53 protein-coding genes and 1 tRNA gene (1 of these 54 running past the window's edge) are annotated in these 57,671 nt (G+C 53.7%); 30 read left to right on the top strand and 24 right to left on the bottom strand.

The genetic code is table 11. The annotated features are described in order from the left end of the window. A protein-coding gene (locus COO92_RS18140) for a class II glutamine amidotransferase (protein WP_101304416.1) crosses the window boundary here: on the bottom strand, positions 1-590 show its 5' portion. It extends 184 nt beyond the left edge of the window; only the first 590 of its 774 coding nucleotides appear in the window; its start codon is at positions 588-590; its stop codon lies off the left edge, out of view. 196 nt (positions 591-786) lie between these two features. Between COO92_RS18140 and COO92_RS18135 the strand changes: the two genes are divergently transcribed. From COO92_RS18135 to COO92_RS18080, 12 genes are all read left to right on the top strand, one after another. After that, a tRNA-Thr gene (locus COO92_RS18135) sits at positions 787-862 on the top strand. 218 nt (positions 863-1,080) lie between these two features. Further along, the gene (locus COO92_RS18130; protein WP_101304415.1) at positions 1,081-2,793 is read left to right on the top strand and encodes a hypothetical protein; all 1,713 of its coding nucleotides are present in this window, start codon (positions 1,081-1,083) and stop codon (positions 2,791-2,793) included. Then, a complete protein-coding gene (locus COO92_RS18125; RefSeq protein WP_101304414.1) occupies positions 2,793-3,389 on the top strand; it encodes a hypothetical protein in 597 nt (198 codons plus the stop codon). The genes COO92_RS18130 and COO92_RS18125 overlap by 1 nt, the downstream gene beginning before the upstream one ends. Positions 3,390-3,712: 323 nt before the next feature. Then, on the top strand, positions 3,713-4,873 hold the full coding sequence (locus COO92_RS18120) for an RNA polymerase sigma factor (protein ID WP_101304413.1): 1,161 nt from the start codon (positions 3,713-3,715) through the stop codon (positions 4,871-4,873). Between the two features lie 135 nt (positions 4,874-5,008). Beyond that, positions 5,009-5,332, top strand: coding sequence for a RebB family R body protein (locus tag COO92_RS18115; RefSeq protein ID WP_022730202.1), 324 nt, complete (start codon positions 5,009-5,011; stop codon positions 5,330-5,332). A gap of 256 nt (positions 5,333-5,588) precedes the next feature. Next, positions 5,589-5,924, top strand: coding sequence for a RebB family R body protein (locus COO92_RS18110; protein ID WP_101304412.1), 336 nt, complete (start codon positions 5,589-5,591; stop codon positions 5,922-5,924). A 125-nt stretch (positions 5,925-6,049) separates the two neighbouring features. Continuing rightward, the gene (locus COO92_RS18105; RefSeq protein ID WP_101304411.1) at positions 6,050-6,391 is read left to right on the top strand and encodes a RebB family R body protein; all 342 of its coding nucleotides are present in this window, start codon (positions 6,050-6,052) and stop codon (positions 6,389-6,391) included. An 11-nt stretch (positions 6,392-6,402) separates the two neighbouring features. After that, a complete protein-coding gene (locus COO92_RS18100) occupies positions 6,403-6,720 on the top strand; it encodes a RebB family R body protein (protein WP_240626504.1) in 318 nt (105 codons plus the stop codon). A 162-nt stretch (positions 6,721-6,882) separates the two neighbouring features. After that, a complete protein-coding gene (locus COO92_RS18095) occupies positions 6,883-7,107 on the top strand; it encodes a RebB family R body protein (protein ID WP_022730198.1) in 225 nt (74 codons plus the stop codon). A 122-nt stretch (positions 7,108-7,229) separates the two neighbouring features. Continuing rightward, positions 7,230-7,553, top strand: coding sequence for a RebB family R body protein (locus COO92_RS18090; RefSeq protein ID WP_022730197.1), 324 nt, complete (start codon positions 7,230-7,232; stop codon positions 7,551-7,553). A gap of 63 nt (positions 7,554-7,616) precedes the next feature. After that, complete coding sequence (locus COO92_RS18085; protein ID WP_022730196.1) at positions 7,617-7,880, top strand: RebB family R body protein; 264 nt, start codon at positions 7,617-7,619, stop codon at positions 7,878-7,880. Positions 7,881-7,972: 92 nt separating this feature from the next. Next, positions 7,973-8,542 carry a hypothetical protein gene (locus COO92_RS18080; RefSeq protein ID WP_101304410.1) on the top strand — a complete coding sequence of 190 codons (570 nt, stop codon included), beginning with the start codon at positions 7,973-7,975 and terminating at the stop codon, positions 8,540-8,542. A 71-nt stretch (positions 8,543-8,613) separates the two neighbouring features. Here COO92_RS18080 and COO92_RS18075 read toward each other — a convergent pair whose 3' ends face one another. The 3 genes from COO92_RS18075 to COO92_RS18065 form a co-directional block, all read right to left on the bottom strand. Continuing rightward, the gene (locus tag COO92_RS18075) at positions 8,614-9,918 is read right to left on the bottom strand and encodes an adenylate/guanylate cyclase domain-containing protein (RefSeq protein ID WP_101304409.1); all 1,305 of its coding nucleotides are present in this window, start codon (positions 9,916-9,918) and stop codon (positions 8,614-8,616) included. 180 nt (positions 9,919-10,098) lie between these two features. Further along, on the bottom strand, positions 10,099-11,727 hold the full coding sequence (locus tag COO92_RS18070) for an ATP-binding protein (RefSeq protein ID WP_101304408.1): 1,629 nt from the start codon (positions 11,725-11,727) through the stop codon (positions 10,099-10,101). Then, on the bottom strand, positions 11,724-12,449 hold the full coding sequence (locus COO92_RS18065) for a response regulator (protein ID WP_101304407.1): 726 nt from the start codon (positions 12,447-12,449) through the stop codon (positions 11,724-11,726). Before COO92_RS18065 ends, COO92_RS18070 begins: the two co-directional genes overlap by 4 nt. A gap of 206 nt (positions 12,450-12,655) precedes the next feature. Here COO92_RS18065 and COO92_RS18060 point away from each other — a divergent pair, with 206 nt between their 5' ends. Further along, complete coding sequence (locus COO92_RS18060) at positions 12,656-13,309, top strand: hypothetical protein (RefSeq protein ID WP_101304406.1); 654 nt, start codon at positions 12,656-12,658, stop codon at positions 13,307-13,309. Between the two features lie 226 nt (positions 13,310-13,535). Then, on the top strand, positions 13,536-14,036 hold the full coding sequence (locus tag COO92_RS18055; protein WP_101304520.1) for a GNAT family acetyltransferase: 501 nt from the start codon (positions 13,536-13,538) through the stop codon (positions 14,034-14,036). Between the two features lie 64 nt (positions 14,037-14,100). Here COO92_RS18055 and glpD read toward each other — a convergent pair whose 3' ends face one another. The 3 genes from glpD to COO92_RS18040 all read right to left on the bottom strand — a co-directional run bounded on the left by glpD (position 14,101) and on the right by COO92_RS18040 (position 19,924). Next, a complete protein-coding gene (glpD, locus tag COO92_RS18050; protein WP_101304405.1) occupies positions 14,101-15,669 on the bottom strand; it encodes a glycerol-3-phosphate dehydrogenase in 1,569 nt (522 codons plus the stop codon). A 242-nt stretch (positions 15,670-15,911) separates the two neighbouring features. Then, positions 15,912-17,846 (bottom strand): asparagine synthase (glutamine-hydrolyzing), encoded by a 1,935-nt coding sequence (asnB, locus tag COO92_RS18045; RefSeq protein ID WP_101304404.1) that lies wholly within the window; start codon positions 17,844-17,846, stop codon positions 15,912-15,914. A 134-nt stretch (positions 17,847-17,980) separates the two neighbouring features. Continuing rightward, the gene (locus COO92_RS18040; protein WP_101304403.1) at positions 17,981-19,924 is read right to left on the bottom strand and encodes a sigma-54-dependent Fis family transcriptional regulator; all 1,944 of its coding nucleotides are present in this window, start codon (positions 19,922-19,924) and stop codon (positions 17,981-17,983) included. A gap of 625 nt (positions 19,925-20,549) precedes the next feature. Between COO92_RS18040 and adh the strand changes: the two genes are divergently transcribed. The 3 genes from adh to COO92_RS18020 all read left to right on the top strand — a co-directional run bounded on the left by adh (position 20,550) and on the right by COO92_RS18020 (position 23,597). Beyond that, the gene (gene adh / locus COO92_RS18030) at positions 20,550-22,070 is read left to right on the top strand and encodes an aldehyde dehydrogenase (protein ID WP_101304401.1); all 1,521 of its coding nucleotides are present in this window, start codon (positions 20,550-20,552) and stop codon (positions 22,068-22,070) included. A gap of 77 nt (positions 22,071-22,147) precedes the next feature. Beyond that, on the top strand, positions 22,148-22,549 hold the full coding sequence (locus tag COO92_RS18025; RefSeq protein WP_101304400.1) for a DUF779 domain-containing protein: 402 nt from the start codon (positions 22,148-22,150) through the stop codon (positions 22,547-22,549). Between the two features lie 349 nt (positions 22,550-22,898). Beyond that, positions 22,899-23,597, top strand: a complete 699-nt coding sequence (locus tag COO92_RS18020; RefSeq protein ID WP_101304399.1) for an OB-fold nucleic acid binding domain-containing protein — start codon at positions 22,899-22,901, stop codon at positions 23,595-23,597. A 74-nt stretch (positions 23,598-23,671) separates the two neighbouring features. On the opposite strand, the gene COO92_RS18015 is transcribed toward COO92_RS18020, so the two are convergent. Next, positions 23,672-24,676, bottom strand: coding sequence for a YeiH family protein (locus COO92_RS18015; protein WP_101304519.1), 1,005 nt, complete (start codon positions 24,674-24,676; stop codon positions 23,672-23,674). A 93-nt stretch (positions 24,677-24,769) separates the two neighbouring features. Between COO92_RS18015 and COO92_RS18010 the strand changes: the two genes are divergently transcribed. Then, positions 24,770-25,702, top strand: coding sequence for a LysR family transcriptional regulator (locus COO92_RS18010; protein WP_240626502.1), 933 nt, complete (start codon positions 24,770-24,772; stop codon positions 25,700-25,702). Positions 25,703-25,788: 86 nt separating this feature from the next. Here COO92_RS18010 and COO92_RS18005 read toward each other — a convergent pair whose 3' ends face one another. After that, positions 25,789-26,691, bottom strand: coding sequence for a hypothetical protein (locus tag COO92_RS18005; protein WP_101304398.1), 903 nt, complete (start codon positions 26,689-26,691; stop codon positions 25,789-25,791). Between the two features lie 396 nt (positions 26,692-27,087). Beyond that, a complete protein-coding gene (locus tag COO92_RS17995; protein ID WP_101304397.1) occupies positions 27,088-27,966 on the bottom strand; it encodes a hypothetical protein in 879 nt (292 codons plus the stop codon). A 369-nt stretch (positions 27,967-28,335) separates the two neighbouring features. Here COO92_RS17995 and COO92_RS17990 point away from each other — a divergent pair, with 369 nt between their 5' ends. The 3 genes from COO92_RS17990 to COO92_RS22435 are packed head-to-tail and all read left to right on the top strand — an operon-like array spanning position 28,336 to position 30,838. After that, positions 28,336-29,721, top strand: a complete 1,386-nt coding sequence (locus COO92_RS17990) for a cytochrome ubiquinol oxidase subunit I (protein WP_276307572.1) — start codon at positions 28,336-28,338, stop codon at positions 29,719-29,721. A 2-nt stretch (positions 29,722-29,723) separates the two neighbouring features. Continuing rightward, positions 29,724-30,716 carry a cytochrome d ubiquinol oxidase subunit II gene (cydB, locus tag COO92_RS17985; protein ID WP_476718201.1) on the top strand — a complete coding sequence of 331 codons (993 nt, stop codon included), beginning with the start codon at positions 29,724-29,726 and terminating at the stop codon, positions 30,714-30,716. Further along, positions 30,716-30,838, top strand: coding sequence for a DUF2474 family protein (locus tag COO92_RS22435; RefSeq protein WP_101304394.1), 123 nt, complete (start codon positions 30,716-30,718; stop codon positions 30,836-30,838). Before cydB ends, COO92_RS22435 begins: the two co-directional genes overlap by 1 nt. A 78-nt stretch (positions 30,839-30,916) precedes the next feature. Here the strand turns inward: COO92_RS22435 and COO92_RS17975 are convergent, their stop codons facing one another. From COO92_RS17975 to COO92_RS17960, 4 genes are all read right to left on the bottom strand, one after another. After that, positions 30,917-31,324, bottom strand: coding sequence for a (R)-mandelonitrile lyase (locus tag COO92_RS17975; protein WP_101304393.1), 408 nt, complete (start codon positions 31,322-31,324; stop codon positions 30,917-30,919). A 30-nt stretch (positions 31,325-31,354) separates the two neighbouring features. Further along, positions 31,355-32,572 (bottom strand): aminotransferase-like domain-containing protein, encoded by a 1,218-nt coding sequence (locus tag COO92_RS17970; protein ID WP_101304392.1) that lies wholly within the window; start codon positions 32,570-32,572, stop codon positions 31,355-31,357. Between the two features lie 189 nt (positions 32,573-32,761). Next, entirely contained in the window at positions 32,762-33,970 is a 1,209-nt protein-coding gene (locus COO92_RS17965; RefSeq protein WP_206186432.1) for an MFS transporter, read from the bottom strand. A gap of 128 nt (positions 33,971-34,098) precedes the next feature. After that, positions 34,099-34,953 (bottom strand): hypothetical protein, encoded by an 855-nt coding sequence (locus tag COO92_RS17960; RefSeq protein ID WP_101304391.1) that lies wholly within the window; start codon positions 34,951-34,953, stop codon positions 34,099-34,101. Between the two features lie 342 nt (positions 34,954-35,295). Here COO92_RS17960 and cysD point away from each other — a divergent pair, with 342 nt between their 5' ends. From cysD to COO92_RS17925, 6 genes are all read left to right on the top strand, one after another. After that, positions 35,296-36,189 (top strand): sulfate adenylyltransferase subunit CysD, encoded by an 894-nt coding sequence (cysD, locus tag COO92_RS17955; protein WP_244271345.1) that lies wholly within the window; start codon positions 35,296-35,298, stop codon positions 36,187-36,189. Then, positions 36,189-38,108, top strand: coding sequence for a sulfate adenylyltransferase subunit CysN (gene cysN, locus COO92_RS17950; protein ID WP_101304389.1), 1,920 nt, complete (start codon positions 36,189-36,191; stop codon positions 38,106-38,108). The genes cysD and cysN overlap by 1 nt, the downstream gene beginning before the upstream one ends. A gap of 213 nt (positions 38,109-38,321) precedes the next feature. Further along, entirely contained in the window at positions 38,322-39,032 is a 711-nt protein-coding gene (locus tag COO92_RS17940; protein WP_101304387.1) for a GNAT family N-acetyltransferase, read from the top strand. 216 nt (positions 39,033-39,248) lie between these two features. Next, positions 39,249-40,187 (top strand): glucosaminidase domain-containing protein, encoded by a 939-nt coding sequence (locus COO92_RS17935; protein WP_101304386.1) that lies wholly within the window; start codon positions 39,249-39,251, stop codon positions 40,185-40,187. 108 nt (positions 40,188-40,295) lie between these two features. Beyond that, complete coding sequence (locus COO92_RS17930; RefSeq protein ID WP_101304385.1) at positions 40,296-40,931, top strand: CDP-alcohol phosphatidyltransferase family protein; 636 nt, start codon at positions 40,296-40,298, stop codon at positions 40,929-40,931. Positions 40,932-41,094: 163 nt separating this feature from the next. Further along, on the top strand, positions 41,095-42,198 hold the full coding sequence (locus COO92_RS17925; RefSeq protein WP_101304384.1) for an ABC transporter substrate-binding protein: 1,104 nt from the start codon (positions 41,095-41,097) through the stop codon (positions 42,196-42,198). Between the two features lie 73 nt (positions 42,199-42,271). Here COO92_RS17925 and COO92_RS17920 read toward each other — a convergent pair whose 3' ends face one another. The 3 genes from COO92_RS17920 to COO92_RS17910 form a co-directional block, all read right to left on the bottom strand. Continuing rightward, positions 42,272-42,619, bottom strand: a complete 348-nt coding sequence (locus tag COO92_RS17920; protein ID WP_101304383.1) for a hypothetical protein — start codon at positions 42,617-42,619, stop codon at positions 42,272-42,274. A 121-nt stretch (positions 42,620-42,740) separates the two neighbouring features. Further along, positions 42,741-43,013, bottom strand: a complete 273-nt coding sequence (locus COO92_RS17915; protein WP_101304382.1) for a GIY-YIG nuclease family protein — start codon at positions 43,011-43,013, stop codon at positions 42,741-42,743. 160 nt (positions 43,014-43,173) lie between these two features. Beyond that, the gene (locus COO92_RS17910; RefSeq protein ID WP_101304381.1) at positions 43,174-43,953 is read right to left on the bottom strand and encodes an SDR family oxidoreductase; all 780 of its coding nucleotides are present in this window, start codon (positions 43,951-43,953) and stop codon (positions 43,174-43,176) included. Between the two features lie 506 nt (positions 43,954-44,459). Here COO92_RS17910 and COO92_RS17905 point away from each other — a divergent pair. Then, positions 44,460-46,079: an inverse autotransporter beta domain-containing protein gene (locus tag COO92_RS17905; RefSeq protein ID WP_240626501.1), complete on the top strand. Its 1,620-nt coding sequence runs from the start codon at positions 44,460-44,462 to the stop codon at positions 46,077-46,079. A gap of 184 nt (positions 46,080-46,263) precedes the next feature. Here COO92_RS17905 and COO92_RS17900 read toward each other — a convergent pair whose 3' ends face one another. From COO92_RS17900 to COO92_RS17885, 4 genes are all read right to left on the bottom strand, one after another. Continuing rightward, positions 46,264-47,244 carry an AraC family transcriptional regulator gene (locus tag COO92_RS17900; RefSeq protein WP_165792398.1) on the bottom strand — a complete coding sequence of 327 codons (981 nt, stop codon included), beginning with the start codon at positions 47,242-47,244 and terminating at the stop codon, positions 46,264-46,266. A 211-nt stretch (positions 47,245-47,455) separates the two neighbouring features. Continuing rightward, positions 47,456-48,118, bottom strand: a complete 663-nt coding sequence (locus COO92_RS17895) for a 2-dehydro-3-deoxy-6-phosphogalactonate aldolase (protein ID WP_101304378.1) — start codon at positions 48,116-48,118, stop codon at positions 47,456-47,458. Between the two features lie 98 nt (positions 48,119-48,216). Next, positions 48,217-49,158 carry a 2-dehydro-3-deoxygalactonokinase gene (locus COO92_RS17890; protein WP_101304377.1) on the bottom strand — a complete coding sequence of 314 codons (942 nt, stop codon included), beginning with the start codon at positions 49,156-49,158 and terminating at the stop codon, positions 48,217-48,219. 91 nt (positions 49,159-49,249) lie between these two features. After that, the gene (locus COO92_RS17885) at positions 49,250-50,260 is read right to left on the bottom strand and encodes a cation diffusion facilitator family transporter (protein ID WP_101304376.1); all 1,011 of its coding nucleotides are present in this window, start codon (positions 50,258-50,260) and stop codon (positions 49,250-49,252) included. 492 nt (positions 50,261-50,752) lie between these two features. Between COO92_RS17885 and katG the strand changes: the two genes are divergently transcribed. After that, positions 50,753-52,936: a catalase/peroxidase HPI gene (gene katG, locus COO92_RS17880; protein ID WP_101304375.1), complete on the top strand. Its 2,184-nt coding sequence runs from the start codon at positions 50,753-50,755 to the stop codon at positions 52,934-52,936. Between the two features lie 105 nt (positions 52,937-53,041). On the opposite strand, the gene COO92_RS17875 is transcribed toward katG, so the two are convergent. From COO92_RS17875 to COO92_RS17865, 3 genes are all read right to left on the bottom strand, one after another. Continuing rightward, entirely contained in the window at positions 53,042-54,292 is a 1,251-nt protein-coding gene (locus tag COO92_RS17875; RefSeq protein WP_101304374.1) for a three-Cys-motif partner protein TcmP, read from the bottom strand. A 156-nt stretch (positions 54,293-54,448) separates the two neighbouring features. Beyond that, positions 54,449-55,228 carry a DUF5131 family protein gene (locus COO92_RS17870; RefSeq protein ID WP_101304373.1) on the bottom strand — a complete coding sequence of 260 codons (780 nt, stop codon included), beginning with the start codon at positions 55,226-55,228 and terminating at the stop codon, positions 54,449-54,451. Positions 55,229-55,423: 195 nt separating this feature from the next. Then, on the bottom strand, positions 55,424-56,374 hold the full coding sequence (locus COO92_RS17865; protein WP_101304372.1) for a hypothetical protein: 951 nt from the start codon (positions 56,372-56,374) through the stop codon (positions 55,424-55,426). Positions 56,375-56,654: 280 nt separating this feature from the next. Here COO92_RS17865 and COO92_RS17860 point away from each other — a divergent pair, with 280 nt between their 5' ends. Beyond that, positions 56,655-57,542, top strand: coding sequence for a COG3904 family protein (locus tag COO92_RS17860; RefSeq protein ID WP_101304371.1), 888 nt, complete (start codon positions 56,655-56,657; stop codon positions 57,540-57,542). The last annotated feature ends 129 nt before the right edge of the window (positions 57,543-57,671 follow it).

Here is a 57,671-nt window from a genome sequence, read left to right as displayed (position 1 = left end):
GCACAGATGGAGTTGCCGTTTGACAGGCAGGCGGTAAAGCGAAACGGGGCGGTTGCGCCACGGGTTTGCATTTCATTTTCGACGATTTCGATCGTGCGGCGGATGGCGCGGTGCGGGTCTTCGACCAAGCCCAGTGTGAGCATCAGGCAAAAGATCAACTCGCTGTCGGTGGAGCCTTGGCGGGCGGCGTAATGTTCATCGTCAATCATCGCTTCGAGTGACCGGCGGACCAGCGGGTAGTCGCCAATCTGACCATTGTGCATGAACAGGTATTTGTCATGCGCAAACGGATGGCAGTTTGACCGGCTGGTGTGTGTGCCGGTTGAGGCGCGCACATGGGCAAAGAACAGGCCCGACTGAATGTGATGGGCCAAGGACCGCAAGTTCGGGTCATTCCAGGCTGGCAGGATTTCGCGGTACAGCCCCGGTGTCGGGCGGTCATCATACCAGCCAATGCCAAAGCCATCGCCGTTGGTGGGGGTTTTTGCCTGTTCGGCATGCAGGCTTTGATCGACCAGTGAGTGGCGCGGTTCAAACACCAGTTTTTCCAGATAAACCGGATCCCCAATATAACTCAGCCAGCGACACATACCCGATCCCCCAAAAACTGCACTTCAGACGGTGCACATCTAAGCCACATAATACAGCACGGTCAATGTGATATTATGTTGAACCGTCGTGATTTAAAGACATGGCGTTTGTCAGGCCCCTGTTCGCAGAAAGAACAATAAACCACTTGCCAACCCGGATGTTTGACCGTATTTTCCGCGCCACAAAATGAGTCGTGCTGGCGTAGCTCAGCTGGTAGAGCAACGCATTCGTAATGCGTAGGCCGTAGGTTCGAATCCTATCGCCAGCACCATTTTGCACCACACAAAACCCCGTTGGGCTTTATCGCCCTTCGGGGTTTTGTGTGTCTTAGTTCATATCTCAGATAGCTAAAGTTTTCACACAACCCCACCGAGAAACGTCAATTTGCACGGAACCGTTTAAATCCTTGCAGATCATGGAAGACAGTCTGGGCGACCGTACTGACCCGATCATGTCGCCTTCTGCAAGGGCAACACTGGGGATGCGTGCATGACAGACAGTCAAAAGCCCACGGCTCAACCAACCGAGAAAACCACCGACCAAGGTACTGACAAAGCTACGCCCTATGCGAGCTTACCGCCCGAACATCAGGATGCGCTTGATGTGATGGCGGCATTGTGCCGTGAATACGGGCTTGAGGAGCTGGCACCGGGGCTTTTGCACAGCAGTTCGCTTTTTCCCGACCCGGCCACCAGCCCGGCCAGTAGCGGCAGCACGCCGCGGGACAGCGGTGCACAGGTTCACCAGCCCATATATGGATTTGACGCGGAACCGCAGGAAACCGCCTTTTCGATCATTCAGAAATTCCTGTTTGATCGCGATCCAAATGCGCCCGATGCCAGCCGAAATCAGGCCGGACTTGACGGACATATCCCCGACCCGGCCAGCGTTCTGGCCAAATCCATGCAGTCATCCCCCCAAACCCGTGCAGATCAGCGAAAGGGACCCGACATGACCCAGTCTTCCGAGGCCTCAAGCACCCCTTCCTATGACAGTGCGGCCGCACAGTGGCGCCTGATCACCACCCGCCCGGACGGCAGTGAAACCGATCTTGCCGGGGCGGTGATCAGCGATGATATGTTCCGTACCGCCATGCCGCAGCTTCAGGGCAAGGACAGTCAGGATGCCGATGTTCCCGACTGGACAATTGATCTTGCGCAATGCCTGCCGCTGGCGGCCGGGCGCACCAGTGCGCAAACCGCCATCAGTGCCAAACTGGTCGCACTCGACACGCCAGCACTTCTTGGGGGCTGGTGCCTGAATGTTGGGGCGAATGCCGGTACAAATGCCAGTACAAGTGCAGGTGTTCAATCGGAACTGGCGATTACCGTGCCCAAGACATCGCCGTCGCAATTGCGCGCCTTGTTGTTTGACACAACAGTGACCGATCAGGCGCAGGAGCCCTATTCGGAAATGGCGACCTATGGCGGGGGGGCTTATGCGCTTCATCTTGAGCAAACGATTGGCGATGTTCCGAGCGGCACGACACCGAACCTTGCGCTGATCCGCCTGATTTTTGCCGATCGTCCTGCGGTTCCGGCCCAGTTGGAATATGTCGGCACCTTGCCCAGCCCGACCTTGCGCGGGACCATTCCGATATCCCCGACCCATGCTATTCCGTTCTGGATGCAAATCACCCCGCCCAGCGAAGGCGACAAGGGGGCGGGCCTCGTGATCCTTGTGCAATATGATCAGGAAGTCAGTTTCAATGTCACAGCCCAGTTGCTGACATCAAGCAAATCATGCACGCCAACGGCGATTTTAAATTGCAGCGGGCAAAGCGATAACAGTGCGTGCCGTGCGGCGAGCATGATCGCCAATGCCAATGGGCGTCTTGAAACCACGCTGACCGGGCTTGCCACCGCCCCGACCCCAGACGAATTGGCGGGATATGGTTTTTGCCTGGACGGTGGCACGTCAGATACGTCCAAGGCGGTCCCGACTGTGACTCCGGCCGTGGAATCCAATGCCAAGCCCGCAACCTCGTCCCCCACGTCAGCCGCCAAAACCCCGTCTTCTGGCGACGCTCAAAGCCCCCCATCGCCACCGCAAGACACCCCGGACAATGGCGATAGCAAGAGTAATGATGATGGTAAAGACCAGCCGTCCGGTTCGAAATCCGGCGGGGGTGGTGGCAAAACCACGCAGGGCGGAACGGGTAAATCGGCCACCTCAGGCACGACCAGCAAGGGAGGTTCCTGATGGCGGGTCCGGGACAGTCAGGCATTGATACCGCCAGCAGCCGCAAGGATGCGGTCAGAAAGGCGTTCAATCAGGAATATATGGCCACCCAGCAGGCGATGTCGCAGGCTGCTGAACGCGCACGCACGCAGGTTCTCGATCAGCGTTACACCATCAGTTCGCATGCACAGGATGTGAAGGCCGGTGCCACCGCGCCGCAGTCGCCACTGGGGACGCAACAGGGGACGCAAACTGGTACGCAAGCCGCTCCGGCAGGCAACCAGCAGGCAAAACCCCAGCCACAGCCACAGGGCGCGCCCTATATGGGCAGCAGCCCGGCTGGTGGCGGCGCCCATCAGGTGATGTTCGATATTGCCAATGAAATCCGCAATATCATCAACAAAGAAGTCGACCAGCGCATGCAGATCCTTGCCGCCCGGGTTGAAGCCGCGATTTTGCAATCGCTGCCGACGGAAACCGCCGACACCACGGATGCAGATCAGGCCGCGGACGCGCCAAAAGGGGCAAAACGCACCGCTGCCAGTAAGGCAGACACATCAAAGAAAACCGATCCTCAAGATAGTACGCTGTCCTCAGCGTCAGACAATCCGCCCTAACAGAACGGATCGGCCCGAGGGCCAAGACCGTGGTTATTGGTGATCGTGCAGCTCACTGAGATACGGAAAACCGCTGTCTCCCGAGACCATCACTTCAGGATTTTGGCCGCGACACCAGACCAGATCCAAGATTGCGTCCCACGAATTCCAGCATTGATCCACCCCCTGCCCGCTTGGGCCGGGGACACTTTGACGAGCACAGATTTACAACCATTGATTGCAGTAAATACTTTTATTCACAATCACTCGAATAGTACGTCATACTAGTTACTGCAAAACTTAATCAGCCTAAGGTTGCAATCTGTCAACTGGAGGGATCCATAGTGCAGAACGAAAAGAATACTCAACAGGACGAGGTGAACTTCACAGAGGCAGAATTGCGGTTTGCCCGCAGCCTTGAAGATACCTTAAATCAGGCTCTGGGCGACGGCGACAATGTCACGTCAATCTGGTCACGGTTAAAACCCGAACAACGTGTGCGGGTTGCCGAGGGATATCTTTCACAACTTACCCCCGCAGATCCTCCGCAGGATGGCAGCGCCATCGACGACGCGCGACAAAGCGATCCGGCCCAAGCTTTTGGGCAGCGTGATGCGACACCCGATTTCAGCGCATCTGTCGCACAAGCACAAACTGCGTCACCGGCGCTCAATAGCGCGCCCAACCGTCAGGGCCCGCCGCCCGGCTATCCCGCAGATTTTAATCCGCTTGCCGGTTTCCCGGGGCTGGAGCCATCGCGCTCCGGGCCAAGTCCGGAAGACATCATCGCAAGCGCCCTTCCGGGCTATCAGGGCGGATCACAGATAAGCCCGCTGGATGCCCTTCGGGGGTTGTTGCCCGGCGGCTTTGACTATCCGGCCATGCCGGGCACACAAACACCCCGGCCCCAGCACAGCGATCCAGCCCCGCCCCCTGAAACCGTTCCGGCGATTGATCCGGCGATTGATCCGGAACTGGGTCCGGCAGCACCGAATTTCTGGCCGCTGTGGATTGATCAGCAGGATGTTCTGCTTAAACAGTGCCTGAAGCTGATGTCGGGGAACATGGATGATGCGCAGGATGCGCTGTCCGAGGCGATGGTCAAGGCATCAACCAAGTTCGAAGCCTCGATGGATGAAATCCGCAATCACCGCGCCTGGCTTTCACGGATTGTCCATAACGCCTGTATTGATTTGCATCGGCAAAACCGGCGCAAGGCGGAATACAAGGAAGAAACCCACGGCGGTGCGGATGTTCCGGTATCCCCGATCAGCCCGCCGGTTATTCCCAGCCCGGAAGAATCGTTTTTAACCAACGAAAAGCTCGACCAGCTCGAAACTGTCCTCTGTGCCCTTCCTGAAAAACTGCGCAAGCCGCTTTTGATGCGCTGCGTTCAGGACCGCAGTTATGACGACATCGCGGTCGCCCTGGGCCTAAGCAATTGCGCCGTGCGCAAACGTGTCCAACTGGCACGCGACCACCTGAAGGATGCCGGCATTCAATAGTTGGCAAATAAATGAAAAAGACGCGTCACAACCCCAAACACCCAGCGTCTTTAGATTGAAAACGGGACGGCGAAACCCCGTCAGGATCACAACCGCAAGCAGTCCACAGCACACCTACACGAAGGAGACTTTACAATGGCGATTCCGACCCCGGTAAATGGTCAGATCACTGATGCAGTCACCCAGACAAATGTGAAAGTTTTGGGCGACGCCCCGGCAATGGCAATGGGCTCGATTTTTCAGTCCCTCGCACATTCCACCGGCATCCTCTATGAAAACGCCGTCAGCGCACAGCAGCAGATCGGCATCACCTCGCAGGCCGCGACCAATCAGGGCGTCATCCAGATCTATTCGGTCGATACGATGGCAGACTCTGTGGCAACCTCGAAAATTGCCAAAAGCGACGTGCCCGACAATATGCTGTCACTTCTGACCGCACTTCAAGCCACCAAAGGCTGATCCCGTTTACCTGTCAAACATATGGCAGGCTGGTCCCGCTCCGGATCTTCTGACACACGGGTCACCATCAAATCGGGCGGTCGTTTCCATCAGCGACCGCCCGATTTTACATGGATCGCGCCCCAATTTGCGGTCCGCAAGTTTTTGCACAAGTTCCGTCACAACCGATCTGGCCCCCCGTCATCTGACTGATCCCGCAAACCACGCGGAAAAGGGCCGGATTCCGGCACTTCTTTAGGCAACCAGGAGATACACAATGGCTGATAACACTCCGGTCAATGGCATGATCACGGATGCAGTAACCCAAGCCAACGTAAAGGTTTTGGGGGATGCTCCTGCCATGGCCATGGGCTCGCTGTACCAGTCGCTGGCGCATTCGCACGGCATTCTCTATGAGAACGCCGTCAGCACCCAGCAGCAGGTCGGCATCTCTTCACAGGCCGCAACCAACCAGGGCGTCATTCAGGTCTATTCGGTCGATACCATGGCCGGTGCCGTTGCCACCTCCAAACTCGCAAACAGCGATGTGCCCGACAACATGCTTTCTTTGTTGTCGGCTCTTAAAGCAACGACCGGAACGTCCGTGTCGTAACACCAGATTGGTTTCGCCGCCGAACCGGCCCGGCATGCAGTCGCTTGCCGGGCTTTTTCCATCACAAAAGTCGCTGGCGCACGTCATACCGATAAGTCCCCATTTCGCCAGCCAAGGAGACGGACATGCCGGCACCATCGGGAACACCCCCACAAGACGGCACGCAAGCAGATCAAAGCCAATCCACCCCGCCACAGCAGCCGCAACAGCCGCAACAGTCCTGGTACGTCGCAGAACACCCCCCCTGTCAGGTGTCCAGTCAGGTCACCGACAGCGTTGCGATGACCAATGTCGCGACCATTGGTGTCGGGCCAAGTTACGCCGCCCTTCAATCCATGCTGGGTCAGTCGCAATCCCAAAGTGTCTTGATGGCCAATATGGTTTCCGCCCAAAGGCAAAATGCGATGGTTGGCATGACCACCATGACCAAGGGTATCGAACAGATCATGAATCGCCGTAACCAGTAAGGATCAAAGCGATGAGCAATTCCCATGAAGTTGACGAGCAAATCACCGACAGCGTGACCCAGACAAACACCACCGTCATTGGCAATGGCCCGGCAATGGGGACCATGCAGTCCTATCTGTCCCAAGCACAGGCGCAGGGCATTCTGTTTGCCAATATGGTCAACGAACAGCAGCAACTGGCTGTGGCAAGCCTTGCCACCACCATGGAATGCGCGAAATCGACCCTGTCGGTTCAGGACAACAAACCAAATTTTTTTACGGCGGCTCCTTTGAATGTGCGTCAGTCGACCAATCCAGCGCAGAAGGATCCGAATCACAATCCGACGTAAATGACGGCGACACTGCCCCCGAAGCCCCGCCAGACGACGACCCACCATGGTGGGAACAACTTGATGAACGTTTCGTGGGTAAGGGTAAGGGCAACGTCACGACCGATGAGCAATCCGAAGGAAATGGCACCTCAGGTGTGTCGTGAGGACGGAGCATAAACCATGAACGATATCGTCAATCCACAAGTCACAGATGCGGTCACCCAGACCAACGTAAAGGTTCTGGGCGAAAGTCCGGCACAGGCGGTGTCGATGGCCTTGCAATCGCATTCCCATGCGACGGGGCTTGCCATGGAAAATGCCACATTGGTTCAGGGCAACATGCAACAGGTCGTCAATACATCGACATCGAAACTGGTCGCCTTGATCACGGCACAGGCGGGATAGCCGTCAATCGGCAAACGCCCCCGAAAATAATCGGCAAACGATCTGGCGAAATTTGATCACAATTCTTCTCATCATGCGTCAAAAGGTGTGCGGTCAGACAGACCGCTTATTCGGAGGATACAATGGCTATTCCAACCCCGGTGAACGGTCAGATTACCGATGCAGTTACGCAAACTTCGGTAAGCGTTCTTGGATCCGCACCCGCCAATGCGATGGGCTCGATCTATCAAAGTGCGGCGCATTCAACATCCATCCTGTTCCAGAACGCGGTGCAGGCCCAGCAGCAATCATCGATCTGCTCGCAGGCCGCCACCAACCAGGGTGTCATGCAGCTTTATTCGGTCAACACCATGGCCGGTGCAATGGCAACGAACAAAGTGTCAAATTCCGACAACAGCAATACGCTTTTGACACTCCTGATCATTTTGGCAGCAACCCGCCGCTAGGCACATGACATGACCCGTCCGATCCATCATCGGACCATGGTCACTTAAACTGAGGGCGTGCAGATGGCAGACAACACCCCCGTAAATTCACAGATCACGGATGCCGTGACACAAACCAACGTCAAGGTTCTTGGCGAAGCGCCTGCCCAGGCGATGGGGCTTGTGTATCAAACCATGGCGCATTCCATCAGTCTTTCGATGCAAAATGCCATGCAGACCCAGGGCGGCCTGCAGCAGATCGGCAATGCCGTCACGTCGAGCGCGTGCAAGATGATCCTTGATACATCTGGCGGCGGCATGGGCGGCGGAGGCAACAAGAACCAGTGATTTCTGAATGGTCATTCGATGGGCCATGAGGATGTGCCCCAACAGCATTGAACAGACGCGCAAAACACCCGTCAAAGCAAATGAGGTCCTTCATGGCAGACGATGACACCCCCCCAAAGCCAGCCAACACTGAACCCAAGGGCGCGGATGATCCGACCACGCCTGATGCCGCAGACAACGCGGATGCCAAAGATACCAAGGATGCGAGTGGCGGCAGCACCGGAGCCCCGGATGCCCCCAAAGCATCGGGCGGCGATGGGTCAGACAAGGACACGCCCCCCTCGGACAGCCCGCCTGCCGCACCTAGTACGCCCCCGCTCAGCACGGCTTTGAACCCGCAGATCGTTCAGGCGGTTGGCACAACCAACCATGCGGTTCTTAACGGAGCCATTCCGGGGGCCAATGGGGTGGCCTATCAAAAGGTGGCGCAGGCAGCGGCCTACGCGGTACAGGATTCCACCGATTACATGCGCAACATCATGTCGATGGCATCGGCGACCACCGGTGTCGCCATGCAAAAGATGCTCGCAGAAAATACGCCGGACCCGTACAGCAAAATCATCGAGGCCGCGACCAAGGCCGTCGCAGATGCCCAGAAAACCTTTAGCAGCGTCGGCGAAGCCGCAAGCGGTGTTGTGAAGGATTTTGACAGTATGGCGTGACGGCATCTGCCGTCTGGCATCTGGCATCTGGCAGATGACAGCAGTGTCTTGAATGCTGAGCGGCTGGGATCTTACCCAGCGCGCATCAGTTCAAGACGATGGCAGGCCTCGGAGAAGTCCGGGGCGAACAGCTTGACACTGACGCCGGTCCCTTGCAGCTCATAAGCCCCCATTTCCACGGTCGGACAGGAAATGAAGCTGGCGACGGTCTGACTGACCAGAACGCGTTTGCCCAGTTGCTTGGTCAATTGTTCGATACGGGCGGCTTCGTTTGCGGCCTGACCCACCACGGTGAAATCGACCCGTTCGGGAACCCCGACATTGCCATAAATCACATCCCCGACATGCATCCCCAGCCCGTAATCAAACGGCGGTTTACCGGATTCTTCGCGGGTCGCGTTGAGCTGATCGATGTTGAGCTGTGCCTCGGCAGCGGCATACAGGGCGGAAACGCAGGCGGTTTCGACATTGTTTTCATTTTCGTCAATCGGGAAAATCGCAAGTGTCGCATCGCCGATATAGCGCAGAACCTGTCCGCCGTGTTTCAACACCGCCCCGGCGGTTGCCGAGAAGAAATCATTCATTTCGCCCAGGAACGCATCGTCCCCAACATGGGTTGCAACCGATGATGAGTTGCGCATGTCCGAGAACCAGATCACCGCACGGGTTTTGGTGCTGTCGCCCAGTTTGATCTGACCATTGCGCACGCGTCCACCGGCATCTGATCCCAAATAGGTTTCAAGGATGGTTTTGGTTTCTTCGTGGTTGATGCGCATTTTGCACGACACGGCAAAGCGGCGCTGAATCCCCGACAGCGTTGCAAGGTCTTCGTCGGAAAAACCACTGGGGCGGCGCGTCATATAGGTCATGAAAATGCGGTTACTGCCCAGCGTGCTGTCACGGTCGGTGACAAAGGGCGTCATCAACGCATAGTAATCTGTGCCGCGATTGCGGCGGAAACTTTCAAGGATCGGGAAATCAAGAACCGCGCCCGGCCCGATCAAATGGCGGCGCATGAAACTGACATCTGAATCCGCCATCCATTTAAGCGGACTGTCGGCCCAATCGGGATCATCATCGCGCACCCCCATATGGGTCGAACGTTCAACCGAATTGCTGTCCTTTGACCAGACATAAGAAACCCCTTCGTAAAGGGGGTGCAGGGTTTTGAACGCCACCATCACACGGTCGATGGGAATACCGGCCGCAACCAACCGACGCACCATGCCATTGAGGATCTCTGAAATGTCGGTATCTTCGAGCGCGCATTCCATCACCCAGTCGTTGACAGACCGGACAAACCCGCGCGCTGCCTGCGCCGAATTGGTGCCGGGCAACGATGTCACTACCGATGAAGATGCATTTTTGTCGCTCATTGCCTGCTCCGCAGATTTCGTGCCTTAACTATCGCATTGCCTAGATAGAACAGCAACGCAATTTCGCAATTGCGAATTGGGAAACAGTCTCTTTCCCGCCAGACAAATGACCATCAGTCATCAATTATGCAAGTTCGAATTTTAAAAAAACTGTAACCTGCTGAATTCACGAGATATTGTTTACAATTTTGCAGGCGGAAGATAGATCCGGGCCCGCAATCCACCCTGCGGTGCATCGTCAAGATAGATTTCGCCGCCATGGGCCCGAATGGCTGTGCGCGCGATGGCCATCCCAAGACCAATCCCCCCGGTATCGCGATTGCGCGACTCTTCAAGCCGGAAGAACGGTTCAAACACCTGTTCGCGTTGATCAATTGGAATGCCCGGTCCATCGTCAGATATCTCAATCCAGAGGCCGTCATCATCGGCATCCTGTATGGCGACTTCGACCGTGGCCCCATATTCAAGCGCGTTGGATACCAGATTGCCAAAGGCACGTTTTATCGATAGCGGACGGCATGGGTAAACGCGCGGCGTGACCTCGCCGGAGAATGCGATGGGACGCCCGGTTTCGGCCAGATCTTCGACCGCGGATTCAACCAGTGCGGCAATATCGATTTTGCGGGTTTTCTCGTTGGCGGTTTCTTCGCGCGCGAAGGTCATCGCGGCTTCGACCATCTGTTCCATTTCATTGAGGGTTTCAATGATCCGTGCGCGGTTTTCCGGGTCTTCGACAAATTCGGCGCGCAACCGCAAGGATGTTATCGGCGTGCGCAAATCATGCGAAATCGCCGCCAGCATTCTGGTGCGGTCTTCGACAAACCGTTTTAGACGCGCTGTCATGCGGTTAAACGCCTTGGCCGCACGGCGAATTTCAAGTGGTCCGGTTTCTGGCACCGGTTCGGGATAATCACCCCGCCCGACCCGGTCAGCCGCCCGCGTCAACACCGCCCATGACCGCGAAATACGCCGGGCCAGAAAGAATGTGATGATCCCGATGACAAGGGCCGACATCACAACCCGGATCACATTATCAAAGACAAACCGTGGCGGCGGTGTCACCCCGCCAATCATCGCTTCGAGCCAGATGTTGGGTTGTCCATCGTCGGTGATCTTATCGGGTAAAGTTGAAAAGATCGGCACGGCAAGCTGCATCACCGGTGCGCCATGACAATCAAACCGGTCAAGATACCGCAATGCCCATGGGACATAGCGTTTCCCATGCGGGTTGTGATCAGGTTTCTGCAAATCGGGTTGATCACGATCCTGATCGAGATCAGGAACACCACGATGTTTTGTATCAATTGCTTCTTTGACGATGTCGCGGGCATCTTTGTAGGACGATATGTCGTGCTTTCGCCCGTCATCGGGAAACTGTTCTTCGCGGATGTTTTGCAGATGATGCTTTTCCGCCCAACAAGCATCTTCTGCCAGAATATCGGCCTTTGCCTGTACCTCTGGCGAGGTCGCCAGAAAGGCGTTCAGGCGATCAGTCAATCCTTGTGATACCAGTGTATCGGCATTAACGACGTCTGACGTTTCAACCAGCCGCAAACGGGTTTGTGACGACTGGGCAACACGTAGTACATCCGCCCAGTTTTCCGACGGTGTGGTCGACAAAATGCGTGAAATCGCCGCCACACGCCAAAGCGCATTGCCCCGTCGTTCCGAGGCAACCGCATCGCGGCGTTCCTCGGCCAGCATGATCCCCAAAACCACATGGGTCAGAATGATCGCGCCCAGCAGCAAAAACACCAGTTGCCCGGTCAGGGTTCTGGGCCAAAGGCGCGTGATCAGGCGGCGGGTCATATCTTTGTCACCTCGCAGGTGAACATATATCCCCCACCCCATACGGTTTTAATCAGGGTCGGGTTTTTCGCATCACTTTCGATTTTCTTGCGCAGGCGGCTGACCTGATTATCGATGCTGCGGTCAAAGGGAATGGCATCGCGCCCGCGCGTCAGATCAAGGAGCTGATCGCGGTTCAAAACCATGTTGGGATGTTCGACAAAGGCACAGAGCAAGCCGTATTCACCGGCACTGAGTGGCAGAACCACATCGGTGTCATCACGCAATTCATGACGGGTCCGGTCCAGCACCCAGCGATCAAAGCCAATCTCGCCGACTGGTGATGGTCCCTTGCGCCCGACGGGCAGGCTTTGGGCGCGGCGCATCACGGCCTTGATCCGGGCGAGAAGTTCACGCGGGTTAAATGGTTTGGCCAGATAGTCATCGGCCCCCATTTCAAGCCCGATGATCCGGTCGGTTTCTTCGCCAAGGGCGGTCAGCATAACCACCGGTACATCATGATTTTCGCGCAACCAGCGACACAGGCTGAGCCCGTCTTCGCCGGGCATCATCAGATCAAGCACAATCAGATCAGGATGCAGGTTATCGCCCATCAAGCGGCGCAATTCGCGGCCATCCGATGCCAGTGTGACACGGTATTCATGTTGGCGCAGATACCGCCCAAGCAAATCGCGGATATCGCGGTGGTCATCAACAACAAGAATGTGGGGCTGGTCGCTCATATATCGCTGCCAATCATTAATCGTTAAGCCCCCTAACCTATCGCGTTGGCAGACACAGCTGAAACCTCAATTTGTATCAAATTGTCGCATTTGGCGGTTTTGATAATTGTTGCGACCAATTTCCCCTGTTTGCGGGATCATTTGGCGACAAACAGACGTCATAACAGACCTCGATAGCGTTCTCCCCCACCGACACGAGGTTCAAAATGAAACGTAAGACATCCCTTAAAATCGCCGCTGCCCTGATTGCGTCAACTTTGCTCGCACTGCCAGTTGCATCGGCCTATGCCGGTAGTGATGGCCATCATGGCGGCAGAATGCTTGAGCAAGGCCAATTCAAGGAATTTGGTTTTGATGGCAAGCACCGTGACCATGACAAGCGCGGCATGTTTGGCAAACAGCACCGCGAACGTGCAACCCCGCTTAGCGTTGACGAGGCGCGCATTCTTGTTGATGCGATGCTTTTGCGGTCCAATGTGAGCGACCTTAAAATCGGTGACGCGCTTCTGTCCGACGAGCCCGGTAAAATCGATGTCTCGCTGGTGAATGGTGCGGGCGATCTGGTGGACGTTGTCACGTTTGACGCCAAAAAAGGACGCCTTGATCACGGTGAGCGCCGGTCGCTTCGCAAATTGATGCCGCGCCCGGACAAGGAGGCACGTTTTGACCGTTCGTTTACCGACGCGCAGATGAATACGCTGGCCCAGGCGATGGTGATCCGGTTTGGCCAGGGGGAGCTTAAACTTGGCAAGATCGCCGAGACCGATCGTGGCACCTACGTCGCGACGGTGACCAACAAGGCGGGCGATATTGTGCGTGAAATGGAATTGAGCCGTGTGACCGGACGCCCGATCAGTTAACGGCTTAGATCGACCTCTACCCCAAGGTTCGGGGGTTTTATCCCAACCGATACCCCGAACCTGTCCCCGACGCCCCTGAGGTTTTCGCCTCAGGGGCGTTTTACGTGGCACGCGACGATAAACGGGGCATGAGAAGGATAGTGTAATGTCTGAATTATTTCGATTTGACCTCGGTCGGGGGTGACATCATGGTTCTTTTCTTTGACCTGAAATGAATTGCGCCATCATGATCAACACGCTGTCGGACCCCACCATCAAACCCGCCCCAAGAACAGCCACCGAAGCCGATATCCCCGCCATTTCAAACCTGTGGCAGGAAACCGGCCTTTATCGCCCCTATAACCCGCCAGAATGGGATGTCCGGTTTGCCCTTAAATCCAAAGAGGCAACCTTGCTGGTGTGGGAAGATAACAGTGATAACATCATCGGATCGGTGATGGCCGGTCACGATGGCCATCGTGGCTGGATTTACTATCTTGCCGTTGCCCCGAATTTACAAAAATCGGGACTTGGTCGGAAATTGATGGAGATCGGTGAAAACTGGCTGCGCGATCAGGGGGTTTGGCGCATGCAATTGATGGTGCGCTCGGAAAACAGCAAGACGCAGGATTTTTACCGTCATCTTGGCTATCGCGCGCTGGATGTCACGGTCATGCAAAAAGACATCGACATCCCACCGGCGGAACGCGAAGACATGACCGCGCCGCCGAAACACGCGCAAACCTGATGGAAACCGGCGTTGAAAAAGCTGTCGGCTGACGCCCTTTTTCCGGTTGCCGTCAGGGTAACAGTTACTCTGCGGCGATCTTGTCGGCTTGTGCGCCAGCCAGTCGTTTTTTCAAAACGGCCTTTTGATCGTCAGTTAACCGCAAGCCCAGCTTGGAGCGGCGCCAGATCAGATCATCAAGGTCGCGCACCCATTCCTGATCGATCAGGTATTGGACTTCGGCTTCATACAGGTCATGGCCATAGCAGGCCCCAAGATCAGAAAGGGCGTTTGCGGCCCCTAAAATGGTTTCGATCCGAGTGCCATAAAGCCGCAGCAAGCGGGTAAGCATCGCCGATGGTACCCAGTTATATCGTTTGGCAAAGACGTCATATGCATCGTCAAAGGATGCATTGGGGAAGTCGCCACCCGGAAGTGGTGCCGATGCGGTCCAGGGTTGATCATTATGGCCAAGCTGATCGGTTATGATCTGCAACGCGTGCTCGGCCAGTTTGCGATAGGTGGTGATTTTACCGCCAAAGACATGAAGGGCGGGCGCATCGTCGCTGTTGGCTTCGAGTTTGAGGGTATAGTCGCGCGAAATTTTTGAGGCGTTTTTGCCATCGCCATTGCCGGCATAGAGCGGACGGACCCCGGAATAGGTCCAGACCACATCATCGGTGCTAACGGACTTTTTGAAATAGCCGCTGGCGAGTTTGCACAGATAATCAACTTCGTCCTGATCGATTTTGACGGTTGATGGATCACCGGTAAAATCAACATCCGTGGTGCCGATCAGGGTGAAGTCATTTTCATAGGGAATGGCAAAGACAATCCGGCCATCGCCATTCTGGAAGATATAGCAATAGTCGTGGTCAAACAGTTTGGGCACGACGATGTGACTGCCCTTGACCAAGCGAATGTTCGCCTTGGTTTTGGACTGCACAGCGCCGCCATCAGGTTTGATCAAATCAGCACACCAAGGCCCGGCGGCATTGATCAGCATTTTACCCGTCACAACGCGGTCTTGATCATGATCAGCGTCGCGCAAGGTGACGTTCCATTGCCCGTCCATCTGCTTTGCGCCAACGCATTTGGTGCGGGTCAGGATTTCAGCGCCGCATTCACGGGCATCCATGGCGTTGAGCACCACAAGACGGGCATCATCGACCCAGCAATCGGAATAGACAAAGCCCTTGGTCACATCCTCACGCAGCGGTTCCCCCGCCACATGGGACGCGAATGAAATGCCCTTGGATGCCGGGAGTTTTTTACGCCCGCCCAAATGATCATATAAAAACAGGCCCAAGCGGATCATCCATGCCGGACGCAGATCCTTGCGGTGCGGCAGAACAAACCGCAGCGGCCAGATGATGTGCGGCGCATTGCCAAGCAGCACTTCGCGTTCGGTAAGCGCCTCGCGCACCAGACGGAATTCATAATGTTCGAGATAGCGCAGACCACCGTGGATCAGCTTGGTGCTGGCCGAGGAGGTCGCGCTGGCAAGGTCGTTTTGTTCACACAGCAAAACCTTCAGGCCGCGCCCGGCGGCATCACGGGCAATCCCGGCACCATTGATGCCGCCACCGATGATGATCAGATCATAATTGGATGTGCCGGAGTTTGATGTGCCAGAATTTGACGTGCCGGGCATTGCGGTTCTCTCTGCGTTTGATGGGTTGGTATCGCCATAAATAGTTCATTTTCGAAAATTTACAAGTTTCGAATTGTGACATTTTTGCGATTGAGGGAACGGAACCCATGAAGACACACGTGTCGTATAGCATCAAAACCCGGCCTGCTTTGGTAAATTTCGCGAATGAAAAAATGCAAAAAAACCCGCCTGACAGGCAGACGGGTTTAAACGCACAACAGAAATGGACGGGTATCAGATGGTTATGTCAGCCAGCGTTGTTGCCAGTCAGACAACATGGCAATGGTCCAAAGCTGATGACCCCAGTTGCGACGGCCTGAGATATGTTCCTGATGCAGCCTATCAATATAGCGGCGATCCAGCCCAAGATCGTTATACAGCGCATCATTGGCCAGATGGTCACCCATCCATTCACGTAAGGGGCCGCGCAGCCATTGTGCCAGCGGCACGCCAAACCCGGTTTTGGGCCGGTCGATCAATTCACGCGGGACGTATTTATACAAAATCTGACGGACGGCATATTTGCCAACTGACCCGTTCAGCTTCAAATGTGCCGGCAGGCGCCAGCCAAATTCGATCACCCGGTGATCGATGAAGGGCACGCGGACCTCAAGCGAATTGGCCATCGATGCGCGGTCCACCTTGGTCAGCACGTCATCGACCATATACATCATCGTATCCATGACCTGCATTGAGGACACGTAATCGAGATTACGATTGCGACAGAACTTTTCGCCCGGCACGCGGATTTTCTTGCGGCCCTCACGACGGCCCAGCAATTTGTCGGTGTCAAACAAGGACAGCAGCGCGTGATAGCGATCCAGATCGTCCTTGATCGCCAGAAGTGGTGCTGCCTTATGGATTTTATCGCCAATCGCACTGGTCGCACTCCCGCCCGGCACCAGCCCGACCAGATTGTCCCACTGTTCGGGCGACAGCATGGTTAGCATACGGGCCACCATGGAGGCGCCAAACGGAATGCTGCCTGCGGCCTTGCTTAATTGGCGGGCCCAAAGATAGCGGGTATAGCCGCCAAATGTCTCATCCCCGCCATCACCCGACAGGGCCACGGTGACTTCCTTACGGGTCAGGGCGGAAATCAGATAGGTCGGGATGGCGGAGCTGTCAAAAAATGGCTCGTCATAGGTTTCCGACAGTTTGGGCACCAGATCAAGGGCGTCCTGCGGGGTGACATAAAGTTCGGTATGGTCGGTTTTAAGGTGACGCGCGACTTCCCCGGCAAAGGCCGCTTCGTTAAAGGCGGCGTCTTCGAACCCGACCGAAAATGTTTTAACCGGCCGGTCGGAGACCGATTGCATCAGGGCGACGATGGTCGATGAGTCAATCCCGCCCGATAAAAACGCGCCGAGCGGAACATCAGCCACCATGCGGCGCGAAACCGCATCGCGCAGCAAATCTTCAAGCGCGTCAATCGCACTTTGATCGTCACCACTCCAGGCGTGGTTCTGACCATTAAGCACGGCATCCTCGACCGACCAATAGGCAAACTCGGAGGCCTGATCGTGCCCGGTAATTTCAAGAATGTGACCGGGTTTGAGCATCTTGGCGTGGGCATAGATCGAATGGCCCGACGGCACATAGCCAAACCGTAAATAGGCCTCCAGCCCGGAATGATTGACTTCGCGCGAAATCGCGTTGCCCGCAAGCAATCCTTTGACCTCGGACGCAAAGCCGATATTGCCGTCATAGCGCGACCAATAAAGCGGCTTGATCCCCAAACGGTCGCGCACCAGGGTCAGTTTTTGGGCGTTCCGGTCCCAAAGGGCGATGGCGAACATGCCAATCAGGCGCTTGACCGTTTCGCGCACGCCCCAATGGGCAATGCATTCAACGATGACTTCGGTGTCGGAATGGCCGCGCCATGCGATGTTGGCACTGGCAAGTTTTTGGCGCAGTTCTTCGGTGTTATAAATCTCGCCATTATAGACCATGACATAACGGCCATTGGCCGAATGCATCGGCTGTTTACCGGCATCGGAAAGATCAATAATTGCCAGGCGGCGCTGACCAAGGGCCAGCCCGTTTTCCGTGTCACACCAGACATCACCGCCATCAGGTCCTCGGTGATGCAACGCGGCATTCATGCGCGAAACAGTATCGTGCAATCGGCTGGCGTCACCTTGCCCAGATAGCCATAAACCGGCAATTCCACACATAAAATAATCCTGTAAAACCCTGCCGTTACTTAAAACAATAACGGTGCATTCTACAATGAAAACCTTCTATAAAGAACGACTTGCCCCCAGAAAACGGCCTTGTCCGATCCGCCCCCGCACCCATCAAAGAAAAATCAGGCCTTTTCGATGCCCAGTCGCGCCATGCGGCGATAGAGGGTATTGCGGCCAATCCCCAAGGATTTGGCGGTGTTGCTGATGTGCCATTTCTGGTCGTCGAGCAATTGACGTAAAGCCACCTCTTCGGCGTGTTTCATGGTCTGCATTGGCGACATCTTGGCATCTGCCTCTGACGCCATCACCTTGAAATCATCAGGCAGATGATCGCGGCGGATCACGCCGTTTTCGGCAAAGACACAGGCATATTGCAACATATTCAATAACTCGCGCACATTGCCCGGCCAGCGGTGTGCGACCAGCATGGCGAGAACTTCCTCATCGCAGGTAACACCTGCGGCCATGCTGCCCAGCAACCGGGTGATCAAATCGGCAAGATCGCTGCGTTCGCGCAAAGCCGGGACCGCAAGGCGGGCACCCTTGATCCGATAGAGCAAATCTTCGCGGAACGTGCCGTTCGTCACCGCCTTGGCCAAATCGACATTACTGGCGCACATCAAACGGAAATTGACCGGGACTGATTTTGTACTGCCCAGCGGCTCAATCGTGCGATTTTCCAGAACCCGCAACAACCGCCCTTGAGCGGAAAGTGGCATATCGCCGATTTCATCAAGAAAAAGCGTGCCGCCATTGGCTTCGCGGATGCGCCCGCCAAAGCCGTCGCGCGCCGCCCCGGTAAAGGCGCCACCGGCATGACCAAACAGTTCGTTTTCAATCAGCCCTTCGGGCAGGGCCGCACAGTTGATCGCCACGAAATTGCGTGATTTCCCCACCGCCGCATCATGGATGTGACGGGCAAGATATTCCTTGCCGCTGCCGGTTTCACCCGACATCAAAATATTGATATCGCGCGCATGCAGTCGCGACCCGATATCAAAAATACGGCGCAAGGCCGGATCATGATCGGGCATTTCAGTTTCGGGCGTGGGTGCGTGCACCGGTTTGACCGGTATGGGCATTGATGTTGCCCGCCCGACGAATTGGCGGCGCAGTTTTTCAGGCAAGGTGATACTGCCAAACAGCACCCCGCCCCCGGCAATGTTAACCGCCATTGCAGGATCGGCCTGATCGCGCCCAATGTCAGCATGAAGATGTTTGCGACCGGCACTTTGATTGGCGAATTTTGCCAGCAAACTGTCGACATCCATTTCAAAGACGTCGCGAATGTCGCTGGAACTGCTGGCGGCGCGCAAGATACGGCGCGCCATGGATGTCGCCCCACTGATCGTTCCGTCGGGTGCTATGGAAATCATCGCATCACGGGTTGATCCGACATGCTGCGATTCAGGGTGAAGGTGCAGGATGATGTCGCCTGCCCGCTCGTCAAAAAACAGGATGCGTTCAAGGGCCTCGGCATAATCGGCAATCATGCCGCGCACCCGCAGGCAATCGGTGCGCTTGATATCATCGCGCACAGCCGAAACATCCAAAACCGAACAGACTTCACCATCGGGGCTAAACACCGGGGCGGCAGTACAGGTCAGGGCGGAATGTTGCGACAGAAAATGTTCATCCTTGTGGATGGTGATTGCACGGCCTTCAACAATGCAGGTGCCAATGCCGTTGGTGCCTTCGCGTTCCTCGCTCCAGACGGCACCGGGCAAAAGGCCGTTGGTGCGAAAGGCCGGCAGCAACGAATGGGCCGCCACACTGTCAAGGATCACCCCCTTATTATCGGTCAGAAACACCGCATAACCCGATGCATCAATCTTGCGATACAGGGTCCGCACAAGATCATGGGCATGGTGATACAGCCGCCCATTTCGGTCACGCAATTGCCGGGTCTGGCTTTCGGGCATGACTTCGGGACGGCGCAATGTATCATGCGCCAGACCAAAGCGCTGTTCACACCGTTGCCAGCTTTCAAGGACGGCCCGATTTTGCGCCGCACCGCTTAGCTGCAAGGCGGCTTCTATCCGTCCGCCGGAAAAATTTCCTGACATAGACGTTATCTCCCAAGGGTCGAAACTCATTCACATGACCACCCCGGTCTCCCGAATTTGTGCGGATATGCGGAGCAAAGTCACAGGAAGATTTATATCTTTCAAGACTTTGCGACAAAATTGCCCGTGCAAATTCGGGATATCCGAAGGACAACTGATATGAGAGAAAACTCTGCGTCAAATCCCTTGACCGGGAATCACCCCGCGCTGCGGGCTTTTCCTAGCTTTTTCTCTCATATCAGTTGCCGGGGCGGTTATGTGAATGAGTTTCGACCCTGTTGTCGGCGTTTTGACCCGGAACGTCCGGCGCGCGGCTTATGCCGCATCCGATCACAGGCCAGATATTACCACATCAAACCCCTGTCACGCCAACCCGTTTCAGCCCCAATCCACCGCGCAATGGCACCTGTTCCATAAACGGAACAATTTGTTCCACCTGCGCCAAGAAAACGAGCACATCCTTGGCGCCCCCTATCGTTTCAGACGTTCTCCATCCACCTGAAAAATCATCGTTTTTTGTCTGATCCGGCGTGTGGCGCCCAAATGGCATGACCTTTGCGGGACTGGTGGGGTCACAATTAAAAAACGGGCGAAAAAATCGCCTGTGGATCTCGGAGGAACCAAAATGATCTACAAGAATCCAAATGATGCCGGTAGCGTCGTCAGCTTCAAATCGCGCTATGAAAACTATATTGGCGGTGAATGGATCGCCCCGACCAAAGGCCAGTATTTCGAAAATGTCTCGCCCGTGAATGGCAAGGTATTTTGCGAAATCGCCCGGTCCTCAAGCGAGGACATCGAAAAGGCCCTTGATGCCGGTCACGCGGCGGCCGAAGCATGGGGCAAAACATCGGTCACGGAACGGGCCAATATCCTTAATAAAATCGCCGACCGCATGGAACAGAACCTTGAGATGCTGGCGGTTGCCGAAACATGGGACAACGGCAAGGCTGTGCGTGAAACGATGGCGGCTGACATTCCGCTGGCGATTGATCATTTCCGCTATTTTGCCGGTGCCATCCGCGCACAGGAAGGATCGCTTGGCGAGATTGACGACAACACGGTTGCCTATCACTTCCACGAACCACTTGGCGTTGTTGGTCAGATCATTCCATGGAACTTCCCGATCCTGATGGCGGTATGGAAACTGGCCCCGGCGCTGGCGGCGGGCAATTGCGTGGTCCTGAAACCCGCAGAACAGACCCCGGCATCGATCTGTGTGCTCATGGAACTGGTGGGTGATTTACTGCCCGCAGGTGTGCTCAACGTCGTGCAAGGCTTTGGCGTTGAAGCAGGTAAGCCACTGGCGCAAAGCAACCGGGTTGCCAAGGTCGCCTTTACCGGTGAAACCACCACCGGGCGCCTGATCATGCAGTATGCATCGGAAAACATCATTCCGGTGACACTGGAACTGGGTGGCAAATCACCCAACGTCTTCTTTGACGACATCATGGCCCAAGACGATGATTTCCGTCAGAAAGCCGCCGAAGGCCTGACGATGTTTGCGCTTAATCAGGGGGAGGTTTGCACCTGCCCGTCGCGCGCCCTTATTCAGGAAAACATCTATGACAAGTTCATGGATACGGTCCTGTCGCGCGTTGCCAACATCAAACAGGGCAACCCGCTTGATACCGACACCATGATGGGTGCACAGGCATCAAACGAACAGATGGAAAAAATCGTCTCCTACCTTGATATCGGCAAACAAGAAGGTGCCGAGGTTTTGTGCGGCGGTGACAAGGCCGACCTTGGTGGGGATTTGTCGGATGGGTTCTATATCCAGCCGACGATCTTTAAGGGCCATAACCGCATGCGGATTTTCCAAGAGGAAATCTTTGGCCCGGTGGTATCGGTCGCCACATTCAAGGATGACGCCGAAGCGCTTCATCTGGCCAATGACACGCTTTATGGCCTTGGGGCCGGTGTCTGGACCCGTGATGGCACGCGTGCCTATCGCTTTGGCCGCAACATCAAGGCCGGGCGTGTCTGGACCAACTGTTATCACCTCTATCCGGCCCATGCGGCCTTTGGCGGGTACAAACAGTCGGGCATCGGGCGTGAAAACCACAAGATGATGCTGAACCACTATCAGCAGACCAAGAACCTTCTGGTGTCTTACGATCCCAAACCGATGGGCTTCTTCTGATCTAAGGGGTTTATTCCCAGCCGGGCGCGGAACCACCATCCCGCGTCCGGTCACCTTTCCGAAAGACAGAGGTGAAGATGACGAGATCAGACAAAATACCTGACAGAGTCACCGCAACCGATGCGGCCATTGCGCTGATCGGCAAGCTTAAATCCATTCACGGTCCCTTGATGTTTCATCAGTCAGGCGGGTGTTGTGATGGCAGTGCGCCGATGTGCTTTCCCGATGGTGAATTCAAAACCGGTGATCAGGATGTGCTTCTGGGCGAGATTGACGGCAGCCCGTTTTACATGGGCCGCGCACAGTTCGAGTACTGGCGGCACACGCAACTGATCATTGACGTTGTTGATGGACGCGGCGGCATGTTTTCGCTTGAAGGCCCCGAAGGCAAACGCTTTTTAACCCGGTCGCGGGTGTTTAGCGATGCCGAATGGCAGGCGTTAAAGACCGCCGAGGAAAAGGAACCAATCGACAGCTAAACCAGTTTGATGAACCGCCAGATGGCCAACATCACACTGCGACGATGGATATTCTCCCTACCCACGGCATTGCGCGGACGTTATCGCTACCCCGATGACATATCCAGGCAATGCCAGAAGATGCCTCTTCATGTTTCCGTGGCATCTTCCTCCTTGCTCGCTGTCCCCACCAGGGCAGCGGGCTTTTTTTATGCCCCCTGCTTTTTATGCCGCCTGCTTTTTATACCCCTTGCACGGTATAAAAAATTTGGAACAAACAGGCGATGGCAAGTGTTCTGCAATTGGAAATCGACCCCGGGACGCCAAGCGCCCGGATATGAATTCCAATATGAGAAAAGGAGCATTTATCATGCGCCGCTCAATGATTACTTTGACCGCCCTTTCTGCACTTACACTGGGTGCAACGCCCGCTTTGGCCGCAGGCCAACAGAAAGATAATCCTCAGGTCCCTGATGAAACCCAACAGTCGATGCAGCAAAATAGCGCCACTCTTAATGAGTCGGAATCTGTTCATCTTTCGGGCACCGTAAAAGAAATTACCGGTGACCAGTTCACGATGAACTATGGCGACGGCGAAATTGCAGTCGACATGTCTGATTATGACTGGTTCGACGAGGGCTTTGTCCGGACAGGAGATCAGGTTCGGGTAAACGGTGAGGTTTCCGAAGGATTTTTCACCGACAAACAAGTCGTTGCCACGTCAATCTTCCTGCCTGAGCGCGGTGCCTATTACACCAACGGCGAGGACCGTACTGGCTTTGTCAACAGCAACGGCCTTGCAACTGGTGAAGAGTGGGTGACGCTTACAGGCGAAGTGACAGAAGTTCGTGAAGACGAAATAGCCCTTTCCACGGGCCACACCACCATCACTGTTGATTCCAGCGAAGTACCGGAAAATAGTGCGGATGGTCAGGCCCATCAGAAAATCCAAACCGGGGACCATATTTCGGTCGCCGGGGAGATGGACGCAGCCGGGCTGTTCACAGAACGCGAGCTTGTTGCATCTTCGATCATCGTCATGAATGACAGCAACACCTACATGCAATAGTCCGACAGGTGTCGTTGGGATATGACCAAGCAAAGGGCCGACGCCGGTTTAAACGGCGTCGGCCCTTTTTGCTATCAGGTCAGGATTATCAATACCAGCAAGCCAAGCGTGCACAACACCAGCAAGGACAGAATGGCTGTGGCAATGACCCGGCCACCAACATGCATCACGCTTCTGATGTCGACACTTAAACCCAATGCCGCCATGGCAAGGATCGTCAGGAAAGAAGACGCGGTGCGCATGGGCAGCAATGCAATGTCGGGCAGCAGCCCAAACGACCGAAACGCCATCATCACCACAAACCCGACAATAAACCATGGCACGACCTGGGTGATCGGAAGACGGATATTGTTTTGCCGTCCCCCCATCAAGGCCAGTGTAAAAATCACCGGCCCCAACATCAGAACACGGATCAGCTTGACCAATGTGCCAACCTGTACTGCAAGCGCCCCCGCCGGTGCGGTTGCGGCCAGAACCTGCGGCACGGCATAGACCGTAAGCCCGGAAAAGATGCCGTATTGTGCTGGCGACAAGCCAAGCGCGACATGAACCAACGGCAAGGCAAAGACAAACAGCACACCCAGCACGGCGGTAAAGGCAATCGACGCTGCAACATCATCAGACTTTGCTGAAATCACCGGGGCGGTCGCAGCAATCGCCGAGTTACCACAAATCGAATTGCCGCACGCCACCAGCATTGACAGTTGCTTTGACAGGCCAAGTGCGCGGCCAATGTGGAAACTGACAAACAGGCTGATGCAGACCGTGGCAATGATCGCCGCAATCAATCCCCCGCCCGCATTGCTCATTGCCTGCGTACTGATCGATGCACCGAGCAAGACAATGGCAATTTCCAGCATCGTCTTTGCACAGAACTGCACGCCCGCACAAAACACGGGTGCCAAGCCAAAGATCGACCGCACCACCACCCCGATCAAAATGGCAAAGACCAGACTTTCCACCCAGCCACGCCCCATCAAGACATGCTCAGCATGCTCGGCCAGCTTGGCCGCAAAGGCAACCAGCAGGGTCAGCATAAGTCCGGGCAGGATCGGTTTGATGCGGGCGTTAAAAAACATGTTTTGCCTGTAATTTAGGGACAAGCCGAAAATCACATGCTCAACCATTTACTTCCATCGAATAAAAATTCATATTTCATTCGATAAAATCGAATGATTATATTCAAACACGATATCGAACAGGCCAATGTCATGATGACGCTCGAACAGCTCCATATCTTTGTTGCGGTTGCGGAGCGCGAACATTTAACCCGCGCGGCCGAGGCGATTGGTCTGACCCCATCGGCGGTCAGTTCGGCGATCAAGAACCTTGAGGGGTTTTATGGCGTGGCGCTGTTTAACCGGGTGGGACGGCGGATTGAGCTCACCGAAACCGGGCGGCTGTTTTTGGATGAAGCCAAGGCGACACTGGCGCGTGCGCGTGCAGCCGAACTCACCCTTGCAGAACTTGGCGGCATGCAACGTGGTGATTTGAATGTCTATGCCAGTCAGACGATTGCCAGTTACTGGCTGCCGCCGTTCTTGATGAACTTCCATGAACAGTATCCCGGCATTGAAATTCACCTGACGATTGGCAATACCAAAACCGTATCGGATGCGGTGCGCGGCGGGGCGGCCGATATTGGCTTTATCGAAGGCGACATTGACGAACCGGCGCTGGCCAAGCGCGAAGTTGCCGAAGACGCCCTTGTCATTGTCGTCGGCCCAAAGCACCCGTGGGCCGATGGCCGACCGCTCACCCCGCAGGCACTGGTGACCCAGTCAAACTGGATCCTGCGCGAAGCCGGGTCCGGGACACGATCAGAATTTGAAAGTGCCTTGCGCGATCTTGGCGTGGATCCGACGCGGCTTAAAACCGCGCTTGTCCTGCCCAGTAACGAGGCGATTATTACCGCCGTTGAAAGCGGATCAGGTGCCACCGCCGTATCGCAATTTGCCGTCAGCTCGCTGATTGCCCAAGGACGACTGGCGCGCGCAGGATTTCACATCCCACCACGCAAATTCATGGTTTTACGCCACAAGGAACGCAAACAGACGCAAAGCTCGCTGGCGTTGGAGAAGCTTTGTCTGGCCCAAAGCGTTTAATCGTTGGGGCTGCTGTTGCCTGCATCTTGTTGCTAGTGTTCCAAAACGAAGGCGCGTAGCACGCGCGACGATCACTAGGGCCTGATCTACTGCGAGGAAAAACTGGTACTTTCAACCTTCTGGTTGGCCGTGGCCAAATGTTGCTCACCAGTTACGTAGGCGCGAACCACGGCATTCATGACCAAGACAATCATCAACGCAGTGAAAAAGAGTTGAAGATTGGCACCCAAAAAGCCTTGCCATGCGATATTCAAACCGAACGGCCGATATTCAGGCGTCCAAGTCATAAACCATATTGTCAGTATTGCCGCGGCAAACTTCAAAACGGCACAGCCAATGAAACTGCCCGCAACAGCGACCAAGACATAGCCAAAAGAATCAAAAGCCCGGCGCATAAAGCAGCGCAAGGATACCCTCCGTTCGAGAACCAGCTGTGGCAAAAGCGTTCCGGCGACACCCGCACACAATGCAAAAGAGATCAAAAAAGCGACCCCTGCAATAAATTGCACACCAAACAACAACCCACCACCACCGACACCTGCCATCGCCAAATGCTGGATGCTGTGAACGATCCCTGGAAACATAAAATAATAGAGCAGCATGGACGGAATTGATGAAATCAGCAGAATTGCCGTGGTCATGCCAAAATACAGTGCAACCGTACTTCTTCGGATTTCTGGCAACATTTCCGGACCGATGTAATGTGCCAACACATTCCGTAGAACAATGTAACCAACAATGATCCAGATCGAAAATGTGAGTCCTTCAAGCACCAGACCGTCGGGATCTCCAATGCCCGCCAACAGCTTGAGATACTTGGCCAATTGTAGAAGCGCAACCACAAAACCAGCCGACAAAAGCAACTGCGCCATGCCGATGGCATCCTTGAAGCTTTGGTGCCACAGCCCTCTTTCAAATTCGGGTCTTCCCTCGTTATCCGTGGCCTGATCTTTCTGATCTAGTTGGTTGGTTGGTGCTGCACTACTCATTGCCTGCTGCCTTCTGTCGATCACGGTTGTTTTTTAAACGCCCTGCTCCCAAGATTAGGGACTCCATGACCGGCTTCCAGTGACAGGCGTCACAACTATCCTTTCGAGGGAACCGCTTCTTCTTGCAACACATTTAAACGGTATTCACCCAGAATGTAGGTTCTTACCCCAAGGACCGAAACAATAGGGACCAGGGCAGCGGTAAAAAGTGCCGAACCGGCTGTGTTCATGATTGCAATCGCAATTTCCGGTCAGTTCGCTGATTGCTCAAGGCCGCCTTGCGCGCGCAGGATTCACATCCCACCGCGCAAGTTCATGGTCCTGCGCCACAAGGAACGCACACAGACGCAAAGTTCGCTGGCGTTGGAGAAGCTGTGTCTTTCACCTTTAGACTGATCAACCCGCTGCGTCGCTGAGGCCTTCTTCCTCGTCCGCGGCCAAACGTGCATCGCCAATTATGAGGGCTCGAGAAATTGTCACGGCGAGCATGATGCACCATAGGATTGCGACCAGGCTACCAATTAAACTTACAGATATACTCAAGCCAAACCGCGAAATCATTTCTGTTGTGTCACCGGAACCAAAGAAAAACACAATAGCAGGCAAGAAAATAGCTGCAATCGCCAGCTGGAAAACCTGCATCGGGAGCATGACAATCAAGCTCCGCCCAATCACATACCAAAACGTCTTTTTGCCGCGTTTCAGAGCGCGCTGGAACGAGGCATCTTTCGACCAAACCACTGAAACTGGCCAAGTGCAAAACAGAATAGAGAAAACGGTAGCACCAATGACAAAGGGTATACTGAGCATGATAATTATAAATGCCAAGCCACCCGTCAAATGATCACCGGGCTTTAACCCCGAAGCGATAAACAGGAATTGGATAAAAAGTCCAAAAACACACAAGATCAAAAAGATAAGAAAAACTCTGGCACCAAACGCCAAGAAACTCGCACGCTTTTCTTTTACAAATGCCGACCAGCCAGAACAATTATCAAACACTGTCGCATGAACAGCGTAAACGACGGCTATTACCGGCAGACATCGTAGCAGAGCAAACGGCAGGTTCGGCATTCCAGGCCGGAACATTGGATGCAACTCCAACGTAGATACGACACAAAGCTCAAACGCGGCGACAAAAGCCAGCGCAAGCAATGCGGTAAAAACAATCGAAAGGTTTTTCTTTAAGACAATGCAGCTCTCCCAAACCACCCAGTGCTCAAACTTTGGCGTTACAGAATTCCCATTGTTTTTCTCAGCCACCCCCTCTGACATCTCACCTGCCCTTTAGATTTTATTCCCCACACACCAAACAACCATTAGGAGAAGACACAACCCGTCGCAAGAAGTATGTGCACAATGCCCTCTAGCAAACCGCCTTTATGGTAGATCCCCCCCATACAGTGATCACGCCAACGCTGGATTAAGTCGGAAATGATAGTTTTTCCAAGTGTAAATTGCGCAATCGCAATGCGGCAGTACACATAAGGTTTTATTGATCTTTCTAACGGCACAAACCCCGGGACAGTTGATGCCGACGCGTCGCACATCCCGGTCGCGAAAGAGCGCCCTGCAACCTTCAGGAGACGCGGATTTGTCGGGTGGCTTCGCTTAGGTTCTGAACCCAATTGAAGGACCATGCACATGCTTGATGCAGAAATACTGGCACGCATTCAGTTCGCCTTTACCATCTCGTTCCACATCATATTCCCGTCATTCACCATCGGGCTTGCCAGCTTTTTGTTTGTGCTTGAGGCCCTTTGGCTACGCACCCGTGATGACGCCTATCTTGCGCTGTATAAATTCTGGGTGAAAATCTTTGCCCTGGCGTTTGGCATGGGCGTGGTGTCGGGCATTGTGATGTCCTATCAGTTTGGCACCAACTGGGGACCGTTTTCGGAATTCACCGGCGGGGTCATTGGCCCGTTGATGGCCTATGAAGTGCTCAGCGCCTTTTTCCTTGAGGCCGGTTTCCTTGGCATCATGCTGTTTGGGTTGAACCGTGTTGGCCCGAAACTGCATTTCACCGCGACAACCATGGTGGCGGTTGGCACGTTATTCTCGGCGTTCTGGATTTTATCAGCCAACAGCTGGATGCAGACGCCCGATGGTTACATGATCGAAAACGGCCGGGCGGTTGTGACCAGCTGGTGGGATGCGATCTTTAACCCAAGCTTCCCGTATCGCTTGGTTCACATGGTTCTTGCCGCTTTTTTGACGACCGCCCTTGTGGTTGGTGCGGTTGGCGCATGGCATTTGCTGCGTGATCGGCAAAACCGCCCGGCACGCATCATGTTTTCCATGGCGATGTGGATGGCGGCCATCGTCGCCCCGATCCAGATCGTGGCCGGCGACATGCACGGGCTTAATACCCTTGAACATCAACCGGCCAAGGTTGCCGCGATGGAAGGCCATTTTGACACCCAGAATGGCGCGCCGCTGATCCTGTTTGGTTGGCCTGACATGGCGGCCGAGGAAACCAGATATGCGCTTGAAATTCCCAAACTGGGGTCGATGATCCTGACGCATGACTGGCACGGCAAGATTACCGGGTTAAAGGATTTCGCCCCCGAAGATCGCCCTAATGCGACCATCGTTTTCTGGACGTTCCGCGTGATGGTTGGCATGGGGATTTTGATGGCATTGCTTGGTGTGGTCAGCCTGTTTGCCCGGTTGCGCAAAACGCTGTTTAGCTGCGTATGGTTGCATCGCTTTGCCCTTGTCATGGGGCCAAGTGGCTTTGTCGCCATTCTGGCGGGCTGGTTCACCACCGAAATCGGGCGTCAGCCATGGGTGGTCTATGGGGTGATGCGCACGTCGGATGCCGGATCACCGATTGCCCCCACCGCCATTGCCGGATCGCTGATAGCCTTTGTGATTGTCTATACCATCGTCTTTGGGGTTGGCACGGCCTATATCCTGCGTGCCATGAACCATGATCCGCGCCATGCACATGCGCCCAAGGACGAAGTTCTGCGCGCCGGTGGCCGCACGGTTGCCGCCCAAAATCCCCCGCAGGCAGGAGAATAATCATGGATTATCAGCTTATCTGGGTTCTTTTGATTGCGGTTGCGGTGTTTGCCTATGTCACGCTTGATGGCTTTGATCTTGGCATTGGCATTCTGTTTGCCGTCATCAAGGACCCCAAAAAACGTGGCCGGATGATGAACACCGTCGCCCCGATCTGGGACGGCAATGAAACCTGGCTGGTGCTGGGCGGTGGCGGGCTTTATGCCGCCTTCCCCAAGGCGTACTCCTTGCTGATGACGGCGTTTTACATTCCGGTTTTTGCCATGTTGCTGGCCCTTGTGTTTCGCGGGGTGGCGTTTGAATTCCGGTTCAAAAGCCAGAACCATCAAAAACACTGGGATTTTGCCTTTTCGGCCGGGTCCATCATTGCAGCGGCCATGCAGGGTGCCATGCTGGGTGCATTTATCGAGGGCATTTCGGTTGAAAATGGCCGGTTTGTTGGCGGGGCGATGGATTGGCTGAGCCCGTTTTCGATCTTTTGCGCCACCGCCGTTGTGGTCGGTTATGCGCTTCTTGGTACCGGCTGGTTGATCATGAAAATGGAAGGCGATTTTCAGGGCAGCCTGCGCCGCCTTGCCAAACCGGCGGTGATCTGGATGGCGGCCAATCTTGGTGTGGTGTCGCTGATGACCACCTATGTTAATCCGGCCTATGCCACGCGCTGGTTTGACATGCCCAACATGTTGATGCTGGCCCCAATTCCGTTGATTACAGCAGCCCTTTTATTCTGGCTCTGGCATGCGGTATCGCACCGGGAAAAAACGGTTTTTGGCATCACGCTTGGCATATTTTTCCTAAGTTACCTTGGTTTTGGCATCACGCTTTATCCCAACATCGTGCCGCCAATGATCACCTTCCGCGAGGCGGCTGCCCCGGACAACAGCCTGTCATTTATGCTGGTTGGGGCAGCAATCCTGTTGCCGGTGATATTTGCCTATACCGCTTATGCCTATTGGGTGTTTCGCGGCAAGGTCGGGGATGAGGGGTATCATTGATGTTTACAGTCAAATCACCGAAAGCACGACGGGTACTTTGGTTTGCTGGCCTTTATATCGGCAGCATCCTTGTTCTGGGCGCGGCGTCGCTTTTGCTTAGGGCGATGATGGGGCAAGCTTAACAGGCCATCTTCCAAAACAGCAAAAGCCCGGCCGCACGGATTTCTCCTGCTGCCGGGCTTTTTTTTTCATCGGCGATGTTATGATCCGCGTTCGGTCAGATAATCGTCATCTGTAACCTTTTCGAGCCAGTCGACCGCAACGCCATTTAACGCCTCTGCAATTGCAATATGGGTCATGGCGGTTGCATCGGTCGCACCGTGCCAGTGCTTTTCACCCGGTTCGAACCAGACGATATCGCCGGGGCGGATTTCTTCGCGGGGGCCACCTTCGCGCTGCGCCCAGCCAAGACCACTGGTGATGATGATGGTCTGGCCCAGCGGATGGGTGTGCCATGCGGTGCGTGCGCCCGGCTCAAACGTGACCGTGGCTCCGCCAACCCGCGCGGGATCAGTTGTTTGAAACGGATTATCAAGGCGTACTTGCCCGGTAAAATAATCCGGGTTTCCTTTGACGGTGGGTTTTGAGGCATTGCGCTGAATGTTCATTTTGATCCTCCGGACTTCTTTGATCGCACGTTACTGATTGTGCACACGCTTGATCAGCAATGCCAAGCGTTCGATCCCGTCACGGATGCGATCCAGCTTTTCGGTGGCAAAGCTTAGCCGCGCGGTATTGCGCCCGGAATGATCACAGAAAAACGCCTGTCCGGGGACAAAGGCAACCTTGGCATCTTCCAAGGCCTGCGCCAGCAATTGGCGGCTGTCGATGTTTTCAGGCAAGGTCAACCAGATGAACATGCCGCCTTCGGGGCGGGTGTAAGACACGGTACCTGGCATAAATTCATCCATGGCCGCCAGCATGGTATCGCGCTTTGCCCGATAGGCATCGCGTATTGTATCAAGGTGACCCGGGAACAGTTTGCGGGCCGCGCGCAGGGCGACTTCCTGATTGATTGTCGAGACATGTAAATTACCGGCCTGCGTGATCAGAACCAACCGTTCAATCACCGGACGCGGCGCACAGACCCAGCCAATGCGCAAGGCGGGCACAAGTGTTTTGGAAAACGTGCCCAGTTGAATAACCGTGCCAGCGTTTTGATCATCCCCAACGTCATCAAGGGCGAGTAAGGAAGGCAGAACATCGCCTTCATAGGACAGTTTGGAATAGGCTGCATCTTCCAAAATCGCCGCACCGTATTTACGCGCGATTTCAAGCACGGCCAAACGCCGTTCCAGCGTATAGGAACGCCCGGTCGGGTTTTGAAAATCCGGGGCAAGATAGGCAATACGCGCACCACCGGCAAAGGCCGCATCAAGTTCGGCAATCACCGGACCATCCGCATCCATATTAACCCCGACATAGGTCGGGCGGCGCATCGAAAAGGCCTGCATCGCGCCAAGGTAGCTTGGTTTTTCGACCACGATTTCGCGGCCCGGCTCCAACAACAAGCGCGCCAGCATATCAAGCCCCTGCTGCGCACCATTGGTGATCAGGATGTTTTCAATGCTGCGCGGTGCCCCGATTAACGCAAGGTCATCGGCAATCCAGTGCCGAAGGGCAGGCAAACCTTCGCTGATGGAATATTGCAGGCTGCGCCGACCAGCCGCGTCGTCCTGCGTCAGATCGTCATAGACCGTGCGAAAAGCATCAAGTGGGAAAAGGGCCGGATCAGGCACACCGCCCGCGAACGAAATAATCTCCGGCCGATCCGCCACTTTGAGCAAATCACGGATTTCCGATGCGGTCAGTGCACGGGCATCGCGCACAATCAAATCATTCCACTGGACGGTCATGGCAACTCTCTTTAGGTCAGCTTTACTGACCATATTTGGCAAGGAACACTGACCTAAATCAAGTTTATTTTTCTACGTCGCCTGATTTTGAAATAAAATTACAATGACTTCCCCGAAGAAGCCAACCACACTTGCACCCTCACATCATCTAACCAACTGGTGTAAAACTATAATCTGACATTGAAGGCCTCAACCGGTCGTTCGGGCAAAAAGCCGAGGCAGGGACAGCAAAAGACCGCCGAGCGCCGTCACAATGCATAGAACGAGAATCAGTCCCCCCGTTTGCGCGACACTGGCTGTTAGCCCAACCAGAACGCCTGCCAGTGGTTGGGTCAGGTTGTTAAACAGGATAATCACCCCCGTCGTTTTGCCGTAATCCTTGGCCGGAATGATTTTCTGACGCACGGTCCGGATATAGATATTGAACATACCATCAAAGCCCAGAACGATTGCAAAGCCGACCATATAAAGCCAGTAATCCGGGCTGATCGCGGTGACAATGCCACCGATCAACACACCGGAAAACGATACTAATCCGATCATGCCAATCGAAAGGCGGCTGGCACCTGCCATCATCAGGACAACAATCGTAAACACCGCCCCAACGGTTTGTAACAGGGCATAGTGTTCTTCGCTTTGTGCATAAAGCCCGGTAACCATGGCCGCAGACGTCGCCAGCGTAACACCGAAAATCAGGTTCACACTCGCCGTAAGTGCAATCACCCGCTTTAAACCTGGCAGATAAACCAGATGTGAAAATGCCGTCTTAAATGGAATGATCCATGACGCATTGCGGTCATCCGTTGCCACAATCGGCGTCCTGTTGGCCCGTCGCCAGATCATCATGGAAATCTCGGCACAGACAAACAGGATGGCGGCAATCACGACAACTGTTTGCCAATCACTGATTGCAAATAGGCTTGCCGCCAGAAGCGGCCCGGCAACGATGCTGGTTTGATTGACACTTTGCGAAATCGACTGAGTTTTTTCAAATCGTGCATGGGCAAAAATCTGCGGCAGCATGACCTCACGCGCCATGAAACCCTGCGTGGTTAGAAGCCCGCAAAGGGCGGATATTCCAACCACCCAGCCAAGCCCGCCAAACAACGAAAACCCGATCAACCCCAAAACGCAAATCAAAGCACGGCCAATCTGACTTACCTGCATTAGGCGCAAGGGTGCATACCGATCAGCCAGAACCCCGCACACAGGATAGAACAAAACACGTGGCAATGTTTCTACCGCATAGGCAAGCCCCGACAGCGAAACGCTTTGGGTTGTCTGATAAACCACAAGCGGCACAACAAATAAAAGAAACTGATCGGCAAGCCGTGCGGTAAACATGGAGGAGAAAAACAGACCCGACGCCTGTGTAAACCGGAACCATACGCGAAACACTGTGACCTCAAATCCTACGATATAGCCCCATCGGGCATTCGCGGACACAGTGCACTGACCAATCCGTTTTCAGAATTGGCAATTTTGCACAGCAGTTGCGTAAATCTGCGCAAGCCGGTGTGGCGAGATCAGGAAGATGCCTCAAGACGACGTTCACCAAGTTGATATCCACGAGAAAGAACAATTCCCAACATCACATATGCCAGAAACACAATCGTATTGTTCACCAGTGACAGCATTACTGTGTAACTCAGAAACTCTATTTTTTGCGATGGATCTAGGTTAAGGCGAGGAACCAGAGACCGGGCCAGTTCGGAAATAATCCCGGCCCAAACAATCGCGATAGCCAAAACGGGAATTGGTCCGATGAGAGTCCGTGAAATGATATAAACTGCTGCCACGTAACCACGTGCGAGTGTTCTTTTGAAACCTTGCTTGCTCGCGATTAAAGCTGCGGGCAATCCCGTACCCAGCAACACAACAAAGCTTAATGTCCACAACCATTTTGTCAGGAATGCACAGAGGACCCAAAAGAATTCAGACATCTCATCATCTTGAGACAATTCGGTAAGCCTAACCTCCCCACCAAACATTGTGTTGTTTTCGGGGGAAAAGTACCAGGAACCTGAAAACTCAATCAGCACGGCAAGAAGAAGTACCTTAAACATAAAATCTAGTATCTGCTTCCAGTTCCATGACACCTCTGCACGGGAAAAATCCCAAGCACAGCCGACGTATAACGCTAATATTTTAGCCATTTCCCAAGCAAATCCGTCAACAGGAGCGAGCACCCCCATGAAGAAAAAAGGGAAAATAACCACCTGAATCTTCAGTATGGCAAGGGAAAGAAACAGGATGACTAATGTGGTCCATCGAGAAATAACGACACGAAGAGTCGTCATCCAAATCCCGCACATCTGATCATTTGATGACTTCACCCTAAGGGCTTCAACTAATGCTTGTTCGCTGCTATCTTTTGCCATCCCCTCCCCCCCGAATGCACCATCTATCTTAGGCCAAAAGGTCTAAAGCCTATCTCCTAGCATGACAAGAAACTTCAAAAGTCAGCCATCGGCGGGGCTCCATCCAAAAATTCAGCTTATAATTACCATGCACGCCAAATGTCAGGCTTGCAGCCTTGTTTCGAACATATTAAACACACATTGTGATGTTGAATTTAATCTGACTACAAAAATTTGTGTAAATATATAAATCACACTTGCCTTACGGGTCATTCCATATTACCCATCAAAGATAAGTGAAATACAATTATAAACACATAAATTTGTGTTGATTAATCGTCAGGAAAGAGAATGCAGCCTAATCTGACCCATCTCCGCCAGCTTGAGGCTGAGAGTATCCATATCATCCGCGAGGTGGCGGCATCGTTTGAACGCCCGGTGATGCTTTATTCCATCGGCAAGGATTCGTCTGTTTTGCTGCATCTGGCGCGCAAGGCGTTTTATCCGGCCCCGCCGCCCTTTCCGTTGATGCATGTCGATACCACCTGGAAATTCCGCGAGATGATCGAGTTTCGCGACAAGGTGGCGGCGGAATACGGGTTTGAGCTGATTGTTCACATCAATCAGGACGGTGTTGATCAGGGCATTGGCCCCTTCACCCATGGGTCGAGCCTGCATACCGATGTGATGAAAACCCAATCGCTAAAACAGGCATTGAACAAATACAAGTTCGATGCGGCCTTTGGCGGGGCACGCCGAGATGAGGAAAAAGCACGTGCCAAGGAACGTGTGTTTTCCTTCCGCACCGAAACCCATCGCTGGGATCCGAAAAATCAGCGCCCGGAATTGTGGGATATCTATAACGCCCGGATCAACAAGGGGGAAAGTATTCGTGCGTTCCCGATTTCGAACTGGACCGAGCTTGATATCTGGCAATATATCTATCTTGAGCAAATTCCGATTGTGCCGCTGTATTATTCGGCCAAACGCCCGGTGGTTGAGCGTGATGGCACGCTGATCATGGTTGATGATGACCGCATGCCGCTTCGTGCCGGTGAAACACCCGAAATGAAATCGGTGCGGTTCCGTACATTGGGCTGCTACCCACTGACCGGGGCGGTTGAGTCTGAAGCCACGACACTTCCCGATATCATTCAGGAAATGCTGCTGACCCGATCCAGTGAACGTCAGGGTCGCATGATTGACCATGACGAAGCCGGGTCGATGGAGAAGAAAAAGCAGGAAGGGTATTTCTAATGGCGCATCAGTCGGAACTTATTGCTGATGACATTCTCGGCTACCTGAAATCCCAGGAAGAAAAAAGCCTGCTGCGTTTCATCACGTGCGGCAGTGTCGATGATGGGAAATCAACCCTGATTGGCCGTCTGCTTTGGGATTCCAAGATGATCTTTGAAGATCAGTTGGCCGCCCTTGAATCTGATAGCCGCAAAGTTGGTACCCAAGGCGGGGAGATTGATTTTGCGCTTCTGCTTGACGGGCTTCAGGCTGAACGCGAACAGGGCATCACCATTGATGTCGCCTATCGCTTCTTCTCGACCGACAAGCGCAAATTCATCGTTGCCGACACCCCCGGCCACGAACAATACACCCGTAACATGGCCACCGGGGCATCGACCGCCGATGTCGCGGTGATCCTGATCGATGCGCGTAAGGGCATTTTGACCCAGACGCGCCGTCACAGCTTTATCACCTCGTTGCTTGGGATCAAGCATGTGGTGCTGGCGGTCAACAAGATGGATCTGGTCGATTATGATCAGGCGACGTTTGATCGCATTGTTACCGAGTATCAGGAATTTGCCAAAGACCTTGGCTATGCCTCCATCACGGCAATTCCGTTATCCGCCCTTCGCGGCGATAACATGATTGAGGCCAGCCCGAACACCCCGTGGTATTCCGGCCCGACGTTGCTGGCCCATCTTGAAACCGTTCAGGTCGAACAGGATGCGATTGAAAAGCCATTCCGCCTTCCGGTGCAGTGGGTCAACCGTCCCAACCTTGATTTCCGGGGCTTTTCCGGCACCATCGCATCGGGCCGGATCAAGCCGGGTGACGAGATTATTGTCACCGCATCGGGCCAGACCAGCACGGTCAAGGAGATCGTGACCTTTGACGGCAACCTTAATGAGGCCATTGCCGGTCAGGCCGTGACCCTGACCCTTGCTGATGAAATCGACATTTCGCGCGGCGATGTTTTGGCCCAAGCCGATGCCAAACCCGATTTTGCCGATCAGTTCGAAGCGCGCATCATCTGGATGCATGATGATCATTTGCTGCCCGGTCGTCCCTATCTGATCAAGATGGGCGCACAGGTCACCAATGCGCAGATCAGCGACCTTAAATACAAGGTCAATGTTAATACGCTCGAACATATGGCGGGCAAGACGCTTGAGCTCAATGAAGTCGGGATTGCCAATATTTCGGCCGATAAGGCACTGGCCTTTGACCCCTATGACGACAACCGTCATTCCGGGCGTTTCATCATTATTGACCGCTTCACCAATGCCACTGTTGGTGCGGGCATGGTCAACCATTCGCTGCGCCGTGCGACCAACATCAAATGGCAGGAAATGGACATCAACAAGCAGGCGCGTGCCTATCAGAAAGGCCAAAAATCGGCTGTTCTGTGGTTCACCGGCCTGTCGGGTGCAGGTAAATCAACCGTTGCCAATATGGTGGAGAAAAAGCTCCATGCCATGGGCAAACATACCTATACGCTTGATGGCGATAATGTCCGCCATGGCCTGAACAAGGACCTTGGCTTTACCGATGCCGACCGGGTGGAAAACATCCGCCGGGTGGGTGAAACCGCCAAGCTGTTTGTTGATGCAGGCGTCATTACGCTGGTGTCCTTTATCTCGCCGTTCAAAAGCGAACGTCAGCTGGCGCGCAGTCTGGTGGAGAAAGACGAGTTTATCGAGGTCTTCATCGACACCCCGCTTGAGGTGTGTGAACAGCGCGATGTAAAGGGCCTTTATAAAAAGGCCCGTGCCGGCGAGATCGCCAACTTTACCGGCATCGATAGCCCGTATGAAAAGCCGGAGAATGCCGAGATCGTGGTCAGCACAGCGGACCAAAGTGCCGAACAGGCTGCTGAGATCATCGTTGCCAAACTCGAAGAATTCGGCGTTCTAGGTGCGTGGTATCCCGATATCTGATCCCTCATCAGATCCAACGTCAAGAAAACCCGGCATTTGCGAATGCCGGGTTTTCTGTTGGTGCGCCCCCATTGGAAGAACAAAGCCCTTCGGAAAAGATGATCAAGGCCCACAAAACATTGGCCCCATTAATTTTGCAAAACTGGCTCTTTTATATAGAGCCAATTTTGACCATGCTGGCACCTTGATTACCACACACAGGACACCGCCCCGATGACCGCGCCCCACAAAGATGACTTTGGTAAACCCGTTGGCCTGCCGATTGAAAATTGGTCGGGATGCGAATTTCCGCCGCGCACAGACATGACCGGACGCCACGTGATTGTCAGCCCGATTGATGTTGAACGTGATGCGCAGCAGCTCTTTGATGCCAACGGCAAGGCTGCGGATGGATCGCGCTTTACCTATCTTTCAACGCACGCATTTGACGATTTTGCATCTTACAAGGCGTGGCTGGTCGGCATGGCGGCCAATGCTGATCCGATGCTCCATACCATCATTGATGTGGCGACCAACAAGGCCGTCGGTGTTGCGGCCTTCATGCGCATTGATGCGGCCAATGGCGTGGTTGAGATTGGCAATATCAATTATGCCCCGGCCCTATCAAAGACCATCGGCGGGACCGAGGCGATGTATCTGATGATGAAGCGTGCCTTTGATGAGCTGGGTTATCGGCGCTATGAATGGAAATGCGATGATCATAACGCCCCGTCACGCGCAGCGGCGGCGCGCTATGGCTTTAGCTATGAAGGCACGTTCCGAAACCACATGGTCTATAAGGGCCGGAACCGCGACACCGCATGGTTTTCGATCACAGTCGAAGAATGGCCCGCACTCCGCACTGCGTTCGAAGCATGGATATCACCCGATAATTTCGATGAAACCGGTGCACAGCGCAAACGTCTGCAAGACCTGCGCGGGTAATTCGTGCTCAGAGCCCAAGCCATCGTCACCCAGATCATTCAAGGTTAAGTGTCCGCCCCCTGATGTGGGTGACGTTCCTGCTTTTTGCGCAGGCCCTCCCACCCCGAAACATGACAAATACCCTACAGCCTCGGGAATTCATCGACCGGGCCGGTGGCCAATGGTATATTTCTTTCAAACACCTTTGGGCGACACACCGAAAGCAGGAGACGCGGCATGTTGAAGTATCACACCGTCATGCGTAAATGTGGGAGTGCTGCCATCCTTGCGGCCTGTATCGCAGCTGGCGGTGCAAAGCTTGCCCACGCCGATATCACCCTGCCCGTTCCGGCCCCGACGGATATCATTCGTGTGGAACTCCATGGCTATAAACAGCTTGAGAGTTTTTATAACGATCTTGGATACACACCAGAAAGCTGGGACGCAGGGGAGCGCACCATTCCGCGCCTGTTTTTGCAAACCATCCCGGAGGCATGGCGCGATGACATTGCCGATCAACTGACAGTCGCTGCCAAAAAGCGTGTTTTCTTCCGCACGCTTGGACCTTTGACATTGTTGGCAAATGAAGAAATCGCCTTTCAGAAAAAAGCCCTGAAAGACGCCATTTCCAACAATGATAGCGCTGTCATTGGCGAACTCGCCAGTCAGTATCGCATTTCCTCCGCCCCGGACGATCCGGCGACCATAGCCGAACTTGAAAACCGTATCGGCCCCGTTCCGGCATCGCTTGCCATGGCGCAGATGGCGATTGAAAGTGGCTGGGGCACATCACGGTTTGCCGCCCATGGCAATGCGCTGTTCGGGCAGTGGACCTATGACGGGGAAGGCATCACGCCCGAAGAACAACGCAGCAATCTGGGCGATTATAAAATCGCCGCGTTCAAAACGCCGTTCGGGTCGGTGCGCGCCTATATGATGAACCTCAACACCGGATCGGCTTATAAAGAGTTCCGCACATTACGTGCCAAGATGAATGCCGAAAACAAACCGCTTTCGGGCATGGCACTGGCCGAAACCCTGACCCGCTATTCCGAGCGCGGCGAGGTGTATGTCAAGGAAGTCCAGGCCGTCATTCGCCAAAACAAGCTCATTCAGGTTGATGAAGCTGTTTTGGAAGATAGCCCCTATTACAATCTGATCCCGGCGGGCCAGTAAACCGGGACGCCCGCATGTCTATTGATGGATTTGTAATCTGGTGATTTTCATTTGTCGGACGTTCAGCATATAGTTGCCGCCGCAATGGTTTAACCGGATGATCCGCTTATGTTTGATGCCCGCCTGCGCCCGCTGATTGATAGGCCGCTCAATGCGGTTGCCAGAACCCTTTCGGGGACCGGCATTACGCCAAATGTGATCACCGGGTTTGGCTTTTTCCTCGGCCTGCTTGCGGCCGGTGCGCTTATCCTTCAGCTTGATTACGTCGCCCTTGGCCTGATCCTTGCCAGCCGGATCATGGATGGCCTGGATGGGGCGGTTGCCCGCCATGCAGCGCCCCGATCGCGCCATCCGGGGGCCAAAAGTCAGGAAAGCGATCTGGGCGGCTATTACGATATCGTTGCCGATTTTCTGTTTTATTCCGGGATCGTTTTGGCCTTTGCCATCGGACGTCCTGAGCATGCGTTGATGGCGGCCTTCCTGATTTTCTGCTTTGTCGGCACGGGGTCGAGTTTTCTGGCCTATGCCATTGTTGCGGCCAAACAGGATCGCAATCACGACAAACAGGGCAAGAAAAGTTTCTATTACCTGACCGGCATCACCGAAGGCAGTGAAACCATTTTTGTTTTGTGTCTGATGTGTGCTTTTCCGAAATGGTTTCCCCAGATCGCGGTAATCTTTGGCGCACTTTGCCTGATGACGACCTTTGGCCGGGTTTTGCAAGCCCGACGCGACTTTGGTTAGAGTCAAGAACCTATTAATTTCACATCATATCCCCGTTGAAGCACAGCCGCCGCAACGCCATATCCAAAGATATCTGCCTGCCCCCTCATACTTAATGCGTCTGACAAAACCCGTTTCCTGATGATGACAAAAGCAACAATCAATCAATAAGGCAAGGCGCCGAATGACGTTTATCAGAAGCCTGTTTACTGTGTTTATCGGCTGTTTTTTCATGGCGTCCTGCGATCAATCCGGGCCGGTTAAAATCGGGTTTATTGCCGAATTATCCGGTGCAGGCGAAGACACCGGGACCGCATCGCTCAATGCGCTGAAACTTGCCGCCCAGCAAATCAACACCGCAGGGGGGATCAACGACCGGATGATCGAAATCATCCCGCGTGACGATCAAAAAAGCCCGGATGTCGCCCAACAACATGTCCGGGAATTCAAGGAACTTGGTGTTGATGCCATTGTCGGCCCGATCATAAGTTCCATCGGGATGGCCATGCTGCCGGTGATTAACGAGCTTGATATCGTCACGATCTCGCCAACTGTATCGGCGGCTGAATTCGCCGGTTTTCGAGACAATCTGTTTCGCATGAATTCGACCACCACTCAGAATGCGCGTGCCTATGCGCGTCACAATATCGAACTTGGCCGTGAACGGGTTGCCATTGCGCTTGACGGTGAGAACGAAGCCTTCACCGAAAGCTGGTATCATGAATTTCTGCTGGAATTTGATGCGCTTAATGGCCGGGTTGTTTCCAAGGTCTGGATCAATGTCGATGACACACCGCTTTCCGACATTGCCCAAAAACTTCTGGCCGAGAAACCCGATGGCATCATTTTGATTACCAATGGTGCTGACAGTGCGCGTTTATCCAAGGAAATCCGTAAGATTTCCGATGATATTGTGCTGTCTGCGGCCGAATGGGCCGGATCGGAAACACTGATTGATATGGGCGGGGATGCGGTCGAGGGCATGGAACTTGTTCAGGCCTATGATCGCTATGACCCAAATCCGCGTTTTCAGAAATTCGTTGCGGATTATACCGCAATGTTTGATGAGCACCCCGGATATACTGCGGTTTTAACGTATGATGCGGCAACCGTGCTTTTTGCAGCCCTCAAAACCAAACATCCCGATCAACGCCTTTCTGATGCGCTGGTGACCATGCCACCGCACCCCGGACTTAATCAGGAACTGATGTTTGACCAGTTCGGGGATGGCAACCGGGGCATTTATTTCGTGACCATTCGCGATGGAAAGTTCATTCACCAAAAATAACTTTCCCATCAAAGCCCAACAAAAAGCCCCGCAAATGCGGGGCTTTGTCGTTCAGGCTAAAACGTGTGTTGTTTTAGTGATCGCTTTCTTCAAGGAAATGATCGCCAAGGCCGGTATCATATTCCATGCCGTCCCTGGTCAGAACGATGCTGCCCGGATAGCCTTCCTTGACCAGACCTTTACGGGTCAGCACAACCCAGACGGCGGGGTTATCAAAGCCACTGGCATCGCGTGCGGCAACGGTGAACTGCCCGACATGGACATGATCGCCATGGGCATGGGGCACACGCAACAGCGTGCCTTCGCCAGTCGCCTCGTCGATCTGACCGGAATTTTCATCGCGTGCGACGATCTGTGCCAGCACAAGCGTGCGGAGCTGCAGTTTATTGAGTTTCAGTGGATTTTTGCGAACGATTGCCATGATCTGGTGTCACCCCGGTTTTAAAACATATTTGCAAGCAGATATCTGTTACTTGGCGCGATGATGCAAGCTCTGTTTTCAACAACATTCTTGTCAAAATACCAAGACAAGGTATGGGGCTTTATCCACCTGCCAACATCTTGCGCAGCTTGCGATCGCGCTTGAGATGCCACTCACGGCTCATCGCCTGACCAAAGGTTCTGAAGCGTTCTACATACACCAGATCCCACTGTCGGCCCCGCGTGGTTTTCGCCCCCTTGCCGCTGTTATGCGTCGCAAGGCGGGCCGCAACATCGGTGGACCACCCGACATAGGTGCGCGGCAGTTTACTGCGGCTTGATGCCGGATCAAACCCCACCTCGCGCAGCACATAGACAAAGGTAAAAGATGCCATTTTCTACCCTGCCATCCTTTGTCGTCCGCTCCGTGATATGTTGGAATTCGTTTCATGCTGTGGCGAAAACGACTGACTTCGAGAACCGGCGCACCGCATACATAAAGTACGTGAACCGAAAACACAGAAGCCAGCCGTTTTCAAACCAGCATGGGACGCATTAGAGGGTGGAGTTGAAGGCCCCACCATCTAGCAACACATTCTGCCCGACCATGAATTTCGCATGTTCGCTGCACATAAAGGCACAGGTCGCCCCGAAATCAAGCGGATCACCAAAACGCCCGGTCGGAAGACCGGCCTGCGTCTTGGTTCGCGCGTCTTCAAGGCTGATGCCTTCATTTTTCGATTTGTTGGTCATCAGGGCATTGATGCGGTCGGTATCATGCTGACCGGGCAAAAGATTGTTCATGATCACCCCATCCTTGGCGACCTGACGCGACGTCCCGGCGACAAAACCGGTCAGCCCCGCACGTGCACCGTTCGACAGACCCAGATGCGGAATTGGCGATTTAACCGACCCCGACGTGATATTCACAATCCGGCCCCACTGGCGCGAAATCATGCCCGGAAGGACGGCAGTGGCCAGCAAGATCGGCGTCAGCATATTGGACTGAACCGCAGCTTCCCATTCGGTCTGTCCCCAGTCGGACCAGATACCCGGAGGCGGACCACCGGCATTATTGACCAGAATATCGGGCGCATCAACGGCGGCCAGAACCTTGTTGCGGCCTTCTTCGGTGGTGATGTCACAGGCAACCGTGGTGACGTTTACACCAAACGTATCACGGATATATTCCGCCGTTTCATTCAACGGCCCTTCGGACCGCGCATTAAGCACAAGGTCAACACCGGCTTCGGCCAGCTTGATCGCACAGCCACGGCCAAGCCCCTTGGATGATGCACAGACAATCGCCTTACGGCCCTTAATTCCCAGATCCAATGGATCCTCCCATTTTTGGAATTCTTACAATGGCAGGAATTTAGCCCGCACTTGACCGCCGGGTCAAACGCCGTTCATGACAATTCGATTTTCAACGGCAAATACATTGATCGCCGACATGCGCCATATGGTCTGCGATATCCACTTTACGCAACGATTATCCACTTATGGTCAAAAAACGTACGATCCCGTGCTTTCCTATTCGCATCTGCGCACCGCCCTCTTTAAAAAGATGGACATGAGATTGGTCTGTCGTAACCGAAGATACCCAAGTTTACGCCTTACAGATGCCCACCCGTTATCCGACATTCGAAAATGATAAACCACGTGCGTGGTTTGCAGTGCCCATTCTCATTAGAGACACTTTGAGAAAACAGAGGATGGGCGCAAAATCATCGCCGAGATCAAGCCTTCCTCCCAAGAGAACAAAAAAAGCACACAGCGTTCTATGCCGCCACAATCATTGTGGTGCGTTCGTGCTGTCGTGAATGGGGATGACTGGACAGATGAAAAAGAAATTCCTGCTTGGCATTCTGATTGGTAGCACCGTTTTAACGGCATCTGGCGCTTATGCGCAAACAGCGACAACCAGCGACAAATGGGGTTCGCATATCGATCTTGAGGGTAAAGCTGGCACGGATCGCAGCCTTGGCGAAACAGATCTGTTCGTTCCGCTGCTTCAAAATGACGACACAATGCTTTTCACCAATCTGCGTGCCCGCCTTGATGATAGCAACAGCAAGGAAGGCAACTTCGGGCTTGGTGTGCGCCACATGCTTGAAAGCGGTTGGAACGTTGGAGGCATCGCCTATTTTGACCGTCGTAAAACCGAATGGGACAACTATTTCAATCAGGTCACATTGGGACTTGAGGCCCTGTCGACAGATTGGGATATTCGCGGCAATGCCTATTTGCCGCAGGGACGGCAGCTTCATTCCGTCGACACTTTGAACGACGTATCCATATCAGGAACCTCGATCAGTTTTCAGGCTGGCGAAGAACGTAGCATGTCGGGATTTGATGCCGAGATCGGCTGGCGTCTTCCGGTCAACAAACCGGAAGAGCCGCAGCAAATACGCCTGTTTGCCGGTGGCTATCACTTTTCTGCAGACAATGTGGACGATATTACAGGTCCACGTTTCCGCGGTGAACTTACCTTCGACGAAGTTTCGTGGCTCTGGACGGGATCGCGCTTTTCGCTTGGCAGCGAATGGCAACATGACGATCCGCGCGGATCACAAGGTTTTATAACCGCCAGACTTCGCATCCCCTTGCAGTTCTTTGGCAGAACCGCCTCGCGCCTGACACCTATGGAGCGCCGAATGACTGACCCGGTCATTCGCGACATCGACGTTGTCAGTCAGTCTGGCGCTTTTGGTGCGCCCGAAACGGTAACGGAAACCGCCGATGGCCAAACCATTACGGTTCTCGATAGTAAAACAACAACGGGTGCAGGACTGGCCGCAGCGGTTGCAGCCGCAGGCAACAATTCGACAGTCATTCTATCGGGCAATTACTCCACTGGCACAACGACAACAACTTTGCAAAGCGGTCAGACCCTGATGGGCGCCGGCACATTAAGTATTCGCAGCCCTTCGGGGAAAACAGCCACGTTAACAACACCGGGGGCCACAATTTCCGGCACCCCGACGGCAGCCAATGGCACCATCACCATGGCCGATAACAGTACTCTTACCGGGATGACCGTGTCTGATTCTGACACCACAGACAATGCTATTGGTATTGGGATCGTAAGTGTTGATGGTGCAAGGCTGATCAACAACACCATCACCGTTAATCAGACCGGTGTCGGCGGTGTGACCGCACATGCGATCCGTGTCGTTAACAGCACGAACATCACAATCAGCGGTAACACGCTCAAGAGCCGTACGGCATCAAACATCTCGTCCACGCTTAACATCACGAACTCAAGTGTCACAATCACCGACAACACGCTTGATGCAACGGCATCCGCAGCAGGAACCGTTGCCCACACCCTCCTGTCCGGTGCCAATATTCAGTCCGGCTCTACCGGCAACACGGTGACTAATGGTTCATGTGTCGTGAACTCGGTCGGTACCGGCGGAGTTGTATCTTATACCAATGCGGCTAATTGCGGACCATAACCGCCTTAAGCGCCAAACACCGCGTCATGGGACTTTCGTGCCAATACCGATCTGCGACAGGAAAGTTGCAGCCATGCGGCTGACGCCCTAAACGCAGCAACCATTACCGGCTCGGTCGGGTTTGGTTCAATTAACTGTCCGTGATAGATGCAAGACAGCCTTGTGGAACCAGACAACCTGAATATCAAAACCGTCGGCGCAGGGTTTCGGACGGAATAACCCCAAACTGGCGCGCATACATCGCGGCAAAACGGCCGATATGCGCAAATCCCCATTTGCGCGCGATGGTCGCAACAGTATCGCCGTCTTCGGCAACCAGAAGGTCATTATGCGCCCCGTTCAGGCGCACCATTCTGACATAGACCATCGGGGACATGCCGAATGTCTCTCCGAATGCGGATTGCAAGGTGCGATAACTGCAGCCCGAATATTCTACAAGTTCTTGCAGACCAATAGGTTGCGCCGCATGCGCGTGAATATAGTCACGCGCGCGTTTGACGTAATGGGGCATCGCCATCGGTGCGGGTCTGCCATTCAGCACGTCCGAATATGAATTTGGTAGCAACATCAAAATGTTGGTTAAAAGCATGTCGCGCAATTCAGTGCGGATATGCGGGCCATCAAACTGTGTGAGCGGCCCATCAAGTGCCGTTGCCACATATTGCAGCGTATCGCGGACGTGTCGCGTTTCGGGTCGCGTCAGGTCAAGGGCTGGATCAAAAACCAGATCGCTGCGGATGACGTCATGCCCCGTCAAGGATTGCGCGTGCGCACGCAGCAAAGAAAGCGACAGTTGCGTCCCAAGTGTAGAAAAGTTGTCCTCCGTCGCCGACAACGGCAAACGCATATTGCGGACCAGCCCAAGGTCAGACGAAATATTGCATTCATACTTCCCATGCTGGACCTGCGCAGAACCGCTGGTCACAAACATAAAAAACAGATTTTCTTCGTCGATAGCAGGCGTTTCAATATAAACGCGCCCGCCACCAAAGGACGCATATATCAACCCAATGCCTGCAAGCTCGGCAAAATGGATAGCAACATCCACGTTACGGTTCGTACCGATCGCATCAAGGGCGTCAATACTATTCAGATCAGACAAAACATCACGCGCCAGATGAAGGTCCTGCGATGCAAATACCTGATGATTGAGAAGATAGCTCACTGTTGTTTCCCCGGAAATGACACTCCTCCCCCAAAGAGTGGATCCGGTTGATGCATTTGATGTCACATGCTGGAATTTTTTCCGTCAACAGGAACCCTGCTAATTTCCTATATCCTGACGATGGTTACAAGCCCTCAATTAGGAGCAGTCCGCGACGTCTCCGACTGACTGGAACGGTACCCACTTAAATCCAAAGAAAAATGGTCGATCCTCAGGCGCCAAACACCTCGTCATGGGCCGCGACATAGGCAACAGCCGCCCTGGACACATCATCGACCGTCATGCCGGGTTTAAAGATGCCTGATCCAAGGCCAAATCCATCACAGCCCGCCTTGGCATAGGTGGCAAAATCATCTGTACCAACACCGCCAACCGCATAGACCGGCATGGTTGCGGGCAAAACCGCGCGCATTGCCTTGATGCCATCCGCGCCAATGATGCTGGCGGGGAAAATCTTAAGCCCATCGGCACCGGCCTTGATCGCGGCAAAACATTCGCTTGGTGTCAACACGCCCGGCCATGATCCCATGCCCAGTTCCTTGGTCTTTTTGATCACGTCGGTATCGCAATTGGGCGAGACAATGAACTCCCCCGTGGCGGCCTTCACCTTGGCGACGTCATCGGCGGTCAAAACTGTCCCGGCCCCGATCAGGGCCGCATCGCCAACCGCCTGTTTCATCAGGGCAATGCTTTTAAGGGGTTCTGGCGAATTCAGCGGCACCTCGATCATGGTGATCCCGGCGGCGACCAGTGCGCGCGCCATATCCGCCGCTTCATCCGGCGTGACCCCACGCAGGATCGCAATCAGTTTGCGATGGCCGTTTGGCGTTGCTGCGTCGCTGATCTGATCATTAACCGGTGTCGGATATGCCATGTCTGTCATCCTGTATGTAAGGCCCGTCAATCGGGCTGTAATTCTGTTTCAGGCCCGTGTGAGCCCGTATCTGGTCATAGCGATCTGGTCATAACGGCCTATCCGATGACAACGCGGTGCGCACGGGTCAACCCGGCCAGCGTAATCGCCGCCCCATCCATCGGAACGGCCTTATGATGGTGGACCAGCAAGGCCGCCTGATACAGCGACGCCAGCTTTCCCGCCCCGATCAGCGCGATTTCATCCCCCGCCTTAAGCAGGCCGAGCACATCGGCAATTTCCGCCCCGATCACCGCCCCGGACAGAACCGACGCCCCCGGTGGCACAACCGCGCCATCCTTGGCAACAAGGGCACCGGCGCGTACCGTAAACAGGCTATGGAGAAATCCGCTGGGTTGCGCCTTGGCCGCCAGCACCGCATCGGCAAAGGCCCCGTCATCCCACGTCTCATCGACCGAATGGCGCAGGATCGAATTTTGCGACAACAGGGCAAAGACCTCGCCGCTCATATAGGTGCGAAACGCGGTAATCTGACCATCCGACAAGCGCGCCCATTTTGAATGGGTTCCGGGCAAACAGACCCAGCCAGAAAAATCGGGATGCAGCGCCATAAACCCGACAAGCTGGGTTTCCTCGCCGCGCATCACATCGGCATCGCCGCGCTGACACAGACCGGGCAGAATGGAAACTGAAATACGCGGATCGGCAACATCGGGCCGGACAGCCCCCATCGCCAGATCCGCCGGTGCCGTTGGGACTTCGCAGTAGGGTGCTTCACGCCAGCCCTGCTTGGCCCCGGCCATGCCGCAAATCACCACCGGGATCGCCTGACCATCGGGCACATCTGTGGGCAACCACCGATCAATCAGGTCGATCAAAACCCCTTCGAACGACAGTTTTTCATCACCCGCAATCGCATTCATGCCAAGCGGGCTGCTTTGGGTGGCAAGGATGTTAGCGCTATCATCCATCGCCCAGACCCGCAGGTTGGACGTGCCCCAGTCAACCGCGATCCAGCTTGGCAAGGTCTTTTGTTCCATCGGTGACGCGGCTCCTTGCCCTTCGATATCGTTGCTTGATTTTATTCCTCATACAATTTGCCGGGCGGCGGGTCAATCCGCCCCGACGGCTTTATGACGGGTGGCCGGTATTTTGGCTTTCCTTGGCCGCGCGCACCTGATCAAGCAGGTCCTGATGCGACAGCCAGTTTTGCGCCTCGATAAACACCTTGGAAACGCCCGGCACGGCATGGCGAATATCGATTTCAAGCCGCGATACGGCTGCTTCAACCTCTGGCGAGGTCAGCCTGTCGCGAAAATCAACACTGATACAGACAATCAGGTTTTGCGGCCCAAGATGCAGCGTGATGATCTCATTGACCTGCAAAATACCGGGAATGGCCGAGACAATATTGTCGATCTTTTTGCGGCTCTGTGCGCTGGCACTTTCGCCGATCAAAAGCCCCTTGCACTCAACCGCAAGAAAGAACGCGGTGACCGCCAAGATAATGCCGATCACAATCGACGCCAGCCCATCAAGGACGGGCATATCAAAACCATAGGCCGCCGCAATGCCAATGCACGCCACCACCAACCCCAGCAAGGCCGCGGAATCTTCAAATAGTATGACAAATACGGTCGGGTCCTTGCTGCTGTGGACCGCCTTTAGGATCGGTATATCAGGGTGTTGTGCGCGGAAGGTCCGATAGGCGGTGCGGAATGCCGCCCCCTCAAGCACCATGGCAATCACAAGGATCGAAAACACCACGTGATAGGTGCGGATATCAATCCCGAAAAACGATGCCACCACATGCACATCCAGCGCATGGGGATGGATCACCTTATCCACCCCTTCCCAGATCGACACACCAGCCCCAAGCCCGAAAATCATCACCGCCACAAGGAACGACCAGAAATAGGTTTCCTTGCCATAGCCAAACGGGTGTTTTTCATCCGCCTCCTTGGCCGACAGTTTGAGGCCCAAAAGCAAAAGCCCCTGATTGCCGGTATCGACCAGCGAATGAATGCCCTCTGACATCATCGCGGCTGAGCCAGTAATCGCCGCCCCGCCAAACTTGGCCACAGCAATCAACAGATTGGCCGTTGCGGCCATATAGATGGCACCCTTGGAAGAATGAGACATGCTTGCTACGCGATCCGTTCTGTGTGGCGTAACGCCGAAAACCGGCGACCTGCCACAATGGAAAATGAAAAAAGCCCGATGGGCAAAGGCGTTACCCGCAGTCTAGGCTCAGGCGCGGGCAACAGCAAACACCAAGACGCAGTCCATCGACTGAAACTATCAAAAATAACAAAAATAACTATTTTACCTATCCATTCCCCACCGGTACCTTTGTGTTTCTGACGGCAAAAACGGTCAGAACGTAATTTAAGGGCCTTGTCTTGTTGCACTCTCTGAGTTGATCATTACCTTTGAACATGAAATCCTACCGTAGAAATACAACTGCAATCATAATGGTTTTGGTCACATAAACATCTCGGGAGACACCAACCAGAAGGCGATACAATACGGCACCCCACAAGGTTTCGTAGCGTAATCCGCATCGCTTTTACGGCTGCACGATATGGGTCAAGAGGCTGTTTAAAACATCTCAAGCCACGACGGGAGAGAGAAATGGACGGAAAACACACAGCAGGCAAATGTCCGGTAATGCACGGTGGTCAAACCGCGCTGGGCACCACGGTTACCGATTGGTGGCCCAATGCGCTGAATTTTGACATCCTTCATCAGCATGACACCAAGGTCAATCCGCTGGGCAAGGATTTTAATTACGCCGAAGAACTCAAAAAACTCGATGTCGAGGCGCTTAAAAACGATCTGCGTGCGCTGATGAAAGACAGTCAGGATTGGTGGCCAGCCGATTGGGGCAGCTATGTCGGCATGTTCGCCCGCGTGGCATGGCATGCGGCCGGGTCCTATCGTCTTGCCGATGGCCGTGGCGGTGGTGGTACCGGTAATCAGCGGTTCGCCCCGCTTAACTCCTGGCCCGATAACGTCAATACCGATAAGGGCCGCCGTCTTCTGTGGCCGATCAAAAAGAAATACGGCAACAAAATCTCCTGGGCGGATTTGATCATTCTGTCGGGCACCATTGCCTATGAAGTCGCCGGTTTGAAAACCTTTGGCTTTGCCTTTGGCCGCGAAGACATCTGGCACCCGGAAAAGGACATTTACTGGGGTGCGGAAAAAGAATGGCTGGCACCAAGTGACAGCCGTTATGACGATGTTGCCAACCCATCAACCATGGCCAACCCGCTGGCGGCTGTTCAGATGGGCCTGATTTACGTCAACCCCGAAGGTGTGAACGGCCAGCCCGACCCGGCCAAAACCGCCGAGCAGGTCCGCGAAACCTTTGCCCGCATGGCGATGGACGACGAAGAAACCGCCGCCCTGACCGCCGGTGGCCACACCATTGGCAAATGCCATGGTAACGGCGATGCCGCCAACCTGAGTGAAGAGCCCGAAGCCGCCGATGTCACCGCACAGGGCATGGGCTGGATGAACACCAAGGGCCGCGGCATTGGCCGCGATACTGTGGTGTCTGGCATCGAAGGCGCATGGTCGAAAAACCCGACCGAGTGGGATATGGGCTGGTTTGATCTTCTGTTCGGCTATGAATGGGAATTGAAAAAAAGCCCGGCAGGCGCATGGCAGTGGATGCCAATCGACATCAAAGAAGAAGACATGCCGGTCGATGTCGAAGACCCGTCGATCAAATGCATGCCGATCATGACCGATGCCGACATGGCGATGAAGGTCGATCCGACCTATAACGCGATTTGCCAGAAGTTCATCAAGGACCCGGCATATTTCTCCGACACCTTTGCCCGCGCGTGGTTCAAACTGACCCACCGTGACCTCGGCCCGAAGGCGCGCTACCTCGGCCCGGACGTTCCGGCAGAAGACCTGATCTGGCAGGACCCGATCCCGACGGTGGATTACACGCTGTCTGACGCCGAAATCGCCGACCTTAAAGCCAAACTTCTGGCATCGGGTCTGACCTCCGCCGAGCTGATTGCAACCGCGTGGGATTCTGCGCGCACCTATCGTGGGTCGGACATGCGTGGTGGTGCCAATGGCGCACGCATTCGCTTGGCCCCGCAAAAGGATTGGGCGGGCAATGAACCGGCACGCCTTGCCAAGGTGCTTAAAACCCTTGAAGGCATCCAGTCCGGTTTGGCCAAGAAAGTCAGCCTCGCCGATCTGATCGTCCTTGGCGGCACGGCTGCGGTTGAAAAGGCCGCCCATGATGCCGGTGTCACCATCTCGGTCCCATTTGCACCGGGCCGTGGGGACGCCACCGATGATCAAACCGATGCCGATAGCTTCGACGCGATGGAGCCTTTGGCCGATGGTTTCCGCAACTGGGTCAAGGAAGACTATGTCGTCAGCCCGGAAGAAATGATGCTCGACCGTACCCAGCTTCTGGGCCTCACCGCCCCTGAAATGACCGTGCTTGTTGGCGGCATGCGTGTGCTTGGCACCAACCATGGTGGGTCCAAACACGGTGTGTTCACCGACCGGGTGGGCAAATTGACCAATGACTTCTTTGTCAATCTGACCGACATGGCAAACAGCTGGAAACCGGTGGGCGACAACCTTTATAACATCGTTGATCGCAAGTCCGGCGCCACCAAATTCACCGCCACCCGCGTTGATCTGGTGTTTGGCTCAAACTCGATCCTGCGGTCCTATGCCGAGGTTTATGCTCAAGATGATAACCACGAGAAGTTTGTTAAAGACTTCGTCGCGGCTTGGGTCAAGGTGATGAATGCGGATCGGTTTGATTTGAAGTAAGGCTTTGTGCCTTTGAGATGATTTGGATTGGAGCTTTTGGGCTCTGAGATGGGAACACCCCCGGTCGGTTGGCTGGGGGTGTTTTTTTATGAGGCAAGAGAGAAACTATTTAAGGGAAAACAAGGTTCTCTGTAGCGGAAGATAAATCAGATCATTCTTCCCGACCTGAGACCCTACTCGTTTAAAAGCCCCACTTTTTGAGCGTATTTCAATTTCTCTGGCAATCGAAAGCTCCTTGATGGCACTAAACAAGTCAGAGTTTGTAGCTGCGGTGCGGTTACCAACCCGCTCCAAAAACATCTCAACAGGTAAATATCCGTTAACCATAAAACTAGAAACTTCTCTTGGTATTTCCTCAAGTAGCTCGTCTCTTAACTTTGTTCTGTCATGCTCTGTGAAATCAAATAGAGAATCTTTAGTTTCGATCAATCGAGTGTCGAAACCTAAACTGAACATACTACCTTTACCAATATGCTTAAATGAGTTCTGCGCCGCCCAATGCACCCCAAGCATTTTGTCACGTGCTGCTTGGTGCTGTGCCATATGAGCAAACATCATCCATCGATTGTCAGTAGGAGACCACAACATAAAGGGAGTGAAAAAGTTTGCTCCACCACCTGACTGGATGTTGTTCATCAGCGCTCTCTGGGTGATCAAGCGCCCCAATGCTTCATCACTTTTGTTTGCTTGCCACTCAGTGATAAACTGCTGATCTATTCCGAACTGCCTATATAGGTCCAGTGACGCAGAATTGTCTTGCAAGTAGTTTAGGAAGCTATCGATTGCAAATGTAAGTAAAACTTCTGGTCGCTCTAATTCTGAAAATATAGAATTGATACTGGACATCGGTACATCTTTGTAACCGAATTGATCCAGTAAAAATATAGACCTACCGACTCTCTGGTTGGCTCTGATCAATTTTAAAATTTTTGGTAGTTCCGCGGAAAAACGTCCATGGATCAGTGAGATTTCTGTTCCTACTAGCGCCCCAAACCCTTCCTGAAACAAACGCTCTCTAAGTGCTTCAACATGATTTATGTTGTCATCGACAAATACAAATCGAGCTTTAATATCGAGAGGTTTCTTGCGATTACGGTTAATTCGCTCTCTTGCTTGCTCTACCGCATTCAACAGTACAAGCGGGCTACCATGTTCAATCGAACCAGAACCTTGATAAGCTCCCCCACCTGAGAATCCATCTACTAGAGTAATATTAAGGCAATCTTGTCTTGGATTGGTAACAACAGTATCGAAGTAAACATTGAGATAATCCCTCAATACATCTAATTTTCGGCGCGAGTGATTTTCAATGCTTGGAAGAGCTGAACCTGGCCTCCAACTAAAATTGTTCGGCATTGATCGATCCAATACTTTTCCTTTCAACCGAATTGCAGATAAAAACTATTCCAATCCAGAGAAGTTAATTTATTAGAGCTTTAACCAGCGCTCTTTCTCAACGATTATCTAAACCCAAGAAATCACTCATATAACGAAAACAAACAAAACGCGACCCTAAATAGAAAGTGCCTGCGTAGGCATCGCGTCCCAAGTGCGTCCTTTATAGGTTCGACCGTTCGCTTTTTTCGAACGTTTTTTATTATCCGCTCCCCAAGTACCCCACTGTTTAAAGAAGAAGGCAGTATCGTAAATAGTGCACTGATCGTAAATAAGATCAATCCATTCCTCTTTGATCGGTCGAGCGTTGGAACCACTCTCGCCACCGACAATAGCCCAATGAATATCTCGAAGATTGATAGCACCTACACTACCAATCAAAGGCTCGAACGAAATAAAACGTATAGCTGCGGGAACGTCTCTGAGGTCATCTACTCGCTTAGCAACCTTTGCATTCTCGACACTCGTTCCTAACCACACGTTTGGAAGAGGTTCACGGCCCCAACTTGACAATAAGTCGCGCATTCGATCCGGTCGCTTCGTGAGGATTTGGTAGTGATGATGAGATGCAGAAGCCATCACATCCCATACTTGGGTAATGAACTTGTCACTCACTTCATCATGAAACAAGTCGCTCATAGAATTGACAAATATTTTCCGCGGCTTCTTCCATGAAAGTGGCGTTTGTAAAGACTTCTCGTCTTCTCTAACTTTCCCTGTCCAGACAGCTTGCCCATTAACAGTTTTGGTGAGGTCAGCATATTTATCGACCCCCATTGCCTCGAGCCGTTTTGCCATTTTCATTGCATAGCAGTTGGTGCAACCGGCAGACATAACTGAACATCCCGCAACTGGATTCCAAGTTGCGTCTGTCCATTCAATTTCTGTTTCTGCCATTTCGGCTCCCCCAAACTCATTCGCTAAGCTACTATTGAATATCGAAACGCTACCCCAGAAGAGTAAAGTAAACGTGTCGTTTAAACGTACTATGTATCCCAAAATAGTAAATCTAGCAGAACATCGGCTCTCTGATGGCGGAGCTTTTTTGTAAAAACTCCGCCATCAGAGATTTTTTCTACCTCTATTGCACAATTAGAACAACATAAGGTCTACTGATGTTTTTTCTGGTTTCTCATTGATCACATTAGCTACAAACGCGTTTTCAATAGCTGTCCGTTTTTCTTCTGACCAACTCTCAACTTGTGATGGCAAAACAAAGAAATTCTCGGCTCGGTTGATCAACATTTGAGAAAGTGCTCGCAATCGTTGGTCCCCTCTCTTTGTAAATATCGAGGATACATATCGACGAGCCTTACTGGACTGTTCCTTGGGATAACTAACGATCACGATAGATTGGGATGACGAGGTTGGAATAACGTTTAAAGTAACAGCAGCAAAACGTTTACCCCATCCTTTTTCATCGACTGAAAAGAACGAAGAAGACGCCAAAACAGGGTTGGCATTCTCAATGATGAAACTTGAATGGAGAATTTGGGCAAACTGGCTTTTAACGAAAGGCTGATCATAGAATTCGAAGCGATGCTTCCAAACGCCCCATGCCTTAATCATATGAGCAGTTGCTTCAATCATCGCCGGCGAGGGCGCATCCTTTGACACCACACCAGCCGTCACCTGACGCTGAAGCACCATTTGCAGACGCATTGCGGCCTCCATCACTACGTGTAGTTCTCGCGTGACGGAACGGTAGGCAATAAGAAAAAGTTGCTCCTTATCATCTAGTGAGAGAGGATTCGTATCTATAGGTCTAAATATCTCGGCATCGTGCTCCGCACATAATCCCATAAACGTCGAGGCTTGATTGCGACCAACTCTCTCGAAAACACACTCTGGCTGTCCGTTTTTAATCCTCATTCTCAACTCGCAGACATGGTTCTTCTCTGCGATAAATCCCAAAGACGTGGCGTTTTGCACAGAATGGGCTTTAATAGCTGGTTTTTTACAGGAGAAAGTCGGATCTAAGCACTTCTCGAAGCGGGCTTTCATCGTCTCGAAAAAGTCTGAAATATTCGGCTCTTCTTGCACCACACATCCCCCTCACCATATCTAATAACGCGACACCACACCGATGTTTAAATTGATCATCCAATCAAGATACATTAAAATTCTCACATGTATAACTTCATCTACTATTAGTATTTGTCGAAAGTTCATATGCTATTTCTGCTATCTAGAAACCTTGATGTCGATTTGCGGCATAACCTCAAATCGACCTGTCTGCTTGATGAGCACGTATCATACCATTCTACACAGTGATAAAACTGTACCCTGAAAAAAGGATCTGAACTTTTAAGGGAAAGATCGGTTGCGCTATATCCGGGATCACTGGCAGGGGAAGCATGCGCTTATCTATGCGCTGTTGATCAACTTGGTCGGGCTGCGCGCCCTCCTCCTGTTTGCCGACCGATATACACTTCCCCCCTTTATCGCTGACCGCACCGACGCCCTGATGGCGACCATCCTTTTCATCATTCTGGGGCATGGTGTTGTCTTCGTCTGGCAAGTGGTCGGCGTGCTGTGCGCCACCGGGCAGCAAACCAGCAGTCTTTCCGGCATTTGGACAGTCGTTGCCTATGGTGCGATTGCGCTTTGTCTCGCCTTCACAGCACTCAGCATTGCCACCTCTTTCCGCGCCTTGGCGCCAGAACGGTTTATCGTCGTAAGCCCAACCGCCCTTGAGGATGCCCGTGCACGTCAATATACGCTAAGCCTCAGTCCGGATGGCAAACGCATTCATATTGCCGGGATATTTACCCTTGGCATGACGCAAAAACTCACCGCCCTTGTCGATCAAACCCCCACCGTCACCGGGGTTGTGCTGCATAGTGAGGGCGGGCATATCTATGAAGGGCGCGGTGTCGCCTACCTGATCCGCGACCGGAAGCTCAATACCTATGTGTTTGACACCTGCAAATCAGCCTGCACAACCGCCTTCATCGGCGGCGCCAAACGCCACCTCGGCCCAAACGCCCAGCTTGGCTTTCATCAGTACAAGCTTGAACTCCAAACCCCGTTTCCGCAGTATGACCTCAAAGGCGAACAGGAAAAAGAAATCAAATTCTATCGCCAACAAGGGATATCAGAGGACTTTCTTGCGCAGGTTTTCCTCGCCCCCTCGTCGGGCATCTGGTTTCCGAGTACGGAGGATTTGGTGAGGTCTGGCGTTGTCGATGAGGTTGTTGGCGGTGAGTAGGACGGGCGACAGGGAAGTGAATGGGTGGAGCTTGCCGCAGGGAACCTCCGCAGTCTGCGCGCGGCTCCGCCGTGCTCAACCTTCGGCTTAAAATCGCTCCACTGGAGCGATTTCTTCACAGCTTCAGCC

The organism is Thalassospira lohafexi, from assembly GCF_002844275.1.
Lineage (GTDB): Bacteria > Pseudomonadota > Alphaproteobacteria > Rhodospirillales > Thalassospiraceae > Thalassospira > Thalassospira lohafexi.
Note: the sequence above shows the minus strand (reverse complement) of the source record. Positions and strands in the feature narration are given on the sequence as shown.

Bases quoted from the DNA above. Each gene is read 5' to 3' on its own strand.
- COO92_RS18130 (WP_101304415.1), top strand. From the start codon at position 1,081: ATGACAGACAGTCAAAAGCCCACGGCTCAACCAACCGAGAAAACCACC.
- COO92_RS18125 (WP_101304414.1), top strand. From the start codon at position 2,793: ATGGCGGGTCCGGGACAGTCAGGCATTGATACCGCCAGCAGCCGCAAG.
- COO92_RS18115 (WP_022730202.1), top strand. From the start codon at position 5,009: ATGGCGATTCCGACCCCGGTAAATGGTCAGATCACTGATGCAGTCACC.
- COO92_RS18110 (WP_101304412.1), top strand. From the start codon at position 5,589: ATGGCTGATAACACTCCGGTCAATGGCATGATCACGGATGCAGTAACC.
- COO92_RS18105 (WP_101304411.1), top strand. From the start codon at position 6,050: ATGCCGGCACCATCGGGAACACCCCCACAAGACGGCACGCAAGCAGAT.
- COO92_RS18100 (WP_240626504.1), top strand. From the start codon at position 6,403: ATGAGCAATTCCCATGAAGTTGACGAGCAAATCACCGACAGCGTGACC.
- COO92_RS18095 (WP_022730198.1), top strand. From the start codon at position 6,883: ATGAACGATATCGTCAATCCACAAGTCACAGATGCGGTCACCCAGACC.
- COO92_RS18090 (WP_022730197.1), top strand. From the start codon at position 7,230: ATGGCTATTCCAACCCCGGTGAACGGTCAGATTACCGATGCAGTTACG.
- COO92_RS18085 (WP_022730196.1), top strand. From the start codon at position 7,617: ATGGCAGACAACACCCCCGTAAATTCACAGATCACGGATGCCGTGACA.
- COO92_RS18080 (WP_101304410.1), top strand. From the start codon at position 7,973: ATGGCAGACGATGACACCCCCCCAAAGCCAGCCAACACTGAACCCAAG.
- COO92_RS18075 (WP_101304409.1), bottom strand. From the start codon at position 9,918: ATGAGCGACAAAAATGCATCTTCATCGGTAGTGACATCGTTGCCCGGC.
- COO92_RS18070 (WP_101304408.1), bottom strand. From the start codon at position 11,727: ATGACCCGCCGCCTGATCACGCGCCTTTGGCCCAGAACCCTGACCGGG.
- COO92_RS18065 (WP_101304407.1), bottom strand. From the start codon at position 12,449: ATGAGCGACCAGCCCCACATTCTTGTTGTTGATGACCACCGCGATATC.
- COO92_RS18060 (WP_101304406.1), top strand. From the start codon at position 12,656: ATGAAACGTAAGACATCCCTTAAAATCGCCGCTGCCCTGATTGCGTCA.
- COO92_RS18055 (WP_101304520.1), top strand. From the start codon at position 13,536: ATGATCAACACGCTGTCGGACCCCACCATCAAACCCGCCCCAAGAACA.
- glpD (WP_101304405.1), bottom strand. From the start codon at position 15,669: ATGCCCGGCACGTCAAATTCTGGCACATCAAACTCCGGCACATCCAAT.
- asnB (WP_101304404.1), bottom strand. From the start codon at position 17,846: ATGTGTGGAATTGCCGGTTTATGGCTATCTGGGCAAGGTGACGCCAGC.
- COO92_RS18040 (WP_101304403.1), bottom strand. From the start codon at position 19,924: ATGTCAGGAAATTTTTCCGGCGGACGGATAGAAGCCGCCTTGCAGCTA.
- adh (WP_101304401.1), top strand. From the start codon at position 20,550: ATGATCTACAAGAATCCAAATGATGCCGGTAGCGTCGTCAGCTTCAAA.
- COO92_RS18025 (WP_101304400.1), top strand. From the start codon at position 22,148: ATGACGAGATCAGACAAAATACCTGACAGAGTCACCGCAACCGATGCG.
- COO92_RS18020 (WP_101304399.1), top strand. From the start codon at position 22,899: ATGCGCCGCTCAATGATTACTTTGACCGCCCTTTCTGCACTTACACTG.
- COO92_RS18015 (WP_101304519.1), bottom strand. From the start codon at position 24,676: ATGTTTTTTAACGCCCGCATCAAACCGATCCTGCCCGGACTTATGCTG.
- COO92_RS18010 (WP_240626502.1), top strand. From the start codon at position 24,770: ATGATTATATTCAAACACGATATCGAACAGGCCAATGTCATGATGACG.
- COO92_RS18005 (WP_101304398.1), bottom strand. From the start codon at position 26,691: ATGAGTAGTGCAGCACCAACCAACCAACTAGATCAGAAAGATCAGGCC.
- COO92_RS17995 (WP_101304397.1), bottom strand. From the start codon at position 27,966: ATGTCAGAGGGGGTGGCTGAGAAAAACAATGGGAATTCTGTAACGCCA.
- COO92_RS17990 (WP_276307572.1), top strand. From the start codon at position 28,336: ATGCTTGATGCAGAAATACTGGCACGCATTCAGTTCGCCTTTACCATC.
- cydB (WP_476718201.1), top strand. From the start codon at position 29,724: ATGGATTATCAGCTTATCTGGGTTCTTTTGATTGCGGTTGCGGTGTTT.
- COO92_RS22435 (WP_101304394.1), top strand. From the start codon at position 30,716: ATGTTTACAGTCAAATCACCGAAAGCACGACGGGTACTTTGGTTTGCT.
- COO92_RS17975 (WP_101304393.1), bottom strand. From the start codon at position 31,324: ATGAACATTCAGCGCAATGCCTCAAAACCCACCGTCAAAGGAAACCCG.
- COO92_RS17970 (WP_101304392.1), bottom strand. From the start codon at position 32,572: ATGACCGTCCAGTGGAATGATTTGATTGTGCGCGATGCCCGTGCACTG.
- COO92_RS17960 (WP_101304391.1), bottom strand. From the start codon at position 34,953: ATGGCAAAAGATAGCAGCGAACAAGCATTAGTTGAAGCCCTTAGGGTG.
- cysN (WP_101304389.1), top strand. From the start codon at position 36,189: ATGGCGCATCAGTCGGAACTTATTGCTGATGACATTCTCGGCTACCTG.
- COO92_RS17940 (WP_101304387.1), top strand. From the start codon at position 38,322: ATGACCGCGCCCCACAAAGATGACTTTGGTAAACCCGTTGGCCTGCCG.
- COO92_RS17935 (WP_101304386.1), top strand. From the start codon at position 39,249: ATGTTGAAGTATCACACCGTCATGCGTAAATGTGGGAGTGCTGCCATC.
- COO92_RS17930 (WP_101304385.1), top strand. From the start codon at position 40,296: ATGTTTGATGCCCGCCTGCGCCCGCTGATTGATAGGCCGCTCAATGCG.
- COO92_RS17925 (WP_101304384.1), top strand. From the start codon at position 41,095: ATGACGTTTATCAGAAGCCTGTTTACTGTGTTTATCGGCTGTTTTTTC.
- COO92_RS17920 (WP_101304383.1), bottom strand. From the start codon at position 42,619: ATGGCAATCGTTCGCAAAAATCCACTGAAACTCAATAAACTGCAGCTC.
- COO92_RS17915 (WP_101304382.1), bottom strand. From the start codon at position 43,013: ATGGCATCTTTTACCTTTGTCTATGTGCTGCGCGAGGTGGGGTTTGAT.
- COO92_RS17905 (WP_240626501.1), top strand. From the start codon at position 44,460: ATGAAAAAGAAATTCCTGCTTGGCATTCTGATTGGTAGCACCGTTTTA.
- COO92_RS17895 (WP_101304378.1), bottom strand. From the start codon at position 48,118: ATGGCATATCCGACACCGGTTAATGATCAGATCAGCGACGCAGCAACG.
- COO92_RS17890 (WP_101304377.1), bottom strand. From the start codon at position 49,158: ATGGAACAAAAGACCTTGCCAAGCTGGATCGCGGTTGACTGGGGCACG.
- COO92_RS17885 (WP_101304376.1), bottom strand. From the start codon at position 50,260: ATGTCTCATTCTTCCAAGGGTGCCATCTATATGGCCGCAACGGCCAAT.
- katG (WP_101304375.1), top strand. From the start codon at position 50,753: ATGGACGGAAAACACACAGCAGGCAAATGTCCGGTAATGCACGGTGGT.
- COO92_RS17875 (WP_101304374.1), bottom strand. From the start codon at position 54,292: ATGCCGAACAATTTTAGTTGGAGGCCAGGTTCAGCTCTTCCAAGCATT.
- COO92_RS17870 (WP_101304373.1), bottom strand. From the start codon at position 55,228: ATGGCAGAAACAGAAATTGAATGGACAGACGCAACTTGGAATCCAGTT.